Source organism: Gallibacterium anatis DSM 16844 = F 149 (assembly GCF_000379785.1).
Lineage (GTDB): Bacteria > Pseudomonadota > Gammaproteobacteria > Enterobacterales > Pasteurellaceae > Gallibacterium > Gallibacterium anatis.
On record NZ_KB903668.1, the window covers coordinates 1 to 57671 of the forward strand.

Genomic DNA, 57671 nt, shown 5'->3' on the forward strand with positions numbered 1-57671 from the left:
TAGATGTTAGTGAGTTTACGCACTATAGAATTAACCACAGTACTCATTTTGCTGAGCGGCGAAATCACATTAATGGGATAGAGAATTTTTGGAATCAAGCAAAGCGTGTGCTAAGAAAGTATAATGGAATTGATCGAAAATCTTTCCCTCTTTTTTTGAAAGAATGTGAGTTTCGTTTCAACTATGGGACACCATCTCAACAGCTCAAAATCCTGCGGAAATGGTGTCAGATTTAACGCTAATCTACTTCAGCCCCGATTTTAAAAACAAATCGGTGTTATTCAAAGACTCCTTAGACTTACTCTCTGATGCCACCAATACACTCAGAAAAATTACTAATCAAATGTCCTCAATTAGCGAAATCTCTAATAAATCATTAGATTTGTTAGATGCACTTTTTGAGGCTTCCAAAGATGTTGTAAGCATTGTCTATTCAAAAGGCGCGGTCGACATTACAAAATCAGCAACAGAATTAGTGGCAAAAGCGGCGTTAATTGTTGATAAAAGTGTCTTAGTGGCAAATAAAGATAACACCATTAGTGAAGCTGTTTATCATTCTATTAACAACTCATTACAAAATATTCAAAAAACAGCTATCAATATTGCTACACATTCACATAATGAAGATAAAGCTGAAATTGCTAAAGCAACTTTTGAGTTACTTTCTCAAGTTAGTGATGTGATCAGTAGTGCCTTAAAAAACTCAGGTGATATAGGTATCGAATCACAACTCTTAGCCGATATTAATCAGTTTTCTCATTCTATTTTGAACACAGCTAAAACAGTTACTGATATAGCTACTATGGATATGAATGATAAAACCTCAATCGCTAAAAATAGCATTTCATTAATAGCCAATGTGAATGATGTTATTTCCGATATTCTAGTAATGACGGATAAAGATACTGAATTATTAAATGCAATTCATAATGTTACTGCGAAAAATCTACAGAATATCGAAGAGAGTGCGGTCAATCTTGCCAATGCGGATGTGCTGTCTCAAGAAGGCAAAGTCAGTATTGCCATTAACTCTTTAACATTAATATCGCAAACCAACAAAATTGTTGCTCAAGTGCTAAATGAAGCTAATTTAAGCACCTCAAAAACCCAGTTTGTTGGTGAATTAACAGATGTATTATTAAATACAGCAAAAAGTATTACATTGTTAGCCACTGGCAATAATTCAACACCGTTAGGAAAGGAACAACTTGCCGTTGCATCAACAAATCTTATTGGCAATGTGAATGATCTTATTCAATCCATTACAACTTTTAACGGTAAAGAGGATATTGGTAACGCCTTACATAGTGCAGTTGATGGGCAATTATCTCAAATCAAACAGCTTGCTATTGCATTATCAAATAGTGATCTTGATTCTTCTCAAGGTAAAACTGCGATAGCCATTACTTCTTTCGGGCTGATTGCACAAGCAAATAATATTATCAATAAATTCTTGGATAATATGAGTTTAAGTACTAATGTGAGTAAATCGGTTCATAGTTTGACTAATTCAGCGCTAGATGCAGCCAAAATTCTCACAAACGTAGTACAAGTAGATGCTAATAACAATCAAGGAAAGGTCGTGATTGCCAATAGTTCATTAGAACTTTCTAAAACAGCAAGTGATATTGTGTCTACTGTGTTAAAAAGCACATCTATTTCAACACAACATATTGATATAATTCATAATGCAGTAAATAAAACATTAACAGAAATGAAAGATAGTGCGGTAGCAATAGCACTTGCTTCATCTGAAAATAATAGCGCTGAAATTGCAACGCATTCATTAAGTCTGTTATCCGATGCAAGTAATATGTTGAAAGATATTATGCAAGGAATGAGCCCTAATAATGTCATTGCTCCGAAAACATTAGAATTATTTAACTCACTATTTGCGACAGCTCAAAATATCGTTCAATTAACTGACGCAAAATCTTCAGAAAACATTGCTAAAGCTAGTGTTGATTTGGTGCAAAGCGCAACGATTATCCTCAATAACGTATTAACGTTGGCTAACGTTGATTCTTCTTTAAGTAAAGCTTTTCATCAATCATTTGATGCTTCAGTTTCTCAAATTAAAGAGGTAGCAGCTCAATTAGCTACCGCGTCTTCGGCTTCTGATAAAGCTGAGATTGCAAAACTCTCTTTTGATTTTATTAGTCAAGTAAGCGATTTAGCAACCAACACCTTAACAACAGCTAATACCGGATTAGATACAACACTACTGAATAACGTTAATAGCCTTTCTCATTCTGTCTTAGATGCAGCAAAATCAGTAACTAATATTATTGTTAGTGATAACCCAGCGAATACCGCCAGTTTATCCGTTTCATTAGTTAATAATGCTAATGAAATTGTTTCAAATATCTTAACCTTATCTGGAAAACAAAACGCACTCTCTACGGCAGTACACGATGTAACAGCTAAGCATTTAGCGCCGATTGAGAAAATAGCGATTAACCTTGCGAATGCCGATAACTCAAGCAGTGATGGAAAAGTTGCTATTGCGTTAAACTCATTAACATTAATTGCACAAAGTAATCATTTAATTGAAGAGGTGTTGAAAGAGGCTAACTTAGATAATGCTAAGACTACATTCGCTCACAATTTAACTGATTTAGTATTAGATACTGCGAAAACGATAACTGCATTAGCATCTGCTGACACCAATAAAGTAGATGGCAAACAGCAAATTGCCTCTGCTTCTACACATTTAATCGGACAAATTAATGAGATTGTCAAATCAATCACGACAATAACCAATTCAGAAACAAAAGTTGGTAATGCAGCATATCAATCTTTAAAAAATCATTTAGATCAAGTAGAAAGTATCGCGATGAAACTCGCTGCCGCAAATGCTTCAACAGCGGAGGGCAAAACAGAGATTGCTATTGAGTCTTTCAATTTAATCTCAAAAACCAATGGCATAATGACCGATTTCTTAAATCAAATTGGAATAAAAGAAGAGTTAACCAAACCAATCCAAGGTTTATCTAATTCTATTTTAGATACTGCCAAAACCTTAACTTATGTTGTACAAATTGACCCAACAACAGACAAAGGTAAACTTTCTATCGCAGATAGCTCATTTGAATTGGCAAAATCTGCTAACCAAATTGTCTCATATATTATGGATTTATCCGGCTGCTCAAGTGAACTAAGCCATAATATTGCCAATACGGCTCATCAAATCTTGTCTATATCCCAAGACAGACTATTAAGCATTGGAAATAATATTTCTGCATTGGCAAATGCCGATAAACTCACAAAAGAAGGCGTGAAAATTATTGTAGACAGTTCATTTGCCATCACCAGCGATGTAAATGGCTTTATCACTGATGTGGTGAAAACAGTAGGCAAAGACGGCAATCCTAAAGTGGGTTCAGCCCTGTCGTTATCCAATTCGATTATTGATATGGGGCATTCTATTGCAAACTTAATCCAATCGGATGTTAATACAAGTAGCGGAAAAGCGGCTATTGCTGAAGGCTCAATTAAATTAATTGGCAATATTAATGGCTTAGTCAGTGACGTGTTAAGCCTTTCTAATGCCTCTACCGCCGTTTCTGAAGCTATAAGTTCTTCTGCGGGAGGTATTTTAACTAATTTATCTTCTTTGATAAGTTCATCAATTAAACTTCATAATTGGTCTAATATGACCCAAGCTGATCAAATTGCAGTGGGGTTTGATATTGGATTGAAAGCGGTAAGCACTATTGCGACAGGAGTTGGCACAACAGCACAATCCATTGCAAAAATAATTGGTACTACTACGATGTTGCCACAAATTGGTGCTGCTGTATCAGGAATCGCTCTGGCAGCAAGTCCGTTAGAGATAAAAGGCTTAGTTGACGAGCATAAATATGTAAAACAAATTGATTCTCTTGCATCAGAAACAAAAACTTATGGCTATCAAGGTGATGAGTTATTAGCCAGTCTTTTAAATGAAAAATTTGCACTCAATACCGCATATACCGCTACAGACATTGCTTTAAATTTAGCAACTACAGCGATCTCTGTGGCAGCAACAGCAAGTGTCATTGGTGCACCAATTGCGGCCATTGCAGGTGTAGTCAGAGGAGCTATCGGCGGTATTATGTCGGCGATCAAACAACCAGCATTGGAACATATTGCTAAACGTTATGTCGATCAAATTGAAAAGTATGGTGATATTCAAAAATACTTTGATCAAAATACTGAGGCGACATTAAATAAATTCTATGCTAACCAAGAAGTGATTCAATCATTTAAGCAATTACACAAATTATATAATGTTGATAACATTATTACTCTGGATGGTGTTTCCAGTTCAAATAGTGCTATTGAATTAGCCGCTATTACCAAATTAGTTGATCAAATGAATAAAGCAAATAATTATGCTCAACTAATTCGTAACGGTGAAATAGATAAAGCTCTCAGCGCTCAATATTTGAGTATGGATGCTAAAACGGGCGTGTTGGAAATTACCGCACCAGGCAATTCATTAATAAAATTTAATAGTCCTCTGTTTGCGCCGGGTGTTGAAGAAGCGCGCAGAAAAGCGGTTGGCAAAAATAATTTTTATACCGATCTTATTATTAATGGTCCAAATGAACATACTATTAATGATGGTGCAGGTAATAATATTTTTATTTCTAATGATAAATATGCCTCCGTTTTATATGATGAAAATGGAAAATTATTGAAGCATATTAACCTCAATATCAATGCCGGCGATGGAAATGATACCTATATTGCGGATAACGGCCACTCTCTGTTTAATGGCGGCAATGGCACCGATAGCGTGAGCTATAATAATGAACACATTCACGGTATCGTTGTTCACGGTCGAGATATCGGCACTTATGCCGTCATAAAACATATTGCTGACGCAGAAGTGACCGTTGAAAACATCAAAGTGAAAAACCAGCAATATGGCAAACGACAAGAACGCGTTGAATATCGAGAATTACATATTGAAACTAAATCTTATGATTCAAGCGATATGCTTTACAACGTCGAAGTTATCAGTGCCAGTGACTATGATGATGTTATGTATGGTAGTAAAGGTAATGATTACTTCCTCGCACAAAATGGTAATGATCTTGTTTATGGTAAAGAGGGTGATGACATTATTTTCGGTGGTGCTGGTGATGATAAACTTTATGGAGAAACCGGTAACGACACCTTAAATGGCGGTTTAGGCAAAGATTTAATTTATGGTGGCGAAGGAAATGATACCATTATTCAAGATGATGCCCTTAGTTCCGACACTATCTTCGGCGATGAAGGGATTGATACATTAGATCTTCGTCATTTAGTGATTAATGATGAAGGACTCGGTGTTGTTGCTGATCTCCAGTCCGAGAAGCTTTATAAAGGAACCATCTTTGATCATATCTATGATATAGAGAATATTATAGGTACATCAGGAAATGATAACCTTATTGGAAATCATAAAGATAATATCTTAATCGGTAATGATGGTGATGATATTTTAGAAGGCTATAGCGGTAATGATGTACTTGCCGGAGGAAGTGGCATAAATAAACTTTATGGCGGACAGGGAGCAGATATTTATCTCTTATCCACCAACGCCACAAATTATATCTTCGATCTGACAAAAAATAATTTAGCAAAATTAGAGAATTCAGAAGATCTTAACCTTCAATTCACTAAAGATAGCGATGACAATGTTACCTTATCTTTCAACAAAGATGGCAATACTATCGGTAAAACCATTATAGAAAAAGCGAGCCAATTTGGCACATTCTCAATAGGTGATGGATATTACTTAGATCTTAATGATGGCAAATTTAAGTATATTTTATCCGGAGAAAGCTCCAATGCCGATTTAGCTCAAAATACATTACATTTTAATAAAGGTGAAGAACTTCAAGTTCATGCTGCTGCCAAGGATAACCAAATTATATTAGATCACGAACATAAGCATTACATTAATATTTATAGTAATACGCAGACTAATATTAAAGGCTTTGAAGTTGGTAAAGATAAGCTACAATTATCACTGCTCAGCAACAATTTAAGCTCAGACACTACATTAAGATTCAGTGGTTATGATGTTGAAGGAGGAGATGTTAATATTACTTCCGGCAATACCTATATTACGTTGTCCGGTGCGGGGCATACAGATTATGCGAGCAAAACATTTAATGAACTGGTCACTATGTATCTTGTTTAATTATTATGGATAACTTCTCAACTTTAGGAAAAGTAATGTGGCTATGGAGCCATTCAACACTACATCGTCGCTGGCCAATTGAGTCAGCGATACATTACATTATTCCTGCGATAGAAAAGCAGCAATGTAGACTGCTGGTCAATGAGGAAGGAATGCCTATCGGTTATGCCAGTTGGGCGTGGTTAAGTGCGGAGGCTGAAAAACGCTATATCTTAGATCCTAACTCATTACGCTACCAAGATTGGCAAAGTGGCGATCGACTATGGTTTATTGACTTCATCGCGCCATTCAGTTTTCGTGATACGATTAAATTACGCCGATTGATGGGGAAAATTCACGGCAACAGCTATCTTGCCCGCTCAATACGTTTACGAAAAAACAATAAAGCAGAGGTATTTGAACATATGGGCGGAAGTGTTGATATAAATGAAAGCAGAAGGATGAAAGAAGCTTTTTATCAGGAAATCAAGACTGCTTTTATGGAAGAAAATTCATAACCACTTGATAGTAAAAGACTAATTTGCCATTTAGCAAATTAGTCTTTTTTCATATTAATAAAAAATAATGTTATTTTTGAAAATAAACTTTCTTCAGTGCCAACTCTAACCCTCTAAATTCCGCTAAACCGCGCAACCGCCCAATTGCAGAATAACCTGGGTTTGTTTTCTTTTTCAGATCATCTAACATTTGGTGACCGTGATCCGGACGCATCGGAATTAGACGTTTTTCACCATTATCCAAACGGCGATATTCTTCATCTAATAATGCTTTTACCACATTAAACATATCGACATCGCCCTCTAAATGCGCCGCCTCGTGGAAGCTCAAAGGATTATCTTCACGACAAGTTGAACGTAAATGAGCAAAATAAATACGATCAGCAAATTGTTTCGTCATTTTGACAAGATCATTATCAGAACGTACCCCATAAGAACCGGTACACATTGTAAAGCCGTTCGCTTGAAGAGGTTCAGTTTCCACAAACCATTGCATATCTTCTATTGTTGATACAATGCGAGGCAAACCTAAAATCGGACGTGGCGGATCATCCGGATGAATCGCCATTTTAATGCCAACTTCCTGCGCAACCGGCACAACTTCGTGCAAGAAATAAGCCAAATGAGTGCGAAATTTTTCTGGAGAAATATCCTTATAGCGATCTAACTGAGCTTGAAATTCATCGAGCGTATAGCCTTCTTCCGCCCCTGGTAAACCTGCAATAATATTACGAGTAAGTTGCTCAATCTCCTCTTTTGGCATCTTGTCATAATAGGCTTTTGCCGCTTGACGTTCCTGTTCAGTATAAACTGTTTCTGCTCCAGGTCTTTTTAATATATATAATTCAAACGCAGCAAATGCAATTTGATCGAAACGAAGTGCTTTAGAACCATCCGGCAATTGGTATGCCAAATCAGTCCGTGTCCAATCCAAAACCGGCATAAAATTGTAACAAACTGTATCAATACCGCATTGTGCTAAATTACGCAAAGTCTGCTTATAATTTTCAGTCCACTGCTTGTAATTCCCTGTTTGAGTTTTAATTTCTTCGTGTACCGGCACACTTTCCACCACAGACCAAGTTAAGCCAGCCTGTTCAATTAACTGTTTACGCTGATTAATTTCATCAATACTCCAGATTTGACCATTCGGAATATAATGCAAAGCAGTCACAATACCGGTCGCTCCCGCCTGTCTAATATCCGCCAATGATACCGGGTCATTCGGTCCGTACCAACGCCAAGTTTGTTCCATAAGGACTCCTTTTAAATTAATATGTTAAGTTTTTATACCCATTGGTGCTACATTAAATAAATATCCATCAAAATTAGGATCCTCTACATCAGAAAGTTCAAACAATTTCTGTTTTACATTTTCTAAGTGCTGCCACATTGCCTGTCTAGCAAGAAGACCATTCTTTTTTTGGATACCTACAAATATTTCATGATGATCTTTCAACCATAAATGATGGTAATTTTTTTCTAAAATACGAGTATGCAATTGAGCCCACATAGCACTATTAAAACGATACTCCCACAATTGTTCTTGGAACTTTATCAATACGTCGTTTTGTGTTATTTCAGCCAAAGCTAAATGGAAATTTCTATCTGCCGTATAATCATCTATGTTCTTAGATAACATTTCTTTTTCTTCAATTAAAATTTCTTTAAGGTTTTGGATATCCCTTTTAGTTGCCATTTGAGCTGCAAATTCAGCAACACTGCTTTCCACTAGTTGTCTTGCTTGCAATAATTCAAATGGCCCTACATCCGGTAGGGCAAACTTATCATCTCCTTTGATATTACCCGGTGTATTTATTACATAGACACCTGAACCTTTCTTGACTTCTACTAATTTCTCAACTTCTAGCATCACAATAGCTTCTCTAACTATTGTCCTACTAATACCAAGTCTTTCAGAAATCTCCCTTTCTGTTGGCAATTTATCTCCTATCTTATAAACACCTTGAGATATCTCTTTTTTAAGTAATTCCCCAACCTTGCTATATGTTCTATTGATTATGGTATACATAAATCCTCCTTTTTGGAATACCAAAATATTAAAAACACGATCTGGATCACAAATTTAAAATTTTGGTATACCAAATAAAACAATATTAGATTAATATTTAGCGTATCACTTGGACAAATTACTGTCGAATTATTTTTATTGAATAAATTAAGGTGACCATAATGAAACAATTTATTAAAGCAGTGAAATTAGATAAACCAAATCAGGTATCTATACAGGAAACACAATTTCCAGTAAAAAAAGCAAATGAAGTTTTAATTAAAGTTGAATCCGTTGGTATTTGTGGTTCTGATATTGGTGCATATAGAGGAACCAACCCACTTGTAACATACCCTAGAATTTTAGGGCACGAAGTCGTTGGACGCATTATAGAATCAGGCTTAGGAATGCCGTCCAATATAAAAATTGGAGATCGTGTTATAGTAGATCCCTATATTTATTGTGGGAGCTGCTATCCTTGTTCGATAGGAAGAACAAATTGTTGTACCAATCTTAAAGTTATTGGTGTACATATTGACGGTGGTATGCAAGAAATCATAACCCATCCTGCACATCTTATAACTAAAGTACCAAACAATATTCCTCTTAACTTATTACCTCTAGCAGAACCTCTTACAATCGCCTTACATGCAATCCATAGGACAAAGGTGAAACAAGGTGAATTCGTCACAATTATAGGAGCAGGTGCGATAGGATTGATGGCGGCTTTAGTAAGCAAATTATACGGAGCAACTCCTATATTAATAGATATTCTAGATAAAAGATTAGAATACGCAAAATCTATCGGTGTTACACACACTATAAATTCTCTAAAAGAAGATCCTCAAGAACAAATTAATAAAATTACCAACTCTCAATTATCTCAAGTAGTCATTGAAGCATCCGGTGCAAATGAGTCTATTCAAAATACACTAAAATACACTTCTTTTGCTGGGAGAATTGCATTAACAGGTTGGCCTAAAAAAGAAACTTTATTACCTACAAACATTATTACATTTAAAGAATTAGATATTTATGGTTCAAGAACAAGCAAGGGGGAATTTGAAGAAGCTCTTAATCTAATTTCATCTGGAAAATTCGATGCTAAAGATATTGTCACCAAAACTATTTCATTTGATGAAATTCCTGAATATATAGGAAAATTGTCTAATGAGCCAGACAATTATCTCAAAATAAATGCAGTACTTTAATTAACAACTTAACTCAAGGAGTTCAATATGAAATTAAATAAACTTGCTAAACTATTATTAATCCCAACAATGTTAATAAGTAGTTCTGTATGGGCAAAGACTATCATTAAATTAGGACACTATAATTCTGATACCCATCCTTCAAACATTATATTAAAAGACTATTTTAAAAAAATAGTCGAAGAAAAGACTAATGGAAAATATGAAATTCGAATTTATCCTAATAATCAACTAGGAGGAGAAGATCAAATTGTTAATGGATTAAGAAATGGAACTATAGAAATGGGGATAACAGGGTTACTTCTTCAAAATGTTGATCCAATTTTTGGCGTATGGGAATGGCCATATCTATTTAAAGATAATCTAGAAGCTAAAAAAGTTCTGGAATCTCCTGTTGCTACAGAAATAGGGAATAAAATGGAAAACTATGGCATTAAATTACTAGCGTACGGAATGAATGGTTTCAGAGTAATTTCTTCAAACAAAAATGTAGAAAAGTTTAGTGACTTTAAAGGATTAAGATTAAGAGTGCCTCTAAATTCTTTATTTGTAGATTGGGCTAATGCTATGGGAATGAATCCTCAAAGTATGCCTCTAAGTGAAGTATTTACTGCTTTAGAACAAAAAGTCATAGATGGTCAAGAAAACCCATACATGCTTATTAAAGATTCTGGTTTATATGAAGTTCAAAAATATATAATCCAAACGAATCATATCTTTTCTCCTGGGCTATTACAAATTAGTCTAAAAACTTGGAATAAAATGCCAAAAGAAGATCAAGAAGTATTCTTAGAGGCTGCTAAAGTATATCAAGAAAAAGAATGGGAATTAGCAATGAAGACTGAACAAGAAGTTAAAGATTTTCTAGCTAATAGTGGTACATCCATAGTTATACCAAATGAGCAGCTACGACAAGATATGATTAATTCTTCTCAAACCTTATATGAAAAATTCTATAAGAAATACGACTGGTCTAAAGATGTGATTCAACGTATAAATGAATCCAAATAAACAATTTCCGCTATTAATAAAAATTAATAGCGGAATTTCTTAGGAGATAATATGAAATTATCAAAAATACTGGATAAAACTTTAAAATATTTATCCATACTAGCATTAGTTACTATGATATCTCTAGTATTTTTTAATGCAGTATTACGTTACTTTTTTGATTCTGGAATTGCTTGGTCAGAAGAGTTTGCTAGAATTTGCTTTGTATATATGATTTTTCTAGGAATTATTCTTGTTGCTAAAGAAAAGAAGCATTTAACAGTAGACATCATTATTTCTTATCTACCATCTAGATATAAAATACTATTCAATATAATTGCTGACATCTTGATATTAATATCAACATCATTTATTGCTCTTGGTGCTTACCAATTAATGATATTAACTTATACTCAAAAAATGCCAGCTACTGGTATATCTTCTTCTTTTTTATATGTAATAGCTTTATTATCAGCCATTATGTATTTCACATTAATTATAATTGATTTATTTAAATCAGTATTTAAAAACAGGAGTCTATAATGTTAATATTGTTTCTAGTTAGCTTATTTACACTCCTCTTTCTAGGAGTTCCTGTTGCCTTATCAATGTTATTAAGTGCCAGCATAATGTTAATTAAGATGGATATGTTTGACACTCAATTAATTACAGAAAATTTCGTTATGGGAACAAATAATTTCCCACTAATGGCTATTCCTTTCTTTATGCTTACTGGGGAAATTATGAAATATGGGGGAATTTCTGAAAGAATTATTAACTTTGCCATGAGTATGGTAGGTCATATTAAAGGGGGTTTAGGATATGTTGTTATTATATCTGGATTAATTTTCGCTGGATTATCTGGTTCAGCTGTAGCAGATACTGCCGCTCTCGGAGCTATACTTATTCCAATGATGGCAGCCAGAAAATATGATATATCAAGATCAACAGGTTTAATTTGCGCTGCAGGAATTATTTCTGTTGTAATTCCTCCTAGTATTCCAATGATTATTTATGGTATCACTGCTGGAACATCAATTACAAAATTGTTTATGGGTGGCGCTGTTCCTGGTTTATTAATGGTATTAGGTCTTTGGTTTACTTGGAAAATCCTTTATCGACACGAAGAGTCCAATCTACAAGAAAAACAAAACTCAAAACAACGATGGGACGCATTTAAAAAAGCTTTCCTTCCATTATTACTTCCTGTCATTATTATAGTAGGTCTACGAGGAGGCGTTTTTACTCCAACAGAAGCAGGTGTTGTAGCTGCGATATATGCAGCCATTATTAGTATTATTTATAAAGAATTAAACTTACAAAAAATACAAGATATTTTCCTTAATACTATAAAAACCACCTCTATGGTAATGTTCGTTGCTGCCGCAGCCATGATATCCGCATTTGCTATTACAGTTGCACAAATTCCAATGGAATTAGTAGAATTTTTACAAGGTATAACAACTAGCCCTACAATTTTAATGCTTATATTAATGATATTCCTACTATTAGTAGGATGCGTTATGGATCTTATTCCTGCTGTACTTATTTTTGTACCTGTAATTTTACCTTTATTACGGGCATATCATATAGATCCTGCCTATTTTGGTATTATGATGGTTATAAATTTATCTATTGGCCTAATTACACCTCCAGTTGGCACTGTATTATATGTAGGTTCTGGAATAGCAAATTTAGGTATAGGATCTATTTCTAAAGGAATTTTACCATTTCTTGGAGTTTATATATTGATCTTACTATTAATGGTATTTTTCCCTGATATTGTAATTATCCCTATGAATTGGTTATCTTAATTAGGAGTATAAAATGAATATATCCAAAAACCATAATTTCAAAGACAAAGTCATTGTCATTTCCGGAGCCGGCGGTGTGCTTTGCGCCTTTTTGGCAAAAGAATTAGCAAAAACCCAAGCGAAAATTGCATTGCTTGATATCAATTTAGACGCGGCAAATAAAGTAGCTGATGAAATCACCCAACAAGGTGGAATCGCAAAAGCTTATAAAACCAATGTGCTTGATTTAGAAAGTATTCAACAAACGCGTAATATTATTGCAGAAGATTTCGGCACTTGTGACATTTTAATTAATGGCGCTGGCGGTAATAATCCTAAAGCAACAACCGATAACGAATTTCATCAACCGGATTTACCGGAACATACTAAAACTTTCTTTGATTTAGACAAATCCGGTATTGAATTTGTATTTAATCTCAACTACTTAGGAACGCTTTTGCCAACGCAAGTATTTGCTAAAGATATGATAGGAAAACAAGGGGCAAATATCGTCAACATCTCCAGTATGAATGCGTTCACGCCTTTAACCAAAATCCCAGCATATTCTGGCGCAAAAGCAGCGATTAGTAATTTTACGCAATGGCTTGCAGTTTACTTTTCTAAAGTAGGTATTCGCTGCAATGCGATTGCGCCTGGATTTTTAGTCAGCAACCAAAACCGAGCATTATTATTTGGTGAAAATGGTCAGCCTACTGCAAGAGCAAATAAAATTTTGACCAATACGCCAATGGGAAGATTTGGTGAACCACAAGAGTTATTAGGTGCATTGCTATTTTTAATTGACACTGAATATTCTAGCTTTATCAACGGTGTGATTGTACCGATCGATGGCGGATTCTCCGCTTACAGTGGGGTGTAAAATGAAAGCATTTATGGATGAAGATTTTTTGTTGTCAATTAAAGAAAGCACCAAATGATATGGAGCTATTAGGACAAATGGTACAAAACATCTGTTTTAATAACGCAAAAAATTATTTTAAATAAGGAGAAAATAATTAATCTGACAGTTTCATCAAACAATGAATCTGTCAGATTAATTTTAATCATAAATTCTCTTCTCTGAAGGAATATGGCTTAATCTCACACCAACGCCAATTTAAAGTTTTCTTTTGATAAAAATGGGCGTGCAGAGCTAATCAAATTATCGTCTGTGACAATATCCGTAAATTCCGATAATTTTGCCACCCCGAATAAAGAGTATTTACCGTATTTACTGCTGTCTGCAACCAATACTCGGCGTTTAGCGTGCTGTAATAAAGCACTTTTTAGCTCGGCTTTCTCTTCTGTCGGCGCGGTTACCCCCCGTTCCAAGCTCCACGAATTACAACTGATAAACGCTAAATCAGGATAAAGATTATTCAATAACGAAAGGCTGTGATTACCAATACAAGATTGGCTGGAACTGTCGATATAGCCGCCAGTGATCATTAATTCAATCTGTTTATATTCAGATAAGAAAAGTGCAATGTGAAGATCTGTAGTGATCACCCTTAATGGTAAATGTGCAATTTTTTTTGCGATACTCAACGTTGTGGTGCCGGCATCCAGCACAATAGAATCTCCAGCACTGATAAAGGAAGAAACATATTCTGCAATCCGATCCTTTTCCACCATAAATTTCAGTTGCTTTTCATTAGTAGTAGGTTGAAACGGGATAAACTGGTTTAAACTCACACCGCCGTGAGTTCGGATAATCGTTCCCTGTTGATTAAGTTTAATCAAATCGCGGCGAATTGTTGCAGGAGAAGCATTTGTTGCTTTCACTAGCTGATCAACAGTTGCCAAATTATGATTTTTTAAAAATAACAGGATTTGATCTAAACGGTCTGCAGACATATTCGCCTCTAACTGTAAGAAAACACGCATTGAAGACAATGCGTGTTAAAACGTTTAAGAATGTATTAATTATTCACTAAATTTTTGTTTTTCTCAAATAGTCGGCAATACATTGATGTTAATTCAATTTCATAATATCACTTAATAAGTGATTATTTCCAAAGCCTCCTGATTTTGTCATTACAGTTAAATTTTCATATTGACCATTTTGAATCTGGCAGACCGGTACTCCCGGAACGATCGAATAAAGCAATTTCATCTCTGTGACATTCATTTGCTCCAAGAGTGTCGCAGCCCCATCACCACCAAATAAAATTAAATGATCAAAATGTTTATGATTTAAACAATATAAGCTTAATTCAGCCAAATCCTTTGCAAGTGTTCTAGCAATCATATTTATATCGTTTTCTGCACTAACAACTTTTGTTGGATTAGCTCTAATGATGACATCAGCTTCACTAGAGGTAATTAATGCATTTAATTGTTCTCTTAATGCTTTTGCCGAGATTTTATGATTGAGTAATTGTGACGGAGATGGGTTAAAAACTATTGAATCACCGCCATTGTGTGCAATATATTCATCAACTTGATTTTGGCTAGTTTCGTGGATAGACGTTACCAAGATTAGGCTTCTTCCATGAGTTAAAGCTCTCTTATTATTTGAAGAGGGTAATGTCTGAAGTTTTAATTTATTAGCCAACCCGGCTGATCCGACAGGAATCACTGATTTACCTAAACGTTCAATAACACGAGCAATTATTTCTAAATCATTTTCTGTTTTTGCGTCAACAACTATTTGCTCTAAAGTGGAAGATTGCACTTTTTGCAATAATTCTTGTTCTGTACTGAATGAAACTTGCTCTGCATTCGGTAAAAGATCCGTCATAATTGAAGAGGTTACCGGGCAAATAACATCTTTTCCAGATGGAGTATCTGTAACTGGAATCCCATTAACATACAATATGCCTTTTTCTATTGTCCTTCCCATTTCCGGATACGCTGAACAAATGATTGCTTTTGCATTTGGGTAGCGTGTTTTCCACGCTTTTAATGCACCATCTATCTGATATTGAACAGATCCCCTCATAGTTGAATCTATTTTCAAATATAATTGAGAAATACCACTCGCAGCCTGAATAGCTGAAAAAGTGATCTCTGCTGCATTTTCTCGTGACGCTCTTGTATCGGTAGAAACTGTAAATACATCAGCTTGCGAAAAATCTGTTTTATTTAACAACCTACTATTTGTTTTTAAAATAGTCGAATAGCCCTTTTCTGCAAACATTACACCTGTATCATTGGCTCCGGTAAGATCATCAGCAACAACTAATAAACAATTTTGACTCATTTTAATTTTCTCCTTTTACTTCACTCACTAAACCACCCTGTTTTTTCAACACCCAGGCTGCAAGTAAAGGAGCTACAACGGCTGATACCAAGACTGCTGCTGCAATTTGAGCCGTTGCAGTTTGTACAAACGGGGCAAAAGTCGGATCAGCTTGAGCAACAATTTCCGGCGTAATAATAGCATTGCCCGCTGTTGTTCCTGCAGCAAAGCCTATACCAGATAAATTTCCTCTTCTTAGGATGGATTTATACCCGATGAATACGAGAAAGCCTGTGAATACGGATGATATAACACCTAAAACAATCCCTGTCGCACCACCGGTAACAATCGCGTGCAAATTAATGCCTGTACCTAATGCAAAAGCAAAGAATGGAATAACAATTGCCCCGGTCGGTCTCATAAGATCTGTCCATTTAGGATCTAAATTCCCTACTACCATACCAACAATTAAAGGAATTACAGCAGCTAACATTAATGACAATGGAATATCTGCCAAGCCTGATGCCCCTAAAAACAGTAATACAAAAAATGGTCCATCATTCACTGCTGAAGCAATATAGGCGCCTCTATCACGATAATCACCATATTTACCTGTAAACGCCAACCAAATACCACCATTAGAATTAGCCACTACTGTTAACATAGCGAGTAATGAAATCCCTAATACACCATCATTACCGACAAAAAAGCCAAACGCAGTTACTAATGCTGCTGGCAAAATGGTTTTAAAGAAAAGAATTACACCTGTATGAGCAAGCACTGGGCCAGAACTTTTTAAAGTAATTTGCATCCCTGTAGAAAAAATTAATAATGCGATCAACGGTCCTGCAGAAGATTTAAATAATGCCGTTGTGAACGAGCCTAACCCTAGAAATTCAGGGAAAAAAGTACCGATAACAGAGCCTAAGATTAAAGGAATAACCATAGCTCCACCTGGTATTTTATTCATTCCATCATACAGAGGAATAATAGATTTGGTAGCTTGTTGTGTAGACATAATTCGCTCCTAATTAAACTTAATTTCCAAATTTTATCTGTGCCATTTGAGCGGCAAGATAAAGTGATTCAGTCATACTTTTACTGTCTGCAATCCCTTTACCTGCAATCGGAAATGCCGTACCGTGATCGACAGAAGTACGAATAAACGGTAAACCGACAGTCACGTTCACACCGGTATCAAATCCCAACAACTTAATTGGAATATGACCTTGGTCGTGATACATCACCACCACAATATCGAATTCATTTAGATTGGCAGCACGATGGAACACAGTGTCCGGTGGAATCGGTCCGCTTGCATTAATGCCTAACTGTTTTGCCGCCTCGACAGCCGGCACGATTTCTTTACTATCTTCATCACCGAACATTCCGTTTTCGCCTGAATGCGGATTTAATCCTGCCACAGCAACTCTTGGTTGTTTAAAGCCGAGCATTTTTGCGTTTTCATCCGCTAATTTAATGACTGTCAATACCCGTTCTTTTTTTACTAAATCACAAGCCTTACGGAGCTGAACGTGTGTCGTCACGTGAATAACTCGAAGTTTTTCACTCACTAACATCATTGAATAGTCTTTTGTGCCACTTAATTGCGCCAAAATTTCAGTATGCCCCGGAAACATTTTCCCACCGGCGTGTAACGCTTCCTTATTCAAAGGTGCTGTTACCACCGCTTGAATTTTATTTGCCATAGCGTATTGAACTGCCTTTTCCACATATTCATACGCCGCCTTACCCGCTCGAGGATCCACTTGAGAATAAGGTAAATCCGCCGGCACATTGTCCAAATCGACTAAATCGATAGTCCCATATTTCGCATTTAAATTATCTAAATTTGTTACAACATTTATCTTTAACGGTGATTGCAATAAATCCAATGCTCGTTGCATCATTTTCTTATCGCCAATGACAATGGGTTGAGCAATTTCATAAAGATGTTTATCCGCCAGAGATTTAACAATAATTTCAGCACCAATCCCTGCAGCATCCCCCATTGTTATTCCTAAAACTGGTTTCATTTAATACTCCTATTGATTAAATTTAATCACACAAATATAAGGAAATCACATAGCACTCCTCATACCTCCTAAATTTAGTCTAAATTATATGCATAAAAAGCGATTAAAACTGTGAACAAGATCACAAAATGATTAAATTAAATCAAAAAGATTTTATTTAATCATTTTATATGGATTAGATATGATTAAGTGCCAAATGTTATATTAAGAACAGGTGGTTTAATAAGTCTTTATGATTATTGGAAAAATCGCTGTCATTCACTAAAATAGTTCGAATACTATTCAACTCAAACCATTCAAAACTATGAAAAAAACGACATTAAACTTACTGCTTTCTGCATTTTTAATCGGGAATTTGAGCTTATCTGCTGCCGCACAATCTACAGATGTGCCGCAGAAGGTGGAGCAAAATGGTCAAGATGAAGTTTCATCTCTTCCGGTTATTGATGCGGAATTGACTGTTGCACCGAATGTGCCGGCACCCATTAAACGTGATTATCCGGCTCGTGTAATTGTAAAATTAGAGGCGTTAGAAAAAATTATGGAAATTATGCCGAAAGTGCAATTTAAATATTGGACTTATAACGGTTCTACACCGGCGCCTTTTATTCGTGTGCGTGAGGGCGATACGGTGGAAGTGCATTTATCCAATCCGATTAACTCAAAACTACCGCACAGCATTGATTTCCACTCTTCAGCGGCACCTGACGGAACGGCAATGGCGAGTAATACATTGCCGGGACACACCAGTATTTATCGCTTCAAAGCACTCTCTCCCGGACTTTATCTTTACCATTGTGCCGCAATGCCCGGTGCACCGACACATATTGGTAAAGGAATGTTCGGGCTAATGCTGGTGGAGCCGAAAGCGGGATTGTCGCCGGTTGATAAAGAGTTTTACATTGTACAAAACGAATTTTATACCAATGGTGAATTTGGTGAACCGGGATTACAGGTTTTCAGTTCACAAAAAGCCAGTTATGAATTACCGGATTATGTCGTTTTTAATGGTCATTTTGCCTCAATGATGGGAGATAAGGCCTTGCAAGCCAAAGTGGGTGAAAAATTGCGTTTTTACGTTGGTAATGCCGGCCCAAACAAAGTATCTTCTTTTCATTTAATTGGGAAAACGTTTGATACGGTCTATGTCGAGGCCGGTTCGTTAAAAAATCATAATGTGCAGACTACGTTAATTCCAGCCGGTGGGGCGATGATAGCGGAAACGACTATTCCGGTGCCGGGACAATACACTTTCGTAGATCATTCCATTTTTCGTACTGAGAAAGGTGCGAAGGGAACATTAATGGTAACAGGTGATGAAAATCCAGCGATCTTTAGCGGCAAACTAAAGGACGAACCGTATAACAAACGCAATCCGGATGCGGATGTTTCTACCGGCTTTCAGCACTAATCAAATTCAAGCATAAAAAACGGCAACTTTTATCGTTGCCGTTTTTCTGTTCTATTCATTTTCTTTCTAAAACTTAGTCAGCATTGTAATCATCAACCGCATCATTTGATAATTCACCTGTTAAGGTATAAACACGTTTGGTGCGAGAAATACGCGCACGATATTTTGCCCAAGTTTTTTCAAAAAAGGTTTCTGCCGGACGTTCACCACGGCAAAAAGCCACAAATTGTTTTTCTTCTTCAGTAACCGGTTCACGATTACCATTTTCTAGCTCAAGAAAAGCTAAACCGTGATTTTCCAACGCTTGAGATTCACGAATTGTGTAATCTCCGTGACGCGCAAAACCGCGCGGATAATTTTTATCATCAAAGAAACGACGAGTAACGCTAAAACTTTCAGACATAGTTAAAATTCCTTCATTTTAATCAAAAAGCGAAAAATCGCATTTAAGCAACTTTTCGCCGTAAGTCAATTATTTTTTCAAAAGATATTGGGTTAAATCGACATAACGTTGAATAAACTCTTCAATCGTCTGCACTTTTGAGAAACCGCTGTCATTGCCGGTTTCGATATGGTAATTCCCGTTGATATAGAAATCCGGCACGCCACGAACTTTAAATTTCTCTGCTGCCATTTCTTGTGCGGATACTAATGCATTAACAGCAAAACTATTAATTGCACCATCGAACTCTTTAGCATCAATACCGTTATCAATAAAGATTTGACGAATATCGTCCATTGAAGAGAGGCTGTTTTTCTGAGCTGCTTCAAATAAAGGCGCACGCACTTTATCTTCAGCACCAATCGCCATTGCTAACGCCCAAGCTCGAGTGAGATTTTCTGATTGAGCGCCTAAGAAATTAACGTGATATTGTTTAAATTCAACATTTTTCGGCAAAGATTGTTTAATTTTTTCCGGAATATGGAATTTCATTTCATAGTCATAACAATGAGGGCAATAAAAGGAGAAAAACTCAATCACACTACTATCATTGCTTGGTTTAAAGCCAAGTGAAGTGTAATCCTTTCCTTCAGTAAAATTTTCCGCCGCCATTGCCGGTGATACATTCACCGCAAAAAGCAAGGTTACGATTGCTAATAACAGTTTTTTCATCGTTGTTAAACTCCTATTTAATAATTCCTCGCGCCTTTAATAACGCTGTTTTAAAATCTTCTTCGTAATCTTTTTTAATTCCCGGAATCGGTTCATTTTTATCTTTATCCGCCATTTTCAGATGATAAATAATAACCTCATCACTTAACTCGCTTAATTCGCCATCGAAGCCGGCTTCTTTAGCAATTTTTTGCAGAATTTGCATTAAATTCAAGTCCGGATCTTTTGACCAATAAGGCTGCAACAGCTCCAAAACTTCATTTAAACGATGACATTTCATCGGATTTTCCTCACAGTTTTTAGTTGGTGTGCGATAATACCACTTAATTTTTTAATTGCCAAAAAGAGATTACAATGCAGGAACAGATTAGTGCAGTTATTTTGTGTGGTGGGCAAGCTCGGCGAATGAACGGTGTTGATAAAGGCTTACAGCGATTACAAGGAAAACCGTTATATCAATGGGTTTATCAGGCAATTGCAACGCAAGTCGATGAAGTAATCATCAGTGCAAATCGTTCATTATCACAATATGCCGAAAGCGGCTTGCCGGTGATTTCAGATCACATTGAGGGCTTTCTTGGTCCGTTAAGCGGAATGTTTAGCGGATTACAGACGGCAAAACACGATTGGGTGCTATTTGTGCCTTGTGATACGCCTTTTTTACCTGTAAATTTAGTAACTCGTTTACTGGATAAACGCCGCACCAACACAGAGGTTGTTTATGTTACTGATGGTGAGCGTGAGCATCCGACCTGTTGCCTGTTAAAACGAACTTTAAGTGCCGATCTAAAGAGTTATTTGCAACAGGGAAATCGGCGTGTATTACAATTTTTTCAACAACATAATTATGAAACTGCTGATTTTTCCGCACAAAAATCCTGTTTTACAAACATAAACTCACTTGAACAACTAGCTTTTTATCACCAAAGAGGGAATTTGAAATGAATCAATCTGTATTAACTGTGATCGGCAAAGACCGAATCGGTATCGTCTATGATGTTGCAAAATTACTTGCCGAACAACAGATCAACATTGTGAATATCAGCCAACAATTAATGGATGGTTATTTCACAATGATTTTATTGGTGGATACCACTGAATGTAAAAAAGATTATCAAACCTTAGCCGCTTATTGCAGTGAAGAGGGGCAAAAATTAGGATTAGATTTGCGCCTACAAAACACTGAAATTTTTAACGCAATGTACCGCATTTAAAGGTGGCTATATGAGCAACAGTATTCAATCTTATGAAATTCTAGAAACATTGCGAATGGTGTCGGATCAAAATTTTGATGTCCGCACTATCACTATTGGTATCGATTTACACGACTGTATCAGTGATAACATTGATGTATTAAATCAAAATATTTATGACAAAATTGTGCGTATTGGCGGTGATCTGGTGCAAACCGCACGCGAACTTTCAGCAAAATATGGTATTCCTATCGTAAACCAACGCATTTCCGTCACACCTATTGCACAGATTGCTGCAGCTACTAAAGCAAATTCTTATGTTTCGATTGCTCAAACCTTAGATCGTGCCGCCAAAGCTATCGGTGTATCTTTTATCGGCGGTTTTTCCGCCTTGGTGCATAAAGGGATGAGTCCTTCTGATGAAGTGTTAATCCGCTCTATTCCGCAAGCAATGAAAACCACTGATATTGTTTGTAGTTCAGTCAACATCGGTTCAACCAAAGCTGGCATTAATATGGATGCAGTTAAATTGGTGGGCGAAATGGTTAAACAGACCTCTGAAATCACGCCGGAAGGTTTCGGTTGTGCCAAAGTGGTGATTTTCTGTAATGCAGTGGAAGATAATCCTTTTATGGCTGGGGCTTTCCACGGTGCCGGTGAAGGTGATGCGGTGATTAATGTCGGCGTTTCCGGCCCGGGCGTTGTAAAAGCGGCATTGGAAAACAGTCAAGCCACCACCTTAACTGAAGTGGCAGAAATTGTGAAAAAAACGGCATTCAAAATTACACGTGTTGGCGAATTGATCGGGCAGGAAGCTAGCAAGCGTTTAGGCATTCCGTTTGGCATTTTAGATCTATCACTGGCTCCAACTCCTGCTATCGGAGATAGCGTTGCTCGTATCTTAGAGCAAATGGGATTAACAGTTTGCGGCACTCACGGCACAACCGCAGCTTTAGCGTTACTCAATGATGCGGTGAAAAAAGGTGGAATGATGGCAAGCAGTTCTGTCGGCGGTTTAAGCGGTGCTTTTATTCCGGTTTCCGAAGATGAGGGAATGATTGCCGCCGCTAAACAAGGCACTTTAACCTTGGATAAATTGGAAGCCATGACTGCGGTCTGCTCAGTCGGTTTGGATATGATCGCTGTTCCAGGTTCCACTTCCGCCAGTACCATTTCCGGCATTATTGCTGATGAAGCGGCAATCGGGATGATCAACAGCAAAACCACTGCTGTGCGCATCATTCCTGTTCCGGGGAAAGATGTCGGTGATATGGTTGAGTTCGGCGGTTTACTCGGTTATGCCCCGATTATGCCGGTTAAAGAGGGATCTTGCGAAATTTTCGTTAATCGTGGCGGACGCATTCCGGCACCGGTTCAATCATTGAAAAACTGATGAAAAAAAGAAAAGCAGATAAAAGGTTTGCTACTCTTGTCTGCTTACAACACTCATGGTGCTTAGCAAAACACGCTGCACCATTTTTCTGTTTTACGCTATCGGCGGCACATAATTGCCGGCAACAATAGCATCCTTAATTCTAGCCGCTTCAGATAAAACCTGATCTAATAAAGATTTCACATCATCCAAAGTCGCAATCGGACTTAATGTCGTCATTTTTAAGGCTTGTTGTTCACCCACTTTTGTTACACCAATATTGGCTTCACCGCGTGCAAACAGCTCATCCGCCACATTCTGATTTAACAGATCAACATATTCTGCCGGATAACCTTGCGGATTCACACGGAACAGAATAGAGGCAAATTGCGGCTCAACTAACATTTCCAGATCATCGGTAGCATTAATATAATCACGAATTTCTCGCGCCAAATACACCCCGTGATCGATCATCGATGCATAAAGATTTTCCCCCAATGCTTCCATTGTGAACCACAACTTTAAGGCATCAAAACGGCGTGTTGTCTGCAACGATTTCGCCACTAAATTCGGTACTCCATACTCCTCATCATATTCTGAATTGAGGTAATCTGCTTTGTAATCAATGAAACGGAAGTTTCGTTCATCTTTCAATAAAAACGCACCGCAAGAGATTGTTTGGAAGAAATGTTTATGGAAATCCAACGTCACCGAATCGGCTTTCTCCAAACCGTTTAACCAATGGCGGAAATCTTTTGATAACAATAATGCACCGCCCCACGCCGCATCAATATGCAACCACGCGCCATATTGATCGCTGATAGCACGAATCGCTTCAATATCATCAATCGCACCAGCATCGGTTGTCCCTGCCGTTGCAACCACGCAAGCAACCAATTTTCCTTGTGCTTGAAGTTCGGCTAACGTTTTTTCTAATGCCGCAATATCCATTTGTGCATTTTTATTGGTCGGCACAGTCACCACTGACTGAAAGCCCATTCCCATCATTGCCATATTTTTCTGTACGGAAAAATGAGCGTTTTCGGAACAAACCACTTTCACTTTTTGCAGAGCATCCGGCGGCAGACCGTTTTGCTGCACCAACCACTCCGAGCCATCTTCATTTTGCCAATGTTTAGCAATGCAGGCATCTCGTGCCAACAATACGCCCATCAAATTGGATTGCGTTCCGCCGGAAGTAAATACCCCGGCAGTGCCTTCGCCATAACCGACTTTTTGCCGCAGCCAATTAATTAACTGCTCTTCCATAATTGAACCGGCCGGGCTTTGATCCCAAGAGTCCATTGATTGATTGGTCGCATTAATCAACACTTCAGCAATTTGGCTGGACACCATTGTCGGACAGTGTAAATGTGCCAAAGAGTGCGGATGATGCACTTTTAAACTTGGATTGAGGAAAATGGTTACCAATCGTTGTAAGGTATTTTCTAAACCGGCTCCCTCTTTTGTCGGCGCAAATTCAATCGTTGAACGTAACCGGCGGATACTGCCACCGGTATACATTTTGTCATTCTGCAACCATTGACAAACAGCTTCGACCGCTTTATTCATTGCGCGCTGATAATCTTGAATAGATAGCTCATCGCGGCAAAACAGTGCCTGTTTATGTTGAGATAACATTGACATTGTTTTTATCCTCAATTAACCACGAACCGCTGCTAACGCTTCCACCAATGATTTGGTAAAGCGTTTGATCATCTCTTCGCACTCTTGCTGGCTGATGATAATCGGGCAAAGCACACGCACCACATTACCGTTACGTCCGCCACGTTCCAACAACAAACGATTGTCAAAACAGGCTTTTTGGATAGCCACCGCTAAATCGGCATCGCCCGGGAATGCGCCGGTATGATCGGCTTTCTGGCGTTCATCAACAATTTCAATGCCCATCATTAAACCACGTCCGCGCACATCACCGATACAAGGATACTGTTTTGCTAATGCTTGCAATGCTGTTTTTAAATAGTCTCCGCGCTCTTGTGCATTTTGTGCTAAATTTTGTTCACGCATAATTTTTAAAGAAGCATACCCTGTTGCCATCGCTAATTGATTTCCTCGGAAAGTACCAGTATGACCTGCCGGCTTCCAAGCATCAAACTCTTTACGAATAGCTAATACTGCTAATGGCAAACTACCACCAACGGCTTTCGACATCACCACAATATCAGGTTCAATATTAGCGTGTTCAAAAGCAAACATTTTTCCTGAACGACAAAATCCAGCTTGCACCTCATCAACAATCATCAAAATACCGTGTTTTTGTGTCACTTCACGTACTTTTTGTAGAAATTCAATTGGTGCTGGCACTACACCACCTTCTCCTTGAATGGCTTCCAAAATAACGGCAGCTGGTTTAACCACTCCGCTTTCAACATCTTCAATAAAGTTTTCAAAATAGTGCGTTACCGCTTTGGCACCTGCTTCTCCACCGATACCAAACGGACAACGATAGGAATGCGGATATGGCATAAACTGTACGCCTGCCATCAGATTCTGTACCGCATTTTTGGCACCTAAATTACCGGTTAACGATAATGCGCCGTGAGTCATTCCGTGGAAGCCACCTGAAAATGCGATCACATTACCGCGTCCGGTATAGGTTTTGGCTAATTTAATCGCCGCTTCGTTTGCATCCGCACCTGATGGACCACAGAACTGTAAACAGTATTTATCTTTCGGAAAGAAAGAGAGTAATTCTTCGGTAAAAGCATCTTTCAACGGCGTGGTTAAATCTAAAGTATGCAATGGCAAACCACTTTCGATGGTATCCAAAATGGCTTGTTTAATTGCAGGATGATTATGTCCAAGTGCCAATGTACCGGCACCGGCTAAGAAATCTAAATATTCATTCCCTTCCACATCGGTTACCCAACAACCGGAAGCTTTCGCAATCGCTAAAGGTAATTTTCTTGGGTAACTACGCACATTGGATTCCATTTTATTTTGGCGATCCAAATAATAGGCATTGGTGGCGTTATCGATTGATTTTACAGGAGTGATAATTGTCATAATAAAACTAAACCTTCTAATAGAGGTGAAAAAAATAAGTCGGGTGCCTTGCGGGAAGCCTAAGCTTTCTGTTCCTGAAAAAACAGATGCCATGGGGCATTTTGACTCGCTACTTATTAAAAAAAGCGTTTCAGCTTTTTTATCTTTCTCCGGATCAATTCAAGGATGATTGATGGAGAGTAGATGAATTGCAAATAAATCACCATAGATTAATAATTCATTCACAATGAGGGCGGTATGGTACCGATTTTTATTAAAAAAGAAAGTGTTTTTTTATACAAATAATGCAATTTTTTATTTGCTTCTTGCAAAAAAATAGGGTGCTTGTCAGCACCCGATTCAATCATTAAGATTTATTGTTGATCGCCGATTAGAACCGATTCCAATGCAATTTCGATCATATCATTGAAGGTTAATTGACGCTCTTCAGCGCTGGTCTGTTCTCCGGTACGGATATGATCGGAAACGGTGCAAATCGCCAATGCTTTTGCGCCATATTCCGCCGCCACCGCATAAATACCGGCAGCTTCCATTTCCACGCCAAGAATACCGTATTTTTCCATAACATCGAACATCTCAACATCCGGTGTATAGAACAAGTCAGCAGAGAAAAGATTACCGACACGCACTTTTGCCCCTTTCTGTTTTGCTGCCTGAACAGCTGCTTGCGTCATATCAAAATCAGCAATCGCCGCAAAATCATTATCTTTAAAGCGGATACGGTTGACTTTAGAATCAGTACAAGCCCCCAAGCCGATAATCACATCACGCACTTTCACATCTTGACGCACTGCACCGCACGAACCGACACGAATAATTTTTTTCACGCCATATTCAGTGATCAACTCTTTGGCATAAATAGAACAGGAAGGAATGCCCATTCCGTGCCCCATCACCGAAATTTTACGACCTTTGTAAGTGCCGGTAAAACCAAGCATATTACGCACATTGGTCACTTCAACCGCATTTTCTAAAAAGGTTTCCGCAATGTATTTTGCACGCAGCGGATCGCCCGGCATCAATACAACATCTGCAAATGCACCATCAACCGCATTAATATGTGGAGTTGCCATATTTAATTTCCTCTTATTATTTATTTTCAAAATCAATCATTGCTGTACCATAATCCATTGCACTCAACCCAAAATAATTCGCAATGGTCTGCCCAATATCGGCAAAAGTTTCACGTTTACCGAAAGATTGTTTTGGCACATTTGCACCGTATAAAAGCACCGGGATATGTTCACGAGTATGATCGGTACCGCTCCAAGTCGGATCACAACCGTGATCGGCAGTAATAATCAACAGATCATCACCGCTAACCAATTTGAGCAGTTCCGGCAAACGTTTATCGAAATATTCCAATGCGGATGCATATCCTGCTACATTACGGCGATGACCGAAATCAGAGTCAAAATTGACAAAGTTAGTAAAAACAATGGTTTTATCACCGGCAGCTCGAACCTCTTCTAAAGTGCGGTCAAACAGCTCCTCCAAGCCGGTTGCCTTAATTTTACGGGTAATCCCTGTGTGAGCATAAATATCGGCAATTTTACCGATTGACACCACTTCACCCTGCTTTTCATCAACTAATTTTTGTAATACCGTTGCTGAAGGCGGTTCAATAGAGTAATCGTGACGATTTCCGGTACGTTGAAAATTACCTGCTTTATCGCCGATAAATGGACGCGCAATGACACGACCGATATTGTAACCTTCCAACTCTTCACGCACTAAATGGCAAAGTTCATATAATTTTTCCAAGCCGAAAGTCTCTTCGTGGCAAGCAATTTGGAATACAGAGTCAGCAGAGGTGTAAAAAATCGGTTTGCCGGTACGCATATGCTCTTCACCCAACTGATCCAAAATAACAGTACCGGATGAATGACAATTGCCTAAATAGCCCGGAATGCCTGATTTTTCTACAATACGATCTAATAACTCCTGTGGAAATGAATTTTCGTGTTTTGGGAAATAGCCCCAATCAAATAACACCGGCACACCGGCAATCTCCCAGTGACCGGACGGAGTATCTTTACCGGATGAAATCTCTTTTGCATAAGCATAACCGCCGATAATTTCCGCATTTTCATCCAAACCTGCCGGAAATGTTCCGCACGACTCTTTCGCTGCCAAACCTAGCCCTAATTTAGTCAAATTCGGCACGTTCAATACGCCTTCACGCCCTTCATTCGCCAATCCGTCAGCACAACGTTGTGCAATATGACCCAAAGTATTAGAACCGGCATCACCAAATTTATCGGCATCTTCCGCCGCTCCGATACCGAAAGAATCTAACATCATAATAAATACACGTTTCATAATATCCCTCTTTCTTTTGATTATGATGATTAATAACCGGCACGCGCCGCAGTTGTCTTCTCACCCAAAGTTGCTAATAAATTATTTAATAGCCCTGAAGCACCAAAACGGAAATGACGCGGTGTAAGCCACTGTTCACCGAACAAATCTGCTGCAAGTTGTAAATATTGCTGTGCCTCTTCAGCGGTACGAACACCACCTGCTGCTTTAAAGCCGACGCGATCTTGGACAGCTAAATCACGAATAGTTTCCAACATCACTTTTGCCGCATCCAAAGTGGCATTAACTGCCACTTTTCCGGTTGAGGTTTTGATAAAATCGGCACCGGCAAGGATAGCAATTTCAGACGCTTTACGAATCAATTCCGCTGTTTTTAACTCTCCGCTTTCGATAATTACTTTGAGCAATTTATCACCGCACGCCTGTTTACACGCTTTCACCAACTCTGCGCCAGTTTTCTCATCACCTGCCATCAAAGCGCGATATGGGAAAACAACATCCACTTCATCTGCGCCGGCTTTAATTGCCGCTTCAGTTTCGGATCTCGCCAATTCGATATCGGCTGCGCCTTGTGGAAAGTTCGTTACCGTTGCCACTTTCACTTGTGGATAACCGAGCTGTTGCAATCTTGTTTTTGCAGTTTGAATAAATGGTGGATAAATACAAACCGCAGCAGTCTGCCCGATGCTATTTTGTTCTTTATCACAAAGTGAGATCACAATTTCATCTGTATCATCCGTGTTTAATGTTGTTAAATCCATTAAGGATAGGGCTAATTCAGCCGCTTGAGTAAGAGTAAGCATTGTCATAATTCTTCCTTTTTTAGAAAAGCAAACGTTTTCTATCCCCTAATAACAGAACACCACGACAAATTGCCGTGGTGTTTTACTGTGCATTATTCTAGCACAATTACTATCCCATTAATACAGGTCCAACCAAACCGATAAATAACCCTGCAATTGCCGCACTCATTAAGTTGGAGAGGGAACCGGCAATAACCGCTTTAATTCCAAGTCGAGCAATATCCTTACGGCGATTCGGTGCCATTGTACCCAAACCACCGATTAAAATCGCAATTGAGCTGAAGTTAGCGAAACCGCAAAGCGCGAAAGTAATAATCGCTTTCGTTTTTTCCGCCAAGACTATCGAAGAGTCAGGAGAAAGATATTTAACGAAATCGACGTAAGCAACGAATTCATTCAATACCAATTTTTCACCAATCATTGCACCGGCAATTTCAGCTTCATTCCAAGGTACGCCGATCACCCAAGCTAACGGACGGAACACCCAACCAAGAATAGTTTGTAGATTAAGCTCACCATAACCGAACCAACCGCCAACTCCGCCGATAATACCGTTCAATAATGCGATTAACGCAATGAAAGCAAGTAACATCGCACCAACGTTCATCGCCAACTGCATACCTGAAGAAGCACCCATTGCCGCCGCATCAAGCACATTGGATGGTTTTTCATCCACATCGTTTGCTTTCAATTCATCATTGGTTTTTTCAGTTTGTGGGAATAGGATTTTTGCGAATAATAATCCGCCCGGTGCCGCCATAAATGATGCTGCGATCAAATACGGAAGCGGCACGCCCATTTGTGCATAACCGATCATTACTGAACCGGCAACAGAAGCCAATCCACCACACATAATCGCAAACAATTCAGATTGTGTCATTGTGGCAATATACGGACGCACGATTAATGGCGCTTCGGTTTGCCCTACGAAAATATTGGCTGCGGCAGACATAGACTCAGTTTTAGACGTACCAAGAATTTTTTGGAGGAAACCACCGATTAAGCGGATAACCCATTGCATAATGCCTAAATAGTAAAGCACAGAAATTAAAGAGGCGAAGAAAACGATTGCCGGCAAGACCCGGAAAGCAAAAATAAAGCCGCCACCGCCAAACAACTCAAACATTTTATCGCTGACCAAACCACCGAAAAGGAAGCTAATTCCTTCATTACCGTATGCAATAACTTTGTTCACAGCTTCTGCCGCACCGAGCAATGCTTGACGCCCTAACTCCGAATAAAGCACCAATGCGCCGATACCGATTTGAATTAAGAATGCGCCACCGACCGTTCTAAGACTGATCGCTCTGCGATTATTTGATAATAGAAAGGCAATTGCCAATAACACAACAATGCCGATAATACTCATAAGTGAGTCCATAACTACCCCTAATTGGAAAATGGCTATTAATTGATAGAAGAAACCCTCAAGTTATCCCATAGCATCAAATATTCTCTACCTTAGGATAAACGCTGATAACTATACCTTTTTTCTGAAAAATTTGCTGAAAAAATTGTAAAAATGAGAACGGAATCGATTACTTAAAGCACATTTTTATCATTTAGCCGAATTTTTTATAACAAAAAAATTTTTCTTGTTCGCTTTATCTACTGAAAAATACATTCGTTTCACTATTTACTTTTTACAATGTACTACTATAATAGTGCAAAATTTTTATCGGAGAACAGATTATGAACCAAAAAATTCCTTCCTTACTTGGTGGTGCAATGATTATCGCCGGAACGGCAATCGGCGCCGGAATGTTTGCCAACCCGACCGCGACCGCCGGCTTATGGTTTGTCGGCTCAATTCTTGCGTTAATCTATACTTGGTTCTGTATGACCACCTCCGGATTAATGATTTTAGAAGCCAACTTGCATTATCCGACAGGGGCGAGTTTTAGTACTATCGTAAAAGATTTACTTGGCAATAGTATGAACATTATCAATAGTTTATCGCTTGTGTTCGTGCTATATATTTTAACTTACGCCTATATCACTTCAGGTGGCGGCATTACAGAAAATCTGCTTAATCAACTGCTTACCACCGACAGCAATGCAGTCGAATTGGGAAGAAGTTACGGCTCATTAATTTTCTGCTTAATTCTTGCCGCATTTGTTTGGTTATCCACTAAAGCGGTAGACCGTTTTACCACTGTGTTAATTTTTGGTATGGTCGTTGCTTTTTTCCTTTCCACCACCGGCTTATTAACTTCAGTAAAAACTGAAGTTTTATTCAATACCATTGCCCAAGGTGAGCAAAGTTATCTCCCTTATCTACTTGCAGCGCTGCCGGTCTGCTTGGTCTCTTTCGGCTTTCACGGCAACGTACCGAGTTTAGTCAAATATTATGATCGCGATGGTCAACGCGTACAGAAAGCGATCATTTTAGGCACATTAATCGCATTGTTGATTTATGTTTTATGGCAGTTGGCGATTCAAGGCAATTTGCCTCGTCAGGAATTTGCACCGGTTATCGAAAAAGATGGTGATATTGCCGCATTGCTCGGCGCTTTAAATAAATATATTCAAACAGAATATATGGCGGTTATTCTAAACTTCTTTGCCTATATGGCGATTGCCAGTTCATTCCTCGGTGTGACTTTAGGGCTGTTTGATTACATCGCCGATCTGTTTAAATTTGATGACAGCATTAGCGGCAGAACAAAGACAACCTTAATTACTTTCTTACCGCCGTTATTACTCAGTTTGCAATTTCCGTTCGGTTTCGTGATTGCAATCGGCTATGCCGGTTTAGCGGCAACCATTTGGGCAGCCATTGTGCCGGCATTATTGGCACGTGCTTGCCGCAAAAAATTTCCGGATCAAAACTATACCGTATTCGGTGGCAATTTTATGATTTACTTCATCATTCTGTTCGGTGTGTTAAATATCATCGCACAATTAGCCGCTCGTTTCGGTTATTTACCTGTATTTAAAGGTTAATGATGCGGACCAGTATTTATGATCAAGCGGATTTTTTCGAGTTATATCAAAAACTGCGGAAAAATCCGATTAGCTTGAATGAAATTGTCGAAAAACCGACTATGTTTGCAATGGTTGGGGATGTTCGCAACAAATCTATCCTTGATCTCGGTTGTGGCACCGGTTCACATTTATTGCACTATCTACAGCAAGGTGCTAAACAGGTCATCGGCATCGATTTATCGACCAAAATGCTGGAACAAGCGGCTAAAAATCTTAAAAGTGCCGGATTTAACACCGATCAATTTAAGTTGTTCGCCGGCGCAATGCAGGATTTATCACAATACACCGATCAACAATTTGATATTGTTACCAGTTCTTTCGCTTTTCACTATATCGAAGATTTTTCTGCGCTATTGCGACAAATTTACGCAAGATTGCAACCGAACGGATACCTTGTCTTTTCCCAAGAACACCCGATTGTCACTTGCTATCAAGGCGGAGATCGTTGGTTAAAAGATGAAAATAAGCAGCAAATTGCCTATCGCCTCAACTTTTATCGTGATGAGGGAGAACGGCAACGAAATTGGTTTAAACAACCGTTTAAAACTTATCATCGCACCGTATCCACCATTGTAAATGATCTGATTAATAACGGATTTCAAATAGCACAATTACAAGAACCGATGCTTGCCGATCAGCCGCAATGGCATCAAGAGTTTAAAGATCTGCAACATCGCCCGGTGCTTTTATTTGTAAAGGCGATAAAACAATAAACATTACTGAGAATTTAAAATTTCTGCCAAATTTCGCAAGAAAAAACTTGCATAATCAAAAAAAATCGCATAGTTTAAACAAAGTTTTTCAATTAGGATTAAGCAAATGTTATTTATTCGTTACTCTCATCATCACCATCACGCTACTGAATAATCTTTCAGGCGTTTGGTATTGCTTGGAAGGTTCAACTTCCGAGAGTACGAATTTCAGTTACACCCTTCGGAAGTGATTTCGAAGGGTTTTTTAATATTTAACAAATAGAAAAAGGAAATTACACAATGTCAGATAAATCTCGTTTACGCATCGCCATGCAGAAATCAGGTCGTTTAAGTAAAGAATCACAAGAATTACTCAAACAATGTGGGGTAAAAATTAATTTAAATGAACAACGTTTAATCGCTTACGCAGAAAATTTACCGATAGATATTTTGCGTGTTCGTGATGATGATATTCCCGGATTAGTTTTCGATGGCGTGGTCGATCTCGGTATTATCGGTGAAAATGTACTGGAAGAAGAAGAACTTAGACGCCTATCCAGCGGCGATGAAGCCAATTATAAAATGTTGACTCGTCTTGATTTCGGTGGCTGCCGTTTATCATTAGCTGTGCCTCAAGATGCAGAATATAACGGACCGGAATCGTTGAATAATATGCGTATCGCCACTTCTTATCCACAGTTATTGAAACGTTTTATGAATGAACGAGGCTTAAAATTCAAAAGCTGTTTATTGAACGGCTCAGTTGAAGTAGCGCCTCGTGCCGGATTAGCCGATGCCATTTGCGATTTGGTTTCTACCGGTGCGACACTTGAAGCGAACGGATTACGTGAAGTCGATGTTATTTATCGTTCAAAATCCTGCTTAATTCAACAAACCGGTACTTTAGATCCGGCAAAACAGCAATTAATCGATAAATTATTAACTCGTATTCAAGGCGTAATGCAGGCGAGAGAATCTAAATACATTATGTTGCACGCGCCTAAGAGCAAATTAAAAGAGGTTGTCGCTTTATTGCCGGGGGTTGAAGATCCGACTATTCTACCGTTAGCAAACGAGGATGATCGTGTAGCACTCCATATGGTGAGCCAAGAAAATCTCTTCTGGGAAACAATGGAGCAATTAAAAGCGGTCGGCGCAAGCTCCATTCTGGTATTACCAATCGAAAAAATGATGAATTAAGGAATCGTTATGAAGACGCTTATTTGGAATAATTTAGATCAACAACAACACCGCCAAGCAATGCAACGCCCGGCTATCGGTAGTTCAAAAACAATTCAAGCGGCAGTGGATGAAATCCGTGAATTAGTGCTTTCTCAAGGCGATGCGGCGCTGTTTCAACTCAATGAACGTTTCGATAAAGTTAAATTAACCCAGCTAAAAGTAAGCAAACAACAGATTGCTGAAGCTGCAGATCGCATTGCACCACCATTAAAACAGGCAATTCAGACCGCACAACGAAATATTGCAACTTTTCATCAGGCACAAAAACCACAACCTGTTGATTTAGAAACACAAGCCGGCGTTCGTTGCCAAGTATTAACTCGCCCTATCAATAAAGTCGGGCTTTATATTCCGGGTGGTTCCGCACCGCTGTTTTCAACGGTATTAATGCTGGCAACACCGGCAAAAATTGCCGGTTGTCGACAAATCATTCTGTGTTCTCCACCACCTATCACCGATGAAATTCTCTATGCTGCCTCTTTGTGCGGTGTAGAAACCATTTATCAGGTGGGCGGTGCTCAAGCGGTAATGGCAATGGCATTCGGTACCGAGTCGATTCCGAAAGTGGATAAAATTTTTGGTCCGGGAAATGCTTTTGTGACTGAAGCAAAACGTCAAGTTAGCCAAGATCCTAACGGTGCTGCTATTGATATGCAGGCTGGGCCTTCAGAAGTATTGGTTATCGCTGATGAATTTGCTAATCCGGAATTTGTGGCAGCAGATCTGTTATCACAGGCAGAACACGGTGCTGACTCTCAAGTTATCTTGGTTACCACCAGTGAAACATTGGCACAGCAGACAGAATTGGCAATTCAACGCCAGCTTGCACAGCTGCCGCGTGCGGAAACGGCTGAAAAAGCGTTATCACACAGTCGTATTATTTTGGCACAGGATTTAGCGCAATGTGTTGAAATCAGTAATGATTATGCGCCTGAACACTTAATTGTTCAGGTGAAAGAGGCAAGAGCCTTATTGCCGCAGTTGGATAACGCCGGTTCAATTTTCTTAGGTGCGTATTCACCGGAAAGTATGGGTGATTATGCCTCCGGCACCAACCACGTTTTACCAACCTATGGTTATAGCAAAACCAGCTCCAGTCTTGGTTTGGCGGACTTTAGTAAACGAATGACCGTTCAGGAGTTAACGCCGCAAGGCTTCTTAGATCTTGCGCAAACCGTTGAATTAATGGCAGAAGCAGAACAGTTACAAGCACATAAAAATGCCGTTACCTTAAGATGTAACAGCTTAAAATAAGCAAATCTTAAGCAAATAAAAAGCGGGCAAATCCATCAAAATGCCCGCTTTACTTTTGTGTTTTCTAAATTTTTTAAATTCTATTCAACAATATCAACACCATAAAATGCGTTATACCCGAACGGACTCTGTGCATAATTACGAACACGTGGACTTAGCGGAGTATAACTGACCGAATGAGCCACTGGAATCCACGGCACTGCCTTATGGAAAATTTCCTGTGCCTGTTCGTATAACGGAGTACGCACATTTTTATCTGAAGTGACGATCGCTTTTGCCAACAAAGCATCAAATTCTTTATTACACCAACGAGAATAGTTACTGCCGTTATTAGCATTTTCACAACTTAACAACGGCGATAAGAAGTTATCCGGATCACCGTTATCTCCCGACCAACCATAAATTCCGGCAGTAAACTCGCCGGCACGGGTACGCTTAATGTAATCGCCCCATTCATAGCTGACCAATTTTGCTTTTACACCAATCTTCGCCCAGTCATTCTGTAAAATTTCTGCGGTACGACGTGGATTAGGGTTGGAGGCTCGCACCACCGGCTGTACCCAAAGTTCGGTTTCAAAACCATCAGGGAAACCGGCTTCCGCTAACAGCTGTTTCGCTTTTTCCAGATCAAACGGATAATCCTGAATACTGTCGTTATAGCTCCAAATTGTTGGTGGCAAAGGACTTTTTGCCGGAATACCTGCCCCTTGATACACAGATTCAATGATCGCCGCTTTATCCGCTGCATAATTTAATGCCTGACGGACTTTTTCGTTATCAAACGGTTTTTTCTCTGTATTAAACGCAATATAAGCAACATTCAAGCCCGGTTGTGAAACCAGTTGAACTTTAGGATCTTTCTTCATTCGCTCAAGATCGGCAGCATTCGGGAAATCAATCATATCACACTGCCCTTTCTGCAATTTTGCATAACGCGCTGTTGCATCCGGTGTAATACTGAAAATTAACGTATCGATCGGAGTTTTACCACGCCAATAATCCGGATTGGCTTTATAACGCAACGCCTGATCCAATTTTGCACCGGCAAAAATAAACGGACCGGTTCCAATCGGATCGGTATCCACTTTTTCCGGTGTTCCTTTTTTCATCATTTGATCCGCATATTCCGCCGAATAGATAGAAAGGAAATCCATTCCTAATGTCGGTAAAAAGGTCGCATCCGGACGAGTTAAGGTAATTTCTACCGTATTATCATCCACTTTTTTGACTGATTTTAATAATTGCGGGAACTTCATCGCATTAAAGTAAGGATAAGTGCCTTTCGATACATTGTGGTAAGGATGATTCGGATCAAGCTGACGCATAAAAGAGAAAATCACATCATCGGCATTGAAATCACGTGTTGGCTTGAAATTTTTACTACTGTGGAATTTCACGCCTTTTCTAAGATGCAGCGTATAAGTCAAATTATCTGCAGAAATCTCCCAACTTTCCGCCAATCCCGGTTCAATCTCAGTTGATCCGCGCTTAAAGTTAATTAAGCGATCATAAACTTGCTGCGAACTGGCATTATAAGAAATGCCATCCATTACCAATGCCGGACTAATTCCCTGCGGATAACGGCTGGTACAGTTAATAAAGGTTTTATCTGCATAAACAAAATTAGCCGCTCCTAATAAAGTCGCCGCCACTGCACTTAAAGCAAAAACTGATTTTAACTTCATCTGATTACTCCTACGTAATAGTTTATTATGCATCCGAGATCAACTTCCGCATTATGGCGATATAGCATAGTCAATCAAAATTGAAACTGAAATAACAAAAAGTTTCGTTTTATAACTAAATTGAATAACTATGATTTACCACGTTTATTCTGCATTACAGCACCGACATCCGCACGATAGAACAGGAATGTTACCAACGATAATATGCCGAAAACAGATAAGGTAAAGAAGGTATAACTGAAATTCGCAATCAGCTCCGTACCTTGCGCTGTGTGCTGATAGTATAAGTTTAATACCACAGAAGCAGCGGCAATTCCTAAACTGATACCAATCTGTTGTACCACACTTAATAACGTTGTACCAGCACTAACTTGATCATCTTTCAATTCGCTGACCATTAAGGTATTGACACTGGAGAAAATCATTGAAATACAAGCACCGTAAAACATTATGCTGATAATGCTCCACCATAATTGCTGATAGATACCGACCAAGCCTAAACAAAGAATAGCCAACGTTAATAACACACTGACGCAAATTAAAGTCTTTTTATAACCGAATTTCACAATGATTTTAGTATTAATCGGCTTCATAATAATTGAACTGATTGCAAGCGGCACCATCATCATTCCGGCTTTATCCGGCGGATAGCCCAAACCCAACTGCAACATTAACGGTAATAAAAAAGGCACACCGGCGGAAGAGAGCCTAATTAAAATATTGCCGATCATACTTAACGAAAACGTGGAATTTCTAAAGACTGAAAGCGGAAACAGCACTCGCTGTTTCCCTTTAGCATAAAACACATAACTTCCCACCAAGAGAAAACCGATAGCGACAAAATAGCAAGCTAACGCCTTATCATGCGCTGCTTCGCCGACAAAATCCAAGCCTAAAGTCGCCAACACGATTCCACCGGAAAAAAGGACAAAGCCGATAATATCAAATCTGCTCGCTTTCCCTGTTAAATTCGGCATATAAAAACGTGCACACACAATGCCGAACACACCAACCGGAATATTAATCAAGAAAATCCAATGCCACGACATATAAGTGACCAGCCAACCGCCAAGTAACGGTCCCATAATCGGTCCGGTTAATCCTGCCATTGCCATTAAATTCCACGCCGATAACAACTGGCTTTTCGGCACTGCTTTGATCAAAGTTAATCTGGCAACCGGCATCATCATTGCACCACCGATACCTTGCACAATACGAGATAAAATTAAAACATTTAATGAAGAGGAAAATGCACAGAATATCGAACCAATCACAAACATCGCGACCGCATAACGGAAAACATTTAACGTCCCATAGCGATCGGCAATCCAGCCGCTAAGCGGCATAAACAATGCTACGGTCAAGGCATAACTGATCACCGTTAATTGCATATTTAACGGCGATTCATTTAAATCTCGTGCAATGGTCGGCAATGAAGTGTTTAAGATCGTAACGTCGAGAGTTTGCATAAAAAACGCAACCGATGCGATCCACGCCAAGCCTCGATACTCTTTGCTTAACTGAGAAGCCATAGACTACTTCCCTTAATGATGATTGAAATATTTAACAATAAAATCAGCGATCTGCTGTGGTTGATTAATATCTAACTGAGGTACATCTGTTGCGCTTAAGGATAAGCGATAATCCAACGCCAATGCAATGGTGTAATCATCTATTTCAGGCAATGGCTTTTCCAATTGTTGGCGATGCAATAAAATTTTTGCAATCGGTTCCTGTTTAAACCCTTCCACCAAAATCAGATCAACCAACTGCGGATCAAATTGGGCAGCAAGATAATCCAACGAAACCGGCGCGGGCGTTTCCGTCATCAACGCCCAACGTTGATCACAAGTCATAATCACCTGTTTAGCGCCTGCCTGTTGCATTCGCCAACTGTCTTTTCCCGGCTTATCCAACTGCACATTGTGGTGTGTATGTTTGATCACTGCCGTACGAATCCCGCGTGCTGCTAACAATGGCAATAACTTTTCCAGTAATGTCGTCTTTCCGGTACCGCTATACCCTGTAATACCCAGCATCGGGATCATTATTGCTTACTCCTTTTTTATTGTTTTATTGTTGTGATGAATTTGGCTGTTGGCGTTGCATCTCTTGGCGCGCATTTTCAATGCTGCGCTCCAATAATTCACGTTTCGGATCATCTTTTGGCAACAGTTGCAACATCATATTCCAACTGACAATCGCCATTTTATAATCACCACGCTGAAAACTGTCAAATGCCAATAATCCTAATGCATCAGCATTACTATGATCTTGACGAATCACTTCGGATAATAACGCTCGCCCTTTGCTATTATCATTTTGATCTTGAGAAAACATTAAAATTCTGGCGTAAGCCAATTTATAGGTAAGATCGCTCGGCTGCAATTGATAGGCTTTGGCGTAACTGTCCAGCGCTAACTGTGCTTTATCGGTTGCCATCGCCATTTGTCCCATTAGCCACCAATATTCGGCATTTTCAGGATTACGTTGTAATTCCTGACGTAACGCAACAATAAACTGCTCCAATTCAGCATTGGATAATGGTTGTTTTTGTTCATCTTTCAAACGCTCAAAAAAGTGCGGTAAGTTTTGATAAGATTGCTCCAACATCTGTTCGGCTCGCCAAGATCCAACTGCAAAATAACTTGCTGATGCCATTGTTAGCAACAACAAAAAACCGGAAACAAACCATATTTTACCAAACTGTCGCCCTGAAAGCGGTATCGCATTAGTCTGTTCCGGAATATCGGATAACAACGACTGCTGTAATTCTGTTTTTAATTGTTGCTCGTTATCCAATAATCCCTGTGCCGCTGCCACTTCAATTTCTTTCACGCGATCGAAATAAAAGGCTTTATTAAATGCCTCACGTTTAATTTCCGTTGTTTTTTTAGGTTTGCGTAACAACGGTAAAAAACAGATAACGGCAATGACCAACGTTAATCCTAAAACACTTAACCAAAAATTCATCTATGCTTTATCCTTTTTTAATATCTGCTGTAACCGTTGTTGCTGCGCCTCATCCAAATCTTTTTCTATGATATTATCTGCCGACGGGTTGCGTTTACGCCAAAAAATGATAACGCCGACAACTAAAAGACATAGCGGCACTAACCATAAAACCAGTGTCGCAGCGGTAAGTGGCGGATCATAGGTTACAAAATTTCCGTAACGCACGACCATATAATCAATAATTTCCTGTTTGCTTTTTCCTTGTTGCAGCAATTCAAACACTTTAGATCGCATATCGGTCGCCACTAAGGCATTGGAATCAGCGATATTGTTATTCTGACATTGCGGACAGCGCAACTCCTGAGTTAATTGATGATAAGTTTGCTCCTGCTCAGTAGAACTGAAATGTAACGCCTCAATCGCAGCATTGGCAGCAACGACATATCCGCAACATAGCAGTAGCGCAAACGCTATTTTTTTTATTTGGCTGAACATACCGCCTCCTTCGCATATTTCTCATAAAGCGGTTGCAATTTCTGCTGCCACACTTGCTGATTCACATCTCCGGCGTGGCGATAACGAATAATGCCTTGGCAATCAACAATAAACGTTTCCGGCGCACCGTAAACCCCAAGATCCAAACCGAAACTGCCTTTTTGATCATTGATCACCTCTTGATAAGGATTGCCCAAATCATTCAGCCATTTTTGGGCTTTTTCAACGTCATCTTTATAGTTGATGCCAATGATGGTAATTCCTTGTTTCGCTAATTGATTTAAATACTGATGTTCAGCAAAGCAGGTTGGACACCAAGTTGCCCATACATTTAACAATAGCGGTTTTTGCTGTAAAAACAGCTGATCGTTATAAGATTTGCGCTGATCAAACAGATCAATTAGCTGTGTCGTAAGCGGCACTTTTTTGCCGACCAATGCAGACTCCAACGCTTTCGGATCTTCACCCTGTGCATTACGAATCAACGCTACTGTTGCAACAATGACAAAGATCAAAAAGATAATTAACGGCAAATAGAGTTTTTTATTCATAAACTGCCCCCTTCACCAATTTACTGAAACGATAACGGCGGTCGCACATACATAAAATACTGCCCAATGCCATCAATAAACCACCAAACCAAATCCAGCGGATAAACGGCTTATAATAGAGTCTTACTGCCCAAGCACCGTTATCCAAACGTTCACCCAGTGCAGCATAAAGATCGCGCGTAATCCCGCCATCAATCGCCGCTTCACTCATACTCATTCGGCTCACTTGATAAAAACGTTTTTCCGCTTCCAATTGCGTAATTTTTTTGCCCTCTCTACTGACATCAATTTCTGCCGTAGCACCTAAATAATTCGGCCCATTACTCTCTTTAACCTGACTGAAGGTAAATTGATAACCGGCAACCTCAACACTATCTCCAACACTCATTCGCACATCTTTTTCAATGCTGAAATTCTGACTGAAAGCAATGCCGAATACAGTAACTGCAACACCGATATGGGACAAAAACATTCCCCAATGTGAACGAGAAAGTTTACCGATGCCTTGCAAAAACGAGCTGCGATGTGTGGCACGTTGCTGCAATTCATAACCACCCAACAATACGATAATTGCTGTCATCATTGTGCCTAAGACAACGCTAACCGTGATGTTATCTGCCAATATTAACGGCAAAATAAACCCTAATAACGCCATTAAAATCACGCTAATCACCACCGGTTTTCTAATCACAGAAAATTGATCGCGTCGCCATTTAACTAAAGGCCCAATTCCTAACAACAAAGAGAAAGGCACCATAATAATTAAAAACATCTGGTCAAAAAACGGTGCGCCAATTGAGATTGAACCCAAGCCCAACTGTTTATGTACCAATGGCAACAATGTGCCTAACAACACCACTGCCAACGCCGTCATCAACAACACATTATTGAGTAACAGCATTGATTCTCGTGAATAGCGTTGATAATTATCCCGAGAACGAATTTGGCTACCTTTGTAAGCATATAATGCCAGTGAGCCCCCGATCACAACCACTAAATACGCCAAAATATATAAGCCACGAGTCGGATCAGAAGCAAATGCGTGCACCGAAACCAAGATACCGGAACGCACTAAAAATGTGCCTAATAAACAGAGCGAAAAGACTAAAATGGCTAATAAAACTGTCCAAGCTTTAAAACTACCACGTTTTTCCGTTACCGCAAGGGAATGCAATAACGCTGTACCGGCAAGCCACGGCATAAACGAGGCGTTCTCTACCGGATCCCAGAACCACCAGCCGCCCCAGCCGAGCTCATAATAAGCCCACCAAGATCCCAACACAATTCCCAATGTCAGGAAACACCAAGCCGCTAATGTCCAAGGTCTTGACCATCTTGCCCAAGCGGTATCCAAATTGCCGCTCATCAACGAGGCGATAGAAAAGGCAAACGCCACTGAAAAACCGACATATCCCATATACAACAATGGTGGATGGAAAATCAGCCCGATGTCCTGCAACATTGGATTCAACTCTTTACCATCAACCGGCAAATCCGGAAATGTGCGTGTAAACGGATTGGAAGCAAAAATGACAAAAATCAGGAAGCCGATGCTGATCATTCCCATTACCGCCAACACTCTGGCGACCGAATCTTGTGGTAAACGGCGGCTAAAAACAGCAACTGCCAAACTCCAACAACTTAATAACCAGATCCACAACAACAAAGATCCTTCGTGCGATCCCCAAACGGCGGACAGGCGATAATAGATCGGTAACTGACTATTGGAATTATTTACCACATATTGCACACTAAAATCGTTAATCGCAAACAGATACATTAGCGCAAAGAAAGCAAAAGAGAGGCTTAAAAACAGCCCCACTGTCATCGGTCTTGCTAAGGAAATTAATAATGGATTATTTTGTTTAACGCCCCATAACGGCACGATGGTCAGCAAAACAGCAATCGCCAATGCCAACGCTAACGCATAATTCCCGAGTTCAGCAATCATTGTTTCTCCTCAGCTTGCGATTTTTGTTCCAACATCATTTTATCTCGCTCCGATTCCGAACTGAGATCTTTCGCAGATACGCCCATTGGATTATGCACTTTCTTCATCTGTTCACCCAATTCAGGCGGCACATAATTTTCATCGTGTTTTGCCAATACTTCACTTGCCACTAATGTCGTGGCATCTTTTAGTGTACCCTGTGCCACGATGCCTTGCCCTTCACGGAAAAGATCAGGCAAAATACCTTCATATTCCACATTAATTGCCGGTCCAATATCGTTTAATTGAAATTTCACTTTCAAACTCTGCGGATCGCGCTCAACCGTTCCTGCCACCACCATTCCGCCGACACGAATACGTTGTCCCGGCTCCGGTTTCAAAGAGTCATCATTATTTTTGCCATAGATCACTTCACTCGGCGTATAAAAGAGATCGATATTTTGACGTAACGCATACAACATTAATCCAGCCGCAATCGCAATACCGGCAAGCACAAATAACACTAAATACAGTCTTGATTTACGACGTGGGTTCATAATCCGTTCTCCGTTAAGGCTTGTTGTTTCATTCGTTGTTGACGCTGTTTATCTTTTTCTATTTCCTGCAAAATTTTTGCTTTATTTCTATGGCTAATAACCACTAATGCCAATACTGAAATCACTGAAATACCGTAAGAGAGCCACACATATAAACCGTGGTTTCCCATCTGCCAAAAAGCACTCCAACTGTCAAAAAATGGTGTCATTTTTTCTTCCTTCTACTTTTTTGCGACCAATGTTTGCACCCACGCACGTTTTTTCTCCGCACTAAGCAACGCATTGCGATAACGCACCACTGTTAAATAAACACTCAATAACATAAAACCTAAAATCGCCAACAATAGCGGAATCAACATCTCTGTAGCAATAGACGGTTTTTCAAATTTGGTGATACTCGCCCCTTGATGCAAGGTATTCCACCATTGCACTGAAAAATGAATAATCGGCAGATTTACCACACCGACAATCGATAAAATACCTGCCGCTTTAGCACCGATACTCTTATCTTGAAAGGCACTATATAACGCAATAACGCCAAAATAGAGGAATAATAAAATTAATTCAGAAGTCAATCGTGCATCCCAAACCCACCAGGTTCCCCAAGTCGGTTTTCCCCAAACTGCCCCTGTTACCAATGCCAAAAAAGTAAACACGGCACCAATCGGCGCCATTGCCACCATAGCAAGATTTGCCTGTTTAATTTGCCAAACCAATGCCACTAAAGCAGCGATTGCCATTGAAGCATAAATACCCATTGACCAAATGGCCGCCGGCACGTGAATATACATAATGCGGAAGCTATTGCCTTGCTGATAATCTGCCGGTGCAAATGCCAACCCCCAAATCATCGCGACCATAAGTACAAGCAGTGAAGCAATGCCTAAAAACGGGATCAAACGCTGACAAATACGATATTGCGTTTCCGGTTTTGCGTATGGATGTAACCATTTCCACATAATTTTTCTACCCTTCTATTTATTTATTGTTATTGCAAACTTACGCGTAATGCCGCCGCTACCGCAAAAGGACAACTGACCAAAGACAACACCAACATTGCTCCCAAAATTGCTAACTGTCCGCCATAAGCCAGATGCAGTGAAGCAGCATCCAATACGGCTGCAGTAAAAATAAGCACCGGAATAAATAACGGCACCACTAATAAACTTAATAACACACCGCCTTTTCTTAAGCCTACGGTCAATGCCACGCCTACTGCACCCAAACAACTTAAAATCGGTGTGCCGACAAATAAGGTTTGCACCAACGCCCACCATACGTCCACTTCAAGCGATAATAAAAGTGCGGCAATCGGTGATAACAGTATTAACGGGAAACCGGTTAATAACCAATGCGAAAAAATCTTGGCAAGCGCCGTCATTGCTAACGGCATCGGCAATAAGATCAACTGTTCCAAAGAGCCGTCCAAATAATCATCTTTAAACAGACGCTCAAAAGAGAGTAATGCCGACAATAATGCCGCCACCCAAACAATACCGGGCGCAATACGGGATAACAATTGCGGTTCAGGCCCGACAACCAATGGGAACAGCGTAATGACAATTAAAAAAAACCACAGCGGATTTAAAATCTCACCGGGTTTTCGCATTGCAATTTGTAATTCTCGCTTAATTACTTCGTAAAAAATCATCTTTATTCGCTTTTAATAAATTTATATTTTTCCAACTGCACTTTTTGCACTATTCGACTCGGCACATCCTGATGACTGGTAATAATCACAATTCCGCCCTGACTGATGTGAAACTCAAATAAATTCGTTAAAACCTGCACACCACGTTTATCAATCGCATTAAACGGCTCATCCAAGATCCATAACGGCGCAGTTGATAACCATAATCTTGCCAATGCCACACGTTTTTGCTGTCCTGCCGACAATTGACTCGCCGGAATATCTTCATAACCGAGCAATCCCACAACCTGCAAGGTTTCCCACAATACTTCCGCTTGCTGACGGCTATTGGTTGTTTTTTGGAAAAAGCGCAAATTTTCCCAAGCCGAAAGTTCCGGTTTCGTACCAGAATGATGCCCTAAAAACAGCAAATTTTGATTAAATTCTTCCTGTTGTTGCAAAATCGGCTCATTATTCCATAAAACCTCGCCTTCCCGTGGACGAGAAAGTCCACTTAATGCACGTAACAGTGTTGTTTTGCCTACTCCGTTATGCCCTTCAATCTGTACAAAATCACCGCTCTGAAAACAGAGATTCACATCGTTAAACAAAATGCGCTCACCTCGTTGGCAACTGAGATGATTAACTTGTAACTGATTGATTGAATTCATATATTTATAAATGCACTTTGAGATTAATTTAACGGGCAGAAATTCTAACACAAGCAAGCAATAGGTGGTATTTTTATCTAGATGCGAATTATACCTCTTTGGTAGTAATTTTCACTGCAAAACCAGATTAAATAAATTTTAATTTATTGATATATAAAGTTTTTTTATTATATTAGTAACACACTTTTTTTTGATCTATCGCAAAACAGTGTCAATGTTACATCTTTTTTTGAGAAATGATTTAATAAAAAAATAGCACTGCTTAAAACATTGCATACAGTGCTATCTTTTACTCAGTTACACCGAAAACGGATATTTAATTGCCGGATGGCACTGATAATTATGCACTTTGAAATCATCCAATGTGACCCAAGTTTCCAAATCTTCCAATGTCTTGATATCCGGATTAATCTCCAACTGCGGTAACGGATAAGGTTCTCGTTTTAATTGTTCATCACGCATTAATGGCAGTTGATCTTCATAAATATGTGCATTGATAATCTTATGGAACGCTTTGCCCGGCTTATGTCCGGTAATTTGTGCCATTAATGCCAAAAAGGTAAACACCTGAATTTGATTAAACGTCAATCCGAGCGGCACATCACAAGAACGTTGATAACTGGTTAAGTAGAGCGTATCACCCAATAGCGAAAATGTGTGTGTATGCATACAAGGGCGCAAGCAGCCTTGTTCAATCTCGCCCGGATTATAAAACGTTAAAATTTCGCCACGATCATCAATGCCCTTGCTTAAATCATTGACGATTTTGCGCAACTGATCGACCGTTTCGCCATTTGGTTTACGCCACGAACGCCCCTGTACGCCGTAGACGCGCCCCATATCATCCTCACCTTTGCGATACGGATTGGCAAGCCACGCCGCATTTTCATTGGCATTCGCATCCCACGTTTTGGTGCCCAATTTACGGAAATCAGCTGCATTGTCATAGCCACGAATATAGCCCAATAATTCAGCAATAGCCGCTTTCCAGAAACTCTTTCGCGTGGTAATCAATGGGAATTCATTATCAGCGACATTGTAAGTTAATGAGGCATCAATCACGGTCAAACAACGTTTTCCGGTTCTCTGATTTTCTACCCAAACGCCTTCATCAATAATACGTTGGCAAAGATCAAGATACTGTTTCATTGTTTTTCCCCTTACGCTGATATGCAAACCAAATAATGACAAGCCCGATAACAATCATCGGTGTCGAAAGAATCTGTCCCATTGAAATTTCGTGTCCGAAATAAAGCCCTAACTGTGGATCCGGTTCTCTGAAAAACTCAACAATAAAACGGAACACACCATAACAGAACAAGAACAGACCTGAAACCGCGCCGGTTGGACGAGGTTTACGAATAAACAGATTTAAAATAGTAAACAACACCACGCCTTCCAAAAAGGCTTCATAGAGTTGTGACGGATGTCGCGGTAAATAGCCGCCGCTCGGAAACAGCACTGCCCAAGAAACATCTGTTACTCTGCCCCACAATTCATCATTAATAAAATTACCGATTCTCCCCATTCCCAAACCGAATGGAATGAGTGGTGCGATAAAATCAGCAACGGCAAAGAATTGCCGTTTTTGAGCCTTGGCAGTCAACCACATCGCCACGATTACACCGATTAGCCCACCGTGAAACGACATTCCGCCTTCCCACACCCGAATCAGATAAAGCGGATCCTGCAAGAAAAGATCAAATTGATAGAACAGAACATAGCCGATACGTCCGCCTAAAAAGACACCTAAAAATCCGTTAAAAAGCAAATTATCAAACTGATCGGCGCTCCAACCGCTGTTAGGGCGTTTTACTCGACGCATTCCCAACCAGCGCGCAAATAAAAAACCGATCAAATACATCAAGCCGTACCAACGCAGCGCAATCGGTCCGACAGCAAAAATGACAGGATCAAATTGAGGATAGGTAAAAAATTCGCTATTCATAACCACTCTATTTAATAAACATATCTATCGCAATGGCAATCAACATCAACGCAAAATAACGTTTTAAGGTAGGAATCGGCAATTTAGTTGTTGTTGTTGCACCCAATTTTGAAGTAAAGAATGAGGTTGCAGTAATGCCGACCACCGCCGGTAAATAGACGTAACCCAAAGAGTAATCCGGCATATCGGCATTCCAGCCGCCAATAATAAAACTTAACATACCGGACAAACCAAGCAGCATTCCACAGAAAGCGGACGACCCAATCGCTTTTTTCATATCGATACCGCGAGAATTTAAAAACGGCACAATAAAACCGCCGCCCCCAATTCCGGCAGCACTGGAAGCGATACCAATCAATATTCCACCAACTACCGAAGCCGTTTTAGTCAATGTTTTCACTGCCTGTTTTGGCTTAATCGACAACACCATTTTCAATGCAAGATAGACGACTAAACAGGCAAAAATTTTACTGGCAATCGCTTTATCCAGTTTGCCAATAAACAGCCCTGAAATAAATGTGGTTACCATAATGACAGGTGCCAAAATTTTCACGGCATCCCAAACAATATTGCCCAATTTATGGTGGCGTTGTGCGGAAGAAAAACCGGTAACGACAATGGTGGCGAACGAGGTGCCCAACGCTGATGACATCAATAAATTATCCGGAATGCCTGCCATCGGTAATAAATAGACCAGCACCGGCACAATAATTAACCCCCCGCCGATGCCGAATAACCCGGCGAGAAATCCGACAAGCGCACCGACCACTAAACAGATAAGAAAAAATGTGAGCATTGCTAACCCCTTGTTTTGTTAAACAAACGTTTTGGATATTTAGCGGAAGAAGAGCGTTTATTATTGGCGTAAGTACGCTTATTTTGAACGTTCTGATAATTTACCGGAGATGAAACAGCTTCATCTTCTCTTTGGCTAAATAAGACCGTTGAGAATTCTTTCATAATTTTGCGATAAACATCCCGTTTGAATGACACTACCTGTCTGACCGGATACCAGAAACTGACCCAGCGCCAACCGTCAAACTCCGGCGATGAGCCAACATTCATATTAATATTCTTTTCCGAGCTGACGAGTTGTAACAGAAACCAACGCTGTTTCTGCCCGATACAAACCGGACGTGAATCGTGGCGGATAAGACGTTTAGGTAATTTATAACGCAACCAGTGTTTTGAACTATAAATAATTTTGACATCGTTGGCGGTTAAGCCGACCTCTTCATAGAGCTCACGATACATCGCCTGTTCCGGCGTTTCTTTTGGATTAATGCCGCCTTGAGGGAATTGCCACGAATTTTGATTATATCGTTTCGCCCAAAAGACCTGTCCCTTTTGGTTACAAATAACAATACCGACGTTAGGACGATAACCGTCGAAATCGATCACTATCGACAACCTTAAACTTAAATTCAGATAAAAAAGATGGCGTTGATTGTTTCATACTATCGTTTTTTTCTCAAGTTTCCGATTCGGCTCTGCATACAAAATCACGCATTATCACAGATCTCACCCTGCTTTTATGATAGTATAAAATCCATTCCTTATGATGAAAGCAATAAAGAGTTTGAGCAAATGAGCAAATCACACAGATTCCCGGCATTGATACATAATGTGTTTGCTTACTGCAAACGTATCGCTGTCGCGCACTACAAAAAATGGATTATGCTACTGCTCTCGCTGCTTTCTCTGACCGTCGTGTTGTTGGTGACGGTTGATGTCGGCATCAGCTGGTGGGTCAAAGATCGTATCTATCGCGATATCGATCTTCTGCCTTATCGACCTTACGGCTTGGTGTTGGGAACTTCAAAATACTTTAAAAACAATACCTTAAATCTATTCTATTATAATCGTCTCTCCGCCGCCGAATCATTAATCAAGTATCATAAAGTCGATTACCTGCTACTCAGCGGCGATAATCGCACGCTCCAATATAATGAGCCGCAAAGAATGTTTAAGGATTTGCTAAAAATGGGCGTGCCTTCACAAACGATGTTTTTTGACTATGCCGGTTTTCGTACGCTTGATTCGGTTGTTCGTGCCGATAAAGTTTTCAAAGCGCAATCTTTAACCATTATCACCCAGCGCTTCCATTGTGAACGTGCACTGTTTATTGCCAAACATTATGATATCGATGCTATTTGCTATGAGGCGGATAATCCCGAAGGTTATACTTGGGTGCGTTTCCGTGAATTTTTTGCTCGTGTGCAAGCAGTTTTAGATATTATGCTCGGCAAACAGCCTTATTTTTTAGGCAAACCGGAACCGTTACCACCACCAATTTTGCCGCCGCCTGAAGAGTAAGATTTCACATAAAAATCGAACAAATACTCGCTTTTGGCTATTGTTCTTACTGCAAGAAAACACGATAATAGCCCCCTTATTTTTAGTGATAGAGCAATGATGAGTTATATTCTTTTAATTATCAGTACTGCCTTAATCAACAATTTTGTGTTGGTTAAATTCTTAGGTTTATGCCCGTTTATGGGAGTTTCCAAAAAAGTGGATACTGCTGTCGGAATGGGGTTGGCAACAACATTTGTTTTAACTGTCGCTTCTTTAGTTGCCTATTTGGTTGATCACTATATTTTATTGCCGTTGAACGCTATCTATTTACGCACATTAGTTTTTATTTTAGTGATCGCCGTAGTCGTACAGTTTACCGAAATGGTGATTAATAAAACCAGCCCGACACTCTATCGCTTACTCGGTATCTTTTTGCCGTTAATCACCACCAACTGTGCAGTGCTTGGCGTTGCTTTGTTAAACGTTAATTTGGCGCATAACTTTATCCAATCCGTTATTTACGGTTTCGGTGCCGCACTTGGTTTTTCTTTAGTACTGGTGTTGTTTGCCGCTATTCGCGAACGGATTGAAGCTGCCAATGTGCCTTTTCCGTTTCGGGGCGCATCCATTGCCTTAATCACTGCCGGATTAATGTCTGTCGCCTTTATGGGTTTTAGTGGATTAGTGAGAGTCTAATGTCTTGGTTATTATCTCTGTCCCCTTATATGTGGATTTTGATCAGTATTGCATTGCTTGCTTTAATTTTCGGCGCAATTCTAGGGTTTTCCTCAATTAAACTGAAAGTAGAAGCCGATCCAATTGTAGACAAAATTGATGCCTTATTGCCGCAAAGTCAGTGTGGGCAATGTGGTTATCCGGGTTGTCGCCCTTATGCAGAAGCGATTGCCAATGGCGATGTCATCACTAAATGTGTTCCCGGCGGACAACCTTTAGTCGAAAAATTGGCTGATTTACTCGGTGTGGATGCACCTCAAGGCGTATTTGAAGAAGAACCTGTGCCTAAAGTTGCCTTTATCCACGAAGAGATGTGTATTGGGTGTACAAAATGTATTCAAGCCTGTCCGGTTGATGCCATTATCGGTGCCAATAAAGCATTGCACACCGTTATTCCTGATCTCTGTACCGGTTGTGAATTATGCGTTGCCCCTTGTCCGACCGATTGTATTACGATGGAGAAGGTTAAACCTTCTCTTGATTCTTGGAACTGGAAATATGATCAAAAATTAATTATCCCTGTCGTGCAGATACAAACGCAAAATGAGCCGGAGCAAGTAAAATCATAGGAAAGTTAAGATGTTAGATGATGTATTAACCAGAATAAATAAAAATCGATTGTGGGATTTCCCCGGTGGTATTCATCCGCCGGAAATGAAACAGCAATCGAACGGCACTAAACTTTCCCGCTTAAAACAGCCTGACACTTACTACATTGCCTTGAAACAACACGCCGGTAAAGCCGGTCAATTGTTAGTTCAAGTTGGCGATTATGTATTAAAAGGACAAGCATTAACTCAAGGCGACGATTATCGTACGCTGCCGGTACACGCACCTACTTCCGGCACCATTACCGCTATCGGCGATTATGCCTCTTCGCATCCGTCCGGTTTGCCTGAAACCACCATCACCTTACAAGCTGACGGTAAAGATCAGTGGTGCGATCGCCAACCGATTGAAGATTTTCTGACTGTACCGCCGGAACAATTATTGCAAAAAATCTATCAAGCAGGCATTGCCGGTTTAGGCGGTGCCGTGTTCCCGACCGCCTCTAAAATCGCCAGTGCAGAAAATAAAGTTAAATTATTGATTATTAACGGCGCAGAGTGCGAACCTTATATTACCTGTGATGATCGCTTAATGCGTGATCGCAGTCTTGATATTCTCGAAGGCATTCGGATTCTACGTTATATTTTACGGCCACAAAAAGTGGTATTGGCAATCGAAGATAATAAAGCGGAAGCTATTGAGGCTATGCAACAAGCCCTATCCGGTGCTAACGATATTGAAATTCGCGTGATTCCTACCAAATATCCTTCCGGTGCGGCGAAACAATTAATTCAAGTTTTAACCGGTCTAGAAGTGCCGAATAATGGTCGCTCTTCGCAGATTGGCGTGTTAATGAACAATGTTGCCACTGCCTTTGCGGTAAAAAAAGCGATTATTGATGACGAACCGCTCATTGAACGCGTGGTAACACTGACCGGTGATAAAATTCCGCAACCTCGTAATGTTTGGGCAAGAATCGGGACACCAATTTATCACCTGTTACAACAAGCCGGTTATCAATATGATGATCGTTTTCCTGTCTTTATGGGCGGACCGATGATGGGATTTATTTTACCGAATCTCAACTCTCCGGTAACCAAAGTAACCAACTGCCTAATTGCGCCGGATCATTTTGAATATCAGCCGCCACCGCAAGAGCGTAATTGTATTCGTTGTTCTGCCTGTTCCGATCACTGTCCAATTAAATTGATGCCACAGCAACTCTATTGGTTTGCGCGCAGTGAAGATCACGAAAAATCAGAACAGTACAACCTAAAAGATTGCATTGAGTGTGGCGTTTGTGCCTATGTCTGCCCGAGCAATATTCCGCTGATCCAATATTTTCGCCAAGAAAAAGCCAAAATCGCAGAATTAAAATTAAAAGCAAAATTGGCGGAAGAGGCGAAAGTCCGTTTTGAAGCTAAACAAGCGCGAATGGAGCGGGAAAAACAGGAACGAGATCGCCGAACTCAATTAGCGGCGGAAGCTCGTCGAGCAGAGATGGCAAAACAACAAGGCGTTGATCCTGTACAAGCTGCATTGGAACGTGTTCGTCAAAAACAGGCAAGCAATGTAACACCACAAATCAAAACTATCACCAACGATAAAGGTGAAATACTGCCTGATAACAGCGATATTATGGCAGCTCGTAAAGCGCGCCGTTTAGCCAAACAGGCACAAACACAAACCGTTCAACCGGCAGCAACGGCAACAACGGATAAAGAGAATAAACAAGCCGCTATCGCCGCTGCCATCGCCAGAGCTAAAGCGAAAAAAGCGCAGCAAGCGGAAAACAGCAATAGTGCTGCCGAATCCTCTTCAGTGGCAACTGAAAGCAGCGCAGATACCGATCCACGTAAAGCCGCTATCGCCGCCGCCATTGCCAGAGCTAAAGCGAAAAAAGCGCAGCAAACGGAAAACAACAATAGTGCTGCCGAATCTTCAGTAACAGCTGAAAGCAGCGCAGATACCGATGCGCGTAAAGCCGCTATCGCTGCTGCCATTGCCAGAGCTAAAGCGAAAAAAGCGCAGCAAGCGGAAAACAGCAATAATGCTGTTGAATCTTCTTCAGCAGCAACTGAAAGCAGCGCAGATACCGATCCACGTAAAGCCGCTATCGCCGCCGCCATTGCCAGAGCTAAAGCGAAAAAAGCGCAGCAAGCGGAAAACAACAATAGTGCTACCGAATCTTCTTCAGTGGCAACTGAAAGCAGCGCGGATACCGATCCACGTAAAGCAGCTATTGCCGCTGCTATCGCCAGAGCTAAAGCGAAAAAAGCGCAGCAAACGGAAAACAGCAATAATGCTGTTGAATCTTCTTCAGTGGCTGCTGAAAGCAGCGCAGATACCGATCCGCGTAAAGCCGCTATCGCTGCTGCCATTGCCAGAGCTAAAGCGAAAAAAGTGCAGCAAGCAGAAAACAGCAATAGTGCTACCAAATCTTCAGTAACAGCTGAAAGCAGCGCAGATGCCGATCCACGTAAAGCGGCTATCGCCGCTGCCATTGCCAGAGCTAAAGCGAAAAAAGCACAAACGCTTGCGGAAGCAGAAAAAGTCATTTTAATAACAACAGACGAAACATTAGATCAGCAACAAAGTCCTAGTGCCGATCATCATTCCATTGATAATCATCAGCATACAGATCCCAGAAAAGCGGCGATTGCAGCAGCAATAGCCAGAGCAAAGGCAAAAAAAGTAGCAAGAGAAGGAAATCAAGATAATGTTTAGAATGGCAAGTTCCCCTCACGTACATTCCCATAGTTTGACCGCCAAAGTGATGTTGTGGGTAATTGCGGCAATGATTCCGGCAATTATGGTGCAAATCTACTACTTTGGTTTCGGCACTTTAATTCAGCTGTTATTAGCGGTGATTTTTGCGGTTTTACTGGAGTGGATCGTAACCAGATTGCGCGCTAAGAAAAATTTTGCCGATTTATCGGATATGAGCGTGATCTTGACTGCCATTATTTTGGCGGTTGCCATTCCGCCTTATGCACCTTATTGGATCATTCTGCTCGGTGTTTTTTGTGCTGTTATTTTAGGCAAACAGGTTTATGGCGGACTCGGACAAAACCCTTTCAATCCGGCAATGGTAGGATATGCTATTTTGTTGGTGTCGTTTCCGGCACAGATGACCGCTTGGGCATTGCCGAATCATTTATTACTTGAACCGACCGGCTTTAAAGATGCTTATTTACTGATATTTCAAGGTGTTACCAGTGACGGTTACAGCTTACATCAACTGACCTCTACGATTGACGGCATTACTCAAGCAACCCCATTGGATAGCGTCAAAACCGGAATAAAAAATCACCTTACCTTGGGGCATATTGCAGCTTCACCCATTTTCCAACACGATAATTGGCAAGATAACCTCGCTATCACGATGGGAATCGGTTGGTGGCAACTTAATCTTGCCTTCCTTGTCGGCGGTCTTTTCCTAATTTGGAAAAAAGTGATTCACTGGCAAATTCCTGTCGCAATGTTGCTGACATTAACCATTTTTGCTACTGCAACTTGGCTGATTGCGCCGCAAACTTATCCATCACCGTTATGGCAACTCTTTTCCGGCGCAACAATGTTCGGTGCCTTTTTTATTGCTACCGATCCGGTAACGGCATCTATTACGCCAAAAGGAAAATTATTATTCGGTAGCTTGGTCGGGCTGTTACTTTACGTTATCCGTTTCTACGGCGGTTATCCGGACGGGGTGGCATTTGCTGTTTTATTAAGCAATATTTGTGTCCCGCTAATCGATCATTACACTCGTCCTCGTCTTTATGGTCGCTAAGGAGAAAGAATGGCAACTCTAAAACGCACAACCATTACTTATGCTTTAATCTTAGCTTTTGTCGCTTTGGTTTGTACTTTAATCACATTGGCAATGTACGCATTAACACAAGATAAAATTCAACGAGTAATGGAAAATCAACAGAAACAACTTTTATCTGAAGTGCTACCACCAAATTTTGCTGATAATGATCTGTTAAAATCGTGCTACATTCCAAATAATAACAAGCAGTTAGCCGATATTTCTAAACTTTATTTAGCCAAAAAACAGAATAAAACCGTTGCTTATCTGTTTGAAACCACCGCACCGGATGGTTACTCAGGTAATATTCGTATTTTGGTGGCAGTAACGCCGGAGCGTGAAGTGTTGGGCGTACGTGTTTTAGAACATCACGAAACCCCCGGTTTAGGTGATAAAATCGAAACACGGCTTTCCGACTGGATCTTAGCCTTCAGCAATAAACAATTTAATCTTAATGAGTTAGACAAATGGGCTGTCAAAAAAGACGGCGGTGAATTTGATCAATTTGCCGGTGCGACTATTACGCCGCGCGCGGTGGTTAATGCCGTGAAAAAAGGGTTGTTGCAATTACTCTCTCAACCGTTTGTATTTAATCCTGACGATTACAGCCGTTGCAATTAAGAAAGGAGGTGTTAAATGAATCATAATGCTCCACAAGCAACCCACACTGATAATGTCGATTCCGTTTGGAAAACCTTGTTTATTCAAGGCGTATGGAAGAATAATGCAGCATTGGTGCAATTATTAGGGCTGTGTCCGTTATTGGCGGTATCTAATTCTGTTGCCAATGCGTTAGGTCTTGGGTTGGCAACTATGTTGGTGTTGATTTGTACCAACAGTATGGTTTCGCTATGTCGGCATCTTATTCCGAAAGCCATCCGCATTCCGATTTATGTGATGATTATTGCCTCAACTGTGACCATCGTCCAGTTGGCAATGAATGCCTATACTTATTCGCTTTATCAATCATTAGGGATTTTTATTCCACTCATTGTTACCAACTGTATCGTCATCGGTCGAGCCGAAGCCTATGCCTCAAAAAACAGTTTATGGCACGCAATGTTCGATGGTTTCTCAATGGGATTGGGAATGACGCTAAGTTTGGTCGTATTAGGCGCATTACGTGAAGCGATCGGTAGCGGCACACTGTTCAGCGGTATGGAACAGCTGTTCGGTGAATCGGCAAAGGCACTGAAAATCACTCTATTTCACGCCGACAGCCATTTTTTACTTGCGATTTTGCCGCCCGGCGCTTTCCTTGGCTTAGGAACACTGTTAGCACTAAAAAACATTATTGAACGGAACAAATAATGAACCAACAAAAAAGAATAGAAATTCTCACTCGTTTGCGTGATGCTAATCCGCACCCTACCACCGAATTAAAATACCATTCGGTTTTTGAGCTGCTTATTGCCGTTATTTTATCGGCACAAGCGACTGACGTTGGCGTAAACAAAGCCACTGCAAAATTATTTCCGATCGCGAATACACCGCAGGCAATTCTTGATTTAGGTGTAGATGGTTTAAAAAATTATATAAAAACTATCGGTTTATATAATAGTAAAGCTGAAAATATTATAAAAACTTGTCGAGTGTTAATTGAAAAGTATAATGGCGAGGTTCCGGAATCACGTGAAGCATTGGAATCTTTGCCGGGCGTTGGGCGTAAAACCGCAAATGTGGTGTTGAATACTGCTTTTGGTTGGCCAACGATTGCCGTTGACACCCATATTTTTCGTGTCGCCAATCGTACCGGTTTCGCACCTGGGAAAGATGTGCTCGCCGTTGAAAAAAAATTATTAAAAGTCGTTCCGGATGAATTTAAAGTCGATGTTCACCATTGGCTTATTTTGCACGGACGCTACACCTGTATCGCTCGTAAACCTCGTTGCGGTGCCTGTTTGATTGAAGATCTGTGTGAATTTAAAGATAAAACCGAATATTAAAAACTATTGGAGATAATATGACTACTCACACAGAAAGACAGACTTGGTCAAGCCGACTGACTTATGTTTTAACCGTAGCCGGTGCAACTGTCGGTTTCGGCGCTACTTGGCGTTTCCCCTATTTGGTCGGTGAAAACGGTGGCGGTGCTTATGTATTACTGTTCTGCATCGCAATGATTGTGATCGGCATTCCAATGATTCTGGTTGAAAATGTTATCGGTCGCCGGATTCGCGTTAATGCTATCGACGCTTTCAGCGGCAATATCCATCATAAACCTATCCCTCGCTATTGGAAACTTGTCGGTTATCTCAGCGTGCTCGGTGCGTTTTGTATTATGGCGTACTATATGGTGCTTGGCGGTTGGGTGATTAATTATATCGTCAGTTTGCTCAGTGGCACTTTGGACATCAGCGCACCGATTACTGCCGACACCACGAAAAATTTCTTCCAAGCTACCATTATGGATAATCCGGCAATGATTAGCCTGTACACTTTTCTGTTTGTCTTGGTTAACTATGTGATTCTGGTGAAAGGGGTGATTGACGGCATTGAAAAATCGGTGAAATATTTGATGCCGCTGTTATT

At 40.0% G+C, this 57671-nt stretch carries 55 protein-coding genes, 1 pseudogene and 1 other annotated feature (1 of these 57 running past the window's edge); of the genes and pseudogenes, 25 read left to right on the forward strand and 31 right to left on the reverse strand.

Translation table 11 applies throughout. The features are described 5' to 3' along the window. From A3EO_RS0100460 to A3EO_RS0100470, 3 genes are all read left to right on the forward strand, one after another. The coding region (locus A3EO_RS0100460) for an IS1595 family transposase (RefSeq protein WP_018345524.1) at positions 1–236 on the forward strand (236 nt) is incomplete at its 5' end. Next, positions 221–6181 (forward strand): hypothetical protein, encoded by a 5961-nt coding sequence (locus A3EO_RS0100465; RefSeq protein WP_018345525.1) that lies wholly within the window; start codon positions 221–223, stop codon positions 6179–6181. The genes A3EO_RS0100460 and A3EO_RS0100465, both read left to right, overlap by 16 nt. Before the next feature lie 35 nt (positions 6182–6216). Beyond that, positions 6217–6678 (forward strand): toxin-activating lysine-acyltransferase, encoded by a 462-nt coding sequence (locus tag A3EO_RS0100470; protein WP_080638268.1) that lies wholly within the window; start codon positions 6217–6219, stop codon positions 6676–6678. Between the two features lie 70 nt (positions 6679–6748). Here A3EO_RS0100470 and uxuA read toward each other — a convergent pair whose 3' ends face one another. Continuing rightward, positions 6749–7933: a mannonate dehydratase gene (uxuA, locus tag A3EO_RS0100475; protein ID WP_018345527.1), complete on the reverse strand. Its 1185-nt coding sequence runs from the start codon at positions 7931–7933 to the stop codon at positions 6749–6751. A gap of 24 nt (positions 7934–7957) precedes the next feature. After that, positions 7958–8710 carry a GntR family transcriptional regulator gene (locus A3EO_RS0100480; RefSeq protein WP_018345528.1) on the reverse strand — a complete coding sequence of 251 codons (753 nt, stop codon included), beginning with the start codon at positions 8708–8710 and terminating at the stop codon, positions 7958–7960. 161 nt (positions 8711–8871) lie between these two features. On the opposite strand from A3EO_RS0100480, the gene A3EO_RS0100485 reads away from it, so the two are divergent. Genes A3EO_RS0100485 through A3EO_RS0100505 form a run of 5 tightly spaced genes read left to right on the forward strand, consistent with a single transcriptional unit; the run spans position 8872 to position 13563 of the window. Next, a complete protein-coding gene (locus tag A3EO_RS0100485) occupies positions 8872–9900 on the forward strand; it encodes a zinc-binding alcohol dehydrogenase family protein (RefSeq protein ID WP_018345529.1) in 1029 nt (342 codons plus the stop codon). 27 nt (positions 9901–9927) lie between these two features. After that, the gene (locus tag A3EO_RS0100490; RefSeq protein WP_018345530.1) at positions 9928–10911 is read left to right on the forward strand and encodes a TRAP transporter substrate-binding protein; all 984 of its coding nucleotides are present in this window, start codon (positions 9928–9930) and stop codon (positions 10909–10911) included. A gap of 51 nt (positions 10912–10962) precedes the next feature. Then, positions 10963–11433, forward strand: coding sequence for a TRAP transporter small permease (locus tag A3EO_RS0100495; RefSeq protein ID WP_018345531.1), 471 nt, complete (start codon positions 10963–10965; stop codon positions 11431–11433). Then, positions 11433–12704 (forward strand): TRAP transporter large permease, encoded by a 1272-nt coding sequence (locus A3EO_RS0100500; protein ID WP_018345532.1) that lies wholly within the window; start codon positions 11433–11435, stop codon positions 12702–12704. Before A3EO_RS0100495 ends, A3EO_RS0100500 begins: the two co-directional genes overlap by 1 nt. A gap of 13 nt (positions 12705–12717) precedes the next feature. Next, on the forward strand, positions 12718–13563 hold the full coding sequence (locus A3EO_RS0100505) for an SDR family oxidoreductase (RefSeq protein ID WP_018345533.1): 846 nt from the start codon (positions 12718–12720) through the stop codon (positions 13561–13563). Positions 13564–13784: 221 nt separating this feature from the next. On the opposite strand, the gene A3EO_RS0100510 is transcribed toward A3EO_RS0100505, so the two are convergent. From A3EO_RS0100510 to pdxA, 4 genes are all read right to left on the reverse strand, one after another. After that, positions 13785–14540, reverse strand: coding sequence for a DeoR/GlpR family DNA-binding transcription regulator (locus A3EO_RS0100510; protein WP_018345534.1), 756 nt, complete (start codon positions 14538–14540; stop codon positions 13785–13787). Positions 14541–14658: 118 nt separating this feature from the next. Continuing rightward, positions 14659–15888 (reverse strand): four-carbon acid sugar kinase family protein, encoded by a 1230-nt coding sequence (locus tag A3EO_RS0100515; RefSeq protein ID WP_018345535.1) that lies wholly within the window; start codon positions 15886–15888, stop codon positions 14659–14661. Position 15889: 1 nt separating this feature from the next. Continuing rightward, the gene (locus tag A3EO_RS0100520; protein WP_013746554.1) at positions 15890–16885 is read right to left on the reverse strand and encodes a 2-keto-3-deoxygluconate permease; all 996 of its coding nucleotides are present in this window, start codon (positions 16883–16885) and stop codon (positions 15890–15892) included. A gap of 19 nt (positions 16886–16904) precedes the next feature. Further along, a complete protein-coding gene (gene pdxA / locus A3EO_RS0100525; RefSeq protein WP_018345536.1) occupies positions 16905–17903 on the reverse strand; it encodes a 4-hydroxythreonine-4-phosphate dehydrogenase PdxA in 999 nt (332 codons plus the stop codon). 304 nt (positions 17904–18207) lie between these two features. Here pdxA and nirK point away from each other — a divergent pair, with 304 nt between their 5' ends. Then, positions 18208–19314, forward strand: coding sequence for a copper-containing nitrite reductase (nirK, locus tag A3EO_RS0100530; protein WP_018345537.1), 1107 nt, complete (start codon positions 18208–18210; stop codon positions 19312–19314). Between the two features lie 73 nt (positions 19315–19387). On the opposite strand, the gene A3EO_RS0100535 is transcribed toward nirK, so the two are convergent. The 3 genes from A3EO_RS0100535 to A3EO_RS0100545 form a co-directional block, all read right to left on the reverse strand. Further along, positions 19388–19717 carry a MaoP family protein gene (locus A3EO_RS0100535; RefSeq protein ID WP_018345538.1) on the reverse strand — a complete coding sequence of 110 codons (330 nt, stop codon included), beginning with the start codon at positions 19715–19717 and terminating at the stop codon, positions 19388–19390. Between the two features lie 69 nt (positions 19718–19786). Beyond that, positions 19787–20428 carry a thiol:disulfide interchange protein DsbA gene (dsbA, locus tag A3EO_RS0100540; protein WP_018345539.1) on the reverse strand — a complete coding sequence of 214 codons (642 nt, stop codon included), beginning with the start codon at positions 20426–20428 and terminating at the stop codon, positions 19787–19789. 13 nt (positions 20429–20441) lie between these two features. Then, entirely contained in the window at positions 20442–20708 is a 267-nt protein-coding gene (locus tag A3EO_RS0100545) for a YihD family protein (RefSeq protein WP_013746548.1), read from the reverse strand. A 74-nt stretch (positions 20709–20782) separates the two neighbouring features. On the opposite strand from A3EO_RS0100545, the gene mobA reads away from it, so the two are divergent. Genes mobA through A3EO_RS0100560 form a run of 3 tightly spaced genes read left to right on the forward strand, consistent with a single transcriptional unit; the run spans position 20783 to position 23014 of the window. Further along, positions 20783–21373: a molybdenum cofactor guanylyltransferase MobA gene (gene mobA / locus A3EO_RS0100550; protein WP_018345540.1), complete on the forward strand. Its 591-nt coding sequence runs from the start codon at positions 20783–20785 to the stop codon at positions 21371–21373. Beyond that, positions 21370–21642, forward strand: a complete 273-nt coding sequence (locus A3EO_RS0100555) for an ACT domain-containing protein (RefSeq protein ID WP_013746546.1) — start codon at positions 21370–21372, stop codon at positions 21640–21642. The genes mobA and A3EO_RS0100555 overlap by 4 nt, the downstream gene beginning before the upstream one ends. Positions 21643–21652: 10 nt before the next feature. Then, positions 21653–23014 carry a PFL family protein gene (locus tag A3EO_RS0100560; protein WP_018345541.1) on the forward strand — a complete coding sequence of 454 codons (1362 nt, stop codon included), beginning with the start codon at positions 21653–21655 and terminating at the stop codon, positions 23012–23014. A 93-nt stretch (positions 23015–23107) separates the two neighbouring features. Here the strand turns inward: A3EO_RS0100560 and A3EO_RS0100565 are convergent, their stop codons facing one another. The 6 genes from A3EO_RS0100565 to A3EO_RS0100590 form a co-directional block, all read right to left on the reverse strand. Then, positions 23108–24640 carry a pyridoxal phosphate-dependent decarboxylase family protein gene (locus tag A3EO_RS0100565; protein ID WP_018345542.1) on the reverse strand — a complete coding sequence of 511 codons (1533 nt, stop codon included), beginning with the start codon at positions 24638–24640 and terminating at the stop codon, positions 23108–23110. 15 nt (positions 24641–24655) lie between these two features. Further along, positions 24656–26023: a diaminobutyrate--2-oxoglutarate transaminase gene (locus A3EO_RS0100570; protein ID WP_018345543.1), complete on the reverse strand. Its 1368-nt coding sequence runs from the start codon at positions 26021–26023 to the stop codon at positions 24656–24658. Positions 26024–26376: 353 nt separating this feature from the next. Next, a complete protein-coding gene (gene deoD / locus A3EO_RS0100575) occupies positions 26377–27096 on the reverse strand; it encodes a purine-nucleoside phosphorylase (RefSeq protein WP_018345544.1) in 720 nt (239 codons plus the stop codon). Between the two features lie 16 nt (positions 27097–27112). Next, positions 27113–28345 (reverse strand): phosphopentomutase, encoded by a 1233-nt coding sequence (locus A3EO_RS0100580; RefSeq protein ID WP_018345545.1) that lies wholly within the window; start codon positions 28343–28345, stop codon positions 27113–27115. A gap of 29 nt (positions 28346–28374) precedes the next feature. Further along, complete coding sequence (deoC, locus tag A3EO_RS0100585) at positions 28375–29154, reverse strand: deoxyribose-phosphate aldolase (RefSeq protein WP_018345546.1); 780 nt, start codon at positions 29152–29154, stop codon at positions 28375–28377. Positions 29155–29257: 103 nt separating this feature from the next. Beyond that, entirely contained in the window at positions 29258–30529 is a 1272-nt protein-coding gene (locus A3EO_RS0100590) for a NupC/NupG family nucleoside CNT transporter (RefSeq protein WP_018345547.1), read from the reverse strand. A 311-nt stretch (positions 30530–30840) separates the two neighbouring features. Here A3EO_RS0100590 and mtr point away from each other — a divergent pair, with 311 nt between their 5' ends. From mtr to hisD, 4 genes are all read left to right on the forward strand, one after another. After that, positions 30841–32094 (forward strand): tryptophan permease, encoded by a 1254-nt coding sequence (gene mtr, locus A3EO_RS0100595; RefSeq protein WP_018345548.1) that lies wholly within the window; start codon positions 30841–30843, stop codon positions 32092–32094. Next, positions 32094–32849 (forward strand): class I SAM-dependent methyltransferase, encoded by a 756-nt coding sequence (locus tag A3EO_RS0100600; RefSeq protein WP_018345549.1) that lies wholly within the window; start codon positions 32094–32096, stop codon positions 32847–32849. Before mtr ends, A3EO_RS0100600 begins: the two co-directional genes overlap by 1 nt. 129 nt (positions 32850–32978) lie before the next feature. Further along, positions 32979–33098 (forward strand) — a sequence feature (His leader region). Positions 33099–33128: 30 nt separating this feature from the next. Continuing rightward, positions 33129–34028: an ATP phosphoribosyltransferase gene (gene hisG / locus A3EO_RS0100605; protein ID WP_018345550.1), complete on the forward strand. Its 900-nt coding sequence runs from the start codon at positions 33129–33131 to the stop codon at positions 34026–34028. Between the two features lie 9 nt (positions 34029–34037). Further along, positions 34038–35324 carry a histidinol dehydrogenase gene (gene hisD, locus A3EO_RS0100610; RefSeq protein ID WP_018345551.1) on the forward strand — a complete coding sequence of 429 codons (1287 nt, stop codon included), beginning with the start codon at positions 34038–34040 and terminating at the stop codon, positions 35322–35324. A gap of 80 nt (positions 35325–35404) precedes the next feature. On the opposite strand, the gene A3EO_RS0100615 is transcribed toward hisD, so the two are convergent. The 16 genes and pseudogenes from A3EO_RS0100615 to rppH all read right to left on the reverse strand — a co-directional run. Further along, positions 35405–37009, reverse strand: coding sequence for an ABC transporter substrate-binding protein (locus A3EO_RS0100615; protein WP_013746533.1), 1605 nt, complete (start codon positions 37007–37009; stop codon positions 35405–35407). Positions 37010–37137: 128 nt separating this feature from the next. Continuing rightward, entirely contained in the window at positions 37138–38541 is a 1404-nt protein-coding gene (locus A3EO_RS0100620; protein WP_018345552.1) for a DHA2 family efflux MFS transporter permease subunit, read from the reverse strand. 12 nt (positions 38542–38553) lie between these two features. Then, positions 38554–39057 (reverse strand): molybdopterin-guanine dinucleotide biosynthesis protein MobB, encoded by a 504-nt coding sequence (gene mobB, locus A3EO_RS0100625; RefSeq protein WP_013746531.1) that lies wholly within the window; start codon positions 39055–39057, stop codon positions 38554–38556. 25 nt (positions 39058–39082) lie between these two features. Then, positions 39083–39982 (reverse strand): c-type cytochrome biogenesis protein CcmI, encoded by a 900-nt coding sequence (ccmI, locus tag A3EO_RS0100630; protein ID WP_018345553.1) that lies wholly within the window; start codon positions 39980–39982, stop codon positions 39083–39085. Further along, positions 39983–40459, reverse strand: coding sequence for a cytochrome c-type biogenesis protein (locus tag A3EO_RS0100635; protein ID WP_018345554.1), 477 nt, complete (start codon positions 40457–40459; stop codon positions 39983–39985). It lies immediately after the preceding gene. Next, a complete protein-coding gene (locus tag A3EO_RS0100640; protein WP_018345555.1) occupies positions 40444–41010 on the reverse strand; it encodes a DsbE family thiol:disulfide interchange protein in 567 nt (188 codons plus the stop codon). The genes A3EO_RS0100635 and A3EO_RS0100640 overlap by 16 nt, the downstream gene beginning before the upstream one ends. Next, complete coding sequence (locus A3EO_RS0100645; RefSeq protein ID WP_018345556.1) at positions 41003–42961, reverse strand: heme lyase CcmF/NrfE family subunit; 1959 nt, start codon at positions 42959–42961, stop codon at positions 41003–41005. The genes A3EO_RS0100640 and A3EO_RS0100645 overlap by 8 nt, the downstream gene beginning before the upstream one ends. Further along, the gene (gene ccmE / locus A3EO_RS0100650; RefSeq protein WP_013746526.1) at positions 42958–43497 is read right to left on the reverse strand and encodes a cytochrome c maturation protein CcmE; all 540 of its coding nucleotides are present in this window, start codon (positions 43495–43497) and stop codon (positions 42958–42960) included. Before ccmE ends, A3EO_RS0100645 begins: the two co-directional genes overlap by 4 nt. Then, a complete protein-coding gene (gene ccmD / locus A3EO_RS0100655; protein ID WP_018345557.1) occupies positions 43494–43706 on the reverse strand; it encodes a heme exporter protein CcmD in 213 nt (70 codons plus the stop codon). Before ccmD ends, ccmE begins: the two co-directional genes overlap by 4 nt. 12 nt (positions 43707–43718) lie before the next feature. Beyond that, complete coding sequence (locus A3EO_RS0100660) at positions 43719–44456, reverse strand: heme ABC transporter permease (protein ID WP_018345558.1); 738 nt, start codon at positions 44454–44456, stop codon at positions 43719–43721. A gap of 29 nt (positions 44457–44485) precedes the next feature. Then, positions 44486–45148, reverse strand: coding sequence for a heme exporter protein CcmB (ccmB, locus tag A3EO_RS0100665; protein WP_018345559.1), 663 nt, complete (start codon positions 45146–45148; stop codon positions 44486–44488). A gap of 2 nt (positions 45149–45150) precedes the next feature. Next, the gene (gene ccmA / locus A3EO_RS0100670) at positions 45151–45798 is read right to left on the reverse strand and encodes a cytochrome c biogenesis heme-transporting ATPase CcmA (protein WP_018345560.1); all 648 of its coding nucleotides are present in this window, start codon (positions 45796–45798) and stop codon (positions 45151–45153) included. A 297-nt stretch (positions 45799–46095) separates the two neighbouring features. Then, positions 46096–46947 (reverse strand): thymidylate synthase, encoded by an 852-nt coding sequence (locus A3EO_RS0100675; protein ID WP_013746521.1) that lies wholly within the window; start codon positions 46945–46947, stop codon positions 46096–46098. Then, positions 46931–47746, reverse strand: coding sequence for a prolipoprotein diacylglyceryl transferase (gene lgt, locus A3EO_RS0100680; protein WP_018345561.1), 816 nt, complete (start codon positions 47744–47746; stop codon positions 46931–46933). Before lgt ends, A3EO_RS0100675 begins: the two co-directional genes overlap by 17 nt. 7 nt (positions 47747–47753) lie before the next feature. After that, complete coding sequence (locus A3EO_RS0100685) at positions 47754–48542, reverse strand: sulfite exporter TauE/SafE family protein (protein WP_018345562.1); 789 nt, start codon at positions 48540–48542, stop codon at positions 47754–47756. A 136-nt stretch (positions 48543–48678) separates the two neighbouring features. Further along, positions 48679–49147: pseudogene (rppH, locus tag A3EO_RS0100690) on the reverse strand (RNA pyrophosphohydrolase); the annotation flags it as partial. 276 nt (positions 49148–49423) lie between these two features. Between rppH and A3EO_RS0100695 the strand changes: the two are divergent. The 9 genes from A3EO_RS0100695 to A3EO_RS0100735 all read left to right on the forward strand — a co-directional run. Then, positions 49424–50062 (forward strand): SanA/YdcF family protein, encoded by a 639-nt coding sequence (locus tag A3EO_RS0100695; RefSeq protein WP_233432304.1) that lies wholly within the window; start codon positions 49424–49426, stop codon positions 50060–50062. A 96-nt stretch (positions 50063–50158) separates the two neighbouring features. After that, a complete protein-coding gene (gene rsxA, locus A3EO_RS0100700; protein WP_026210920.1) occupies positions 50159–50740 on the forward strand; it encodes an electron transport complex subunit RsxA in 582 nt (193 codons plus the stop codon). After that, complete coding sequence (gene rsxB / locus A3EO_RS0100705; protein WP_018345565.1) at positions 50740–51348, forward strand: electron transport complex subunit RsxB; 609 nt, start codon at positions 50740–50742, stop codon at positions 51346–51348. The genes rsxA and rsxB overlap by 1 nt, the downstream gene beginning before the upstream one ends. Positions 51349–51358: 10 nt before the next feature. Further along, the gene (gene rsxC / locus A3EO_RS0100710; protein ID WP_018345566.1) at positions 51359–54055 is read left to right on the forward strand and encodes an electron transport complex subunit RsxC; all 2697 of its coding nucleotides are present in this window, start codon (positions 51359–51361) and stop codon (positions 54053–54055) included. After that, positions 54048–55118, forward strand: coding sequence for an electron transport complex subunit RsxD (gene rsxD / locus A3EO_RS0100715; protein ID WP_018345567.1), 1071 nt, complete (start codon positions 54048–54050; stop codon positions 55116–55118). Before rsxC ends, rsxD begins: the two co-directional genes overlap by 8 nt. 9 nt (positions 55119–55127) lie before the next feature. After that, entirely contained in the window at positions 55128–55760 is a 633-nt protein-coding gene (gene rsxG, locus A3EO_RS0100720; RefSeq protein ID WP_018345568.1) for an electron transport complex subunit RsxG, read from the forward strand. A gap of 15 nt (positions 55761–55775) precedes the next feature. Continuing rightward, the gene (locus tag A3EO_RS0100725) at positions 55776–56450 is read left to right on the forward strand and encodes an electron transport complex subunit E (RefSeq protein ID WP_013746511.1); all 675 of its coding nucleotides are present in this window, start codon (positions 55776–55778) and stop codon (positions 56448–56450) included. Continuing rightward, entirely contained in the window at positions 56450–57085 is a 636-nt protein-coding gene (gene nth / locus A3EO_RS0100730; RefSeq protein WP_013746510.1) for an endonuclease III, read from the forward strand. The genes A3EO_RS0100725 and nth overlap by 1 nt, the downstream gene beginning before the upstream one ends. 17 nt (positions 57086–57102) lie before the next feature. After that, positions 57103–57671, forward strand: partial view of a sodium-dependent transporter gene (locus A3EO_RS0100735; RefSeq protein ID WP_018345569.1) — the 5' end (the start) only. Its footprint extends 796 nt past the window's final position; 569 of the gene's 1365 nt are visible here — the first part of the coding sequence; its start codon is at positions 57103–57105; the stop codon falls past the right edge of the window.

Coding starts and splice junctions, on each gene's coding strand:
- A3EO_RS0100510 (WP_018345534.1), bottom strand. CDS start 14,540: ATGTCTGCAGACCGTTTAGATCAAATCCTGTTATTTTTAAAAAATCAT.
- A3EO_RS0100470 (WP_080638268.1), top strand. CDS start 6,217: ATGTGGCTATGGAGCCATTCAACACTACATCGTCGCTGGCCAATTGAG.
- A3EO_RS0100660 (WP_018345558.1), bottom strand. CDS start 44,456: ATGTGGAAATGGTTACATCCATACGCAAAACCGGAAACGCAATATCGT.
- lgt (WP_018345561.1), bottom strand. CDS start 47,746: ATGAATAGCGAATTTTTTACCTATCCTCAATTTGATCCTGTCATTTTT.
- nirK (WP_018345537.1), top strand. CDS start 18,208: ATGAAAAAAACGACATTAAACTTACTGCTTTCTGCATTTTTAATCGGG.
- deoD (WP_018345544.1), bottom strand. CDS start 27,096: ATGGCAACTCCACATATTAATGCGGTTGATGGTGCATTTGCAGATGTT.
- A3EO_RS0100515 (WP_018345535.1), bottom strand. CDS start 15,888: ATGAGTCAAAATTGTTTATTAGTTGTTGCTGATGATCTTACCGGAGCC.
- mobA (WP_018345540.1), top strand. CDS start 20,783: ATGCAGGAACAGATTAGTGCAGTTATTTTGTGTGGTGGGCAAGCTCGG.
- rsxA (WP_026210920.1), top strand. CDS start 50,159: ATGATGAGTTATATTCTTTTAATTATCAGTACTGCCTTAATCAACAAT.
- A3EO_RS0100520 (WP_013746554.1), bottom strand. CDS start 16,885: ATGTCTACACAACAAGCTACCAAATCTATTATTCCTCTGTATGATGGA.
- A3EO_RS0100695 (WP_233432304.1), top strand. CDS start 49,424: ATGCTACTGCTCTCGCTGCTTTCTCTGACCGTCGTGTTGTTGGTGACG.
- A3EO_RS0100615 (WP_013746533.1), bottom strand. CDS start 37,009: ATGAAGTTAAAATCAGTTTTTGCTTTAAGTGCAGTGGCGGCGACTTTA.
- pdxA (WP_018345536.1), bottom strand. CDS start 17,903: ATGAAACCAGTTTTAGGAATAACAATGGGGGATGCTGCAGGGATTGGT.
- ccmE (WP_013746526.1), bottom strand. CDS start 43,497: ATGAACCCACGTCGTAAATCAAGACTGTATTTAGTGTTATTTGTGCTT.
- deoC (WP_018345546.1), bottom strand. CDS start 29,154: ATGACAATGCTTACTCTTACTCAAGCGGCTGAATTAGCCCTATCCTTA.
- ccmI (WP_018345553.1), bottom strand. CDS start 39,982: ATGAATTTTTGGTTAAGTGTTTTAGGATTAACGTTGGTCATTGCCGTT.
- ccmD (WP_018345557.1), bottom strand. CDS start 43,706: ATGACACCATTTTTTGACAGTTGGAGTGCTTTTTGGCAGATGGGAAAC.
- A3EO_RS0100635 (WP_018345554.1), bottom strand. CDS start 40,459: ATGTTCAGCCAAATAAAAAAAATAGCGTTTGCGCTACTGCTATGTTGC.
- A3EO_RS0100505 (WP_018345533.1), top strand. CDS start 12,718: ATGAATATATCCAAAAACCATAATTTCAAAGACAAAGTCATTGTCATT.
- A3EO_RS0100640 (WP_018345555.1), bottom strand. CDS start 41,010: ATGAATAAAAAACTCTATTTGCCGTTAATTATCTTTTTGATCTTTGTC.
- A3EO_RS0100725 (WP_013746511.1), top strand. CDS start 55,776: ATGAATCATAATGCTCCACAAGCAACCCACACTGATAATGTCGATTCC.
- A3EO_RS0100580 (WP_018345545.1), bottom strand. CDS start 28,345: ATGAAACGTGTATTTATTATGATGTTAGATTCTTTCGGTATCGGAGCG.
- A3EO_RS0100560 (WP_018345541.1), top strand. CDS start 21,653: ATGAGCAACAGTATTCAATCTTATGAAATTCTAGAAACATTGCGAATG.
- A3EO_RS0100545 (WP_013746548.1), bottom strand. CDS start 20,708: ATGAAATGTCATCGTTTAAATGAAGTTTTGGAGCTGTTGCAGCCTTAT.
- A3EO_RS0100565 (WP_018345542.1), bottom strand. CDS start 24,640: ATGTCAATGTTATCTCAACATAAACAGGCACTGTTTTGCCGCGATGAG.
- ccmB (WP_018345559.1), bottom strand. CDS start 45,148: ATGATTTTTTACGAAGTAATTAAGCGAGAATTACAAATTGCAATGCGA.
- A3EO_RS0100465 (WP_018345525.1), top strand. CDS start 221: ATGGTGTCAGATTTAACGCTAATCTACTTCAGCCCCGATTTTAAAAAC.
- A3EO_RS0100555 (WP_013746546.1), top strand. CDS start 21,370: ATGAATCAATCTGTATTAACTGTGATCGGCAAAGACCGAATCGGTATC.
- uxuA (WP_018345527.1), bottom strand. CDS start 7,933: ATGGAACAAACTTGGCGTTGGTACGGACCGAATGACCCGGTATCATTG.
- A3EO_RS0100495 (WP_018345531.1), top strand. CDS start 10,963: ATGAAATTATCAAAAATACTGGATAAAACTTTAAAATATTTATCCATA.
- A3EO_RS0100500 (WP_018345532.1), top strand. CDS start 11,433: ATGTTAATATTGTTTCTAGTTAGCTTATTTACACTCCTCTTTCTAGGA.
- A3EO_RS0100570 (WP_018345543.1), bottom strand. CDS start 26,023: ATGACAATTATCACTCCTGTAAAATCAATCGATAACGCCACCAATGCC.
- rsxD (WP_018345567.1), top strand. CDS start 54,048: ATGTTTAGAATGGCAAGTTCCCCTCACGTACATTCCCATAGTTTGACC.
- rsxC (WP_018345566.1), top strand. CDS start 51,359: ATGTTAGATGATGTATTAACCAGAATAAATAAAAATCGATTGTGGGAT.
- A3EO_RS0100675 (WP_013746521.1), bottom strand. CDS start 46,947: ATGAAACAGTATCTTGATCTTTGCCAACGTATTATTGATGAAGGCGTT.
- rsxB (WP_018345565.1), top strand. CDS start 50,740: ATGTCTTGGTTATTATCTCTGTCCCCTTATATGTGGATTTTGATCAGT.
- A3EO_RS0100620 (WP_018345552.1), bottom strand. CDS start 38,541: ATGGCTTCTCAGTTAAGCAAAGAGTATCGAGGCTTGGCGTGGATCGCA.
- A3EO_RS0100490 (WP_018345530.1), top strand. CDS start 9,928: ATGAAATTAAATAAACTTGCTAAACTATTATTAATCCCAACAATGTTA.
- mobB (WP_013746531.1), bottom strand. CDS start 39,057: ATGATCCCGATGCTGGGTATTACAGGGTATAGCGGTACCGGAAAGACG.
- hisG (WP_018345550.1), top strand. CDS start 33,129: ATGTCAGATAAATCTCGTTTACGCATCGCCATGCAGAAATCAGGTCGT.
- dsbA (WP_018345539.1), bottom strand. CDS start 20,428: ATGAAAAAACTGTTATTAGCAATCGTAACCTTGCTTTTTGCGGTGAAT.
- A3EO_RS0100485 (WP_018345529.1), top strand. CDS start 8,872: ATGAAACAATTTATTAAAGCAGTGAAATTAGATAAACCAAATCAGGTA.
- ccmA (WP_018345560.1), bottom strand. CDS start 45,798: ATGAATTCAATCAATCAGTTACAAGTTAATCATCTCAGTTGCCAACGA.
- A3EO_RS0100645 (WP_018345556.1), bottom strand. CDS start 42,961: ATGATTGCTGAACTCGGGAATTATGCGTTAGCGTTGGCATTGGCGATT.
- A3EO_RS0100535 (WP_018345538.1), bottom strand. CDS start 19,717: ATGTCTGAAAGTTTTAGCGTTACTCGTCGTTTCTTTGATGATAAAAAT.
- hisD (WP_018345551.1), top strand. CDS start 34,038: ATGAAGACGCTTATTTGGAATAATTTAGATCAACAACAACACCGCCAA.
- A3EO_RS0100590 (WP_018345547.1), bottom strand. CDS start 30,529: ATGGACTCACTTATGAGTATTATCGGCATTGTTGTGTTATTGGCAATT.
- A3EO_RS0100600 (WP_018345549.1), top strand. CDS start 32,094: ATGATGCGGACCAGTATTTATGATCAAGCGGATTTTTTCGAGTTATAT.
- A3EO_RS0100685 (WP_018345562.1), bottom strand. CDS start 48,542: ATGCTCACATTTTTTCTTATCTGTTTAGTGGTCGGTGCGCTTGTCGGA.
- A3EO_RS0100480 (WP_018345528.1), bottom strand. CDS start 8,710: ATGTATACCATAATCAATAGAACATATAGCAAGGTTGGGGAATTACTT.
- rsxG (WP_018345568.1), top strand. CDS start 55,128: ATGGCAACTCTAAAACGCACAACCATTACTTATGCTTTAATCTTAGCT.
- nth (WP_013746510.1), top strand. CDS start 56,450: ATGAACCAACAAAAAAGAATAGAAATTCTCACTCGTTTGCGTGATGCT.
- mtr (WP_018345548.1), top strand. CDS start 30,841: ATGAACCAAAAAATTCCTTCCTTACTTGGTGGTGCAATGATTATCGCC.